The 57,671-nt window shown below is 53.5% G+C and carries 55 protein-coding genes and 5 tRNA genes (2 of these 60 only partly in view); 28 read left to right on the top strand and 32 right to left on the bottom strand.

All coding sequences use genetic code 11. The features are described 5' to 3' along the window. From modC to AC07P6_RS21130, 4 genes are all read right to left on the bottom strand, one after another. Positions 1-563, bottom strand: the 5' portion of a protein-coding gene (gene modC / locus AC07P6_RS21115; RefSeq protein WP_478314525.1) for a molybdenum ABC transporter ATP-binding protein ModC. Its footprint begins 496 nt before the window's first position; only the first 563 of its 1,059 coding nucleotides appear in the window; it begins with the start codon at positions 561-563; its stop codon lies off the left edge, out of view. A 2-nt stretch (positions 564-565) separates the two neighbouring features. Continuing rightward, a complete protein-coding gene (modB, locus tag AC07P6_RS21120; protein ID WP_182237297.1) occupies positions 566-1,255 on the bottom strand; it encodes a molybdate ABC transporter permease subunit in 690 nt (229 codons plus the stop codon). Further along, positions 1,255-2,028 carry a molybdate ABC transporter substrate-binding protein gene (modA, locus tag AC07P6_RS21125; RefSeq protein WP_287856179.1) on the bottom strand — a complete coding sequence of 258 codons (774 nt, stop codon included), beginning with the start codon at positions 2,026-2,028 and terminating at the stop codon, positions 1,255-1,257. The genes modB and modA overlap by 1 nt, the downstream gene beginning before the upstream one ends. 138 nt (positions 2,029-2,166) lie before the next feature. Continuing rightward, entirely contained in the window at positions 2,167-2,316 is a 150-nt protein-coding gene (locus AC07P6_RS21130) for an AcrZ family multidrug efflux pump-associated protein (protein ID WP_110276804.1), read from the bottom strand. Positions 2,317-2,469: 153 nt separating this feature from the next. Between AC07P6_RS21130 and modE the strand changes: the two genes are divergently transcribed. From modE to gpmA, 7 genes are all read left to right on the top strand, one after another. Next, entirely contained in the window at positions 2,470-3,258 is a 789-nt protein-coding gene (modE, locus tag AC07P6_RS21135; protein ID WP_478314527.1) for a molybdenum-dependent transcriptional regulator, read from the top strand. 67 nt (positions 3,259-3,325) lie between these two features. Further along, positions 3,326-4,801, top strand: coding sequence for a molybdate ABC transporter ATP-binding protein ModF (gene modF / locus AC07P6_RS21140; RefSeq protein WP_478314529.1), 1,476 nt, complete (start codon positions 3,326-3,328; stop codon positions 4,799-4,801). Positions 4,802-5,007: 206 nt separating this feature from the next. Further along, a complete protein-coding gene (gene galE / locus AC07P6_RS21145; RefSeq protein ID WP_181482981.1) occupies positions 5,008-6,024 on the top strand; it encodes a UDP-glucose 4-epimerase GalE in 1,017 nt (338 codons plus the stop codon). A 9-nt stretch (positions 6,025-6,033) separates the two neighbouring features. Beyond that, on the top strand, positions 6,034-7,080 hold the full coding sequence (gene galT / locus AC07P6_RS21150) for a galactose-1-phosphate uridylyltransferase (protein ID WP_478314530.1): 1,047 nt from the start codon (positions 6,034-6,036) through the stop codon (positions 7,078-7,080). Positions 7,081-7,082: 2 nt separating this feature from the next. Next, positions 7,083-8,231 (top strand): galactokinase, encoded by a 1,149-nt coding sequence (galK, locus tag AC07P6_RS21155; RefSeq protein WP_478314532.1) that lies wholly within the window; start codon positions 7,083-7,085, stop codon positions 8,229-8,231. After that, positions 8,225-9,268 (top strand): galactose-1-epimerase, encoded by a 1,044-nt coding sequence (galM, locus tag AC07P6_RS21160; protein WP_478314533.1) that lies wholly within the window; start codon positions 8,225-8,227, stop codon positions 9,266-9,268. Before galK ends, galM begins: the two co-directional genes overlap by 7 nt. A 329-nt stretch (positions 9,269-9,597) precedes the next feature. Next, positions 9,598-10,350, top strand: coding sequence for a 2,3-diphosphoglycerate-dependent phosphoglycerate mutase (gpmA, locus tag AC07P6_RS21165; protein WP_004100351.1), 753 nt, complete (start codon positions 9,598-9,600; stop codon positions 10,348-10,350). 36 nt (positions 10,351-10,386) lie between these two features. Here the strand turns inward: gpmA and AC07P6_RS21170 are convergent, their stop codons facing one another. From AC07P6_RS21170 to aroG, 5 genes are all read right to left on the bottom strand, one after another. Continuing rightward, positions 10,387-11,163 carry an ABC transporter ATP-binding protein gene (locus AC07P6_RS21170; protein ID WP_478314535.1) on the bottom strand — a complete coding sequence of 259 codons (777 nt, stop codon included), beginning with the start codon at positions 11,161-11,163 and terminating at the stop codon, positions 10,387-10,389. Then, positions 11,160-12,227, bottom strand: coding sequence for a FecCD family ABC transporter permease (locus AC07P6_RS21175; RefSeq protein WP_478314537.1), 1,068 nt, complete (start codon positions 12,225-12,227; stop codon positions 11,160-11,162). The genes AC07P6_RS21170 and AC07P6_RS21175 overlap by 4 nt, the downstream gene beginning before the upstream one ends. A 20-nt stretch (positions 12,228-12,247) precedes the next feature. Then, the gene (locus AC07P6_RS21180) at positions 12,248-13,234 is read right to left on the bottom strand and encodes an ABC transporter substrate-binding protein (protein WP_478314538.1); all 987 of its coding nucleotides are present in this window, start codon (positions 13,232-13,234) and stop codon (positions 12,248-12,250) included. A 10-nt stretch (positions 13,235-13,244) separates the two neighbouring features. Continuing rightward, positions 13,245-15,320 carry a TonB-dependent receptor gene (locus tag AC07P6_RS21185; RefSeq protein ID WP_228727530.1) on the bottom strand — a complete coding sequence of 692 codons (2,076 nt, stop codon included), beginning with the start codon at positions 15,318-15,320 and terminating at the stop codon, positions 13,245-13,247. 268 nt (positions 15,321-15,588) lie between these two features. After that, complete coding sequence (gene aroG / locus AC07P6_RS21190; RefSeq protein WP_110276815.1) at positions 15,589-16,641, bottom strand: 3-deoxy-7-phosphoheptulonate synthase AroG; 1,053 nt, start codon at positions 16,639-16,641, stop codon at positions 15,589-15,591. Between the two features lie 315 nt (positions 16,642-16,956). Between aroG and AC07P6_RS21195 the strand changes: the two genes are divergently transcribed. Together AC07P6_RS21195 and zitB are read left to right on the top strand one after the other, a co-directional pair. Continuing rightward, the gene (locus AC07P6_RS21195) at positions 16,957-17,328 is read left to right on the top strand and encodes a YbgS-like family protein (protein ID WP_478314539.1); all 372 of its coding nucleotides are present in this window, start codon (positions 16,957-16,959) and stop codon (positions 17,326-17,328) included. Positions 17,329-17,445: 117 nt separating this feature from the next. Further along, complete coding sequence (gene zitB, locus AC07P6_RS21200) at positions 17,446-18,390, top strand: CDF family zinc transporter ZitB (RefSeq protein ID WP_478314540.1); 945 nt, start codon at positions 17,446-17,448, stop codon at positions 18,388-18,390. Here the strand turns inward: zitB and pnuC are convergent. The 18 genes from pnuC to cydA all read right to left on the bottom strand — a co-directional run bounded on the left by pnuC (position 18,387) and on the right by cydA (position 30,155). Beyond that, the gene (gene pnuC, locus AC07P6_RS21205; protein ID WP_478314542.1) at positions 18,387-19,106 is read right to left on the bottom strand and encodes a nicotinamide riboside transporter PnuC; all 720 of its coding nucleotides are present in this window, start codon (positions 19,104-19,106) and stop codon (positions 18,387-18,389) included. The genes zitB and pnuC overlap by 4 nt on opposite strands. Before the next feature lie 35 nt (positions 19,107-19,141). After that, positions 19,142-20,185: a quinolinate synthase NadA gene (gene nadA / locus AC07P6_RS21210; RefSeq protein ID WP_182237273.1), complete on the bottom strand. Its 1,044-nt coding sequence runs from the start codon at positions 20,183-20,185 to the stop codon at positions 19,142-19,144. A 314-nt stretch (positions 20,186-20,499) separates the two neighbouring features. Then, a tRNA-Lys gene (locus AC07P6_RS21215) sits at positions 20,500-20,575 on the bottom strand. Between the two features lie 33 nt (positions 20,576-20,608). After that, positions 20,609-20,684, bottom strand: a tRNA-Lys gene (locus AC07P6_RS21220). A gap of 46 nt (positions 20,685-20,730) precedes the next feature. After that, positions 20,731-20,806 (bottom strand) — tRNA-Lys (locus AC07P6_RS21225). 3 nt (positions 20,807-20,809) lie between these two features. Next, a tRNA-Val gene (locus AC07P6_RS21230) sits at positions 20,810-20,885 on the bottom strand. Positions 20,886-20,911: 26 nt separating this feature from the next. Beyond that, positions 20,912-20,987: transfer RNA gene (locus tag AC07P6_RS21235), tRNA-Lys, on the bottom strand. Positions 20,988-21,149: 162 nt separating this feature from the next. Beyond that, entirely contained in the window at positions 21,150-21,941 is a 792-nt protein-coding gene (gene cpoB / locus AC07P6_RS21240; protein WP_110276820.1) for a cell division protein CpoB, read from the bottom strand. A 9-nt stretch (positions 21,942-21,950) separates the two neighbouring features. Beyond that, complete coding sequence (gene pal, locus AC07P6_RS21245) at positions 21,951-22,475, bottom strand: peptidoglycan-associated lipoprotein Pal (RefSeq protein ID WP_110276821.1); 525 nt, start codon at positions 22,473-22,475, stop codon at positions 21,951-21,953. A 34-nt stretch (positions 22,476-22,509) separates the two neighbouring features. Then, on the bottom strand, positions 22,510-23,802 hold the full coding sequence (gene tolB, locus AC07P6_RS21250) for a Tol-Pal system beta propeller repeat protein TolB (protein WP_110276822.1): 1,293 nt from the start codon (positions 23,800-23,802) through the stop codon (positions 22,510-22,512). Between the two features lie 129 nt (positions 23,803-23,931). Continuing rightward, entirely contained in the window at positions 23,932-25,230 is a 1,299-nt protein-coding gene (tolA, locus tag AC07P6_RS21255) for a cell envelope integrity protein TolA (protein WP_434659718.1), read from the bottom strand. Between the two features lie 105 nt (positions 25,231-25,335). Next, a complete protein-coding gene (tolR, locus tag AC07P6_RS21260) occupies positions 25,336-25,764 on the bottom strand; it encodes a colicin uptake protein TolR (protein WP_087828655.1) in 429 nt (142 codons plus the stop codon). 3 nt (positions 25,765-25,767) lie between these two features. After that, on the bottom strand, positions 25,768-26,460 hold the full coding sequence (gene tolQ / locus AC07P6_RS21265) for a Tol-Pal system protein TolQ (RefSeq protein WP_110276824.1): 693 nt from the start codon (positions 26,458-26,460) through the stop codon (positions 25,768-25,770). After that, positions 26,457-26,861 (bottom strand): tol-pal system-associated acyl-CoA thioesterase, encoded by a 405-nt coding sequence (gene ybgC, locus AC07P6_RS21270; protein WP_110276825.1) that lies wholly within the window; start codon positions 26,859-26,861, stop codon positions 26,457-26,459. Before ybgC ends, tolQ begins: the two co-directional genes overlap by 4 nt. 149 nt (positions 26,862-27,010) lie before the next feature. After that, a complete protein-coding gene (ybgE, locus tag AC07P6_RS21275) occupies positions 27,011-27,301 on the bottom strand; it encodes a cyd operon protein YbgE (protein WP_004100327.1) in 291 nt (96 codons plus the stop codon). After that, positions 27,301-27,414 carry a cytochrome bd-I oxidase subunit CydX gene (gene cydX / locus AC07P6_RS21280; RefSeq protein ID WP_004100325.1) on the bottom strand — a complete coding sequence of 38 codons (114 nt, stop codon included), beginning with the start codon at positions 27,412-27,414 and terminating at the stop codon, positions 27,301-27,303. Before cydX ends, ybgE begins: the two co-directional genes overlap by 1 nt. A gap of 17 nt (positions 27,415-27,431) precedes the next feature. After that, complete coding sequence (gene cydB, locus AC07P6_RS21285) at positions 27,432-28,571, bottom strand: cytochrome d ubiquinol oxidase subunit II (protein ID WP_181482990.1); 1,140 nt, start codon at positions 28,569-28,571, stop codon at positions 27,432-27,434. 15 nt (positions 28,572-28,586) lie between these two features. Then, positions 28,587-30,155 carry a cytochrome ubiquinol oxidase subunit I gene (gene cydA, locus AC07P6_RS21290; RefSeq protein ID WP_182240688.1) on the bottom strand — a complete coding sequence of 523 codons (1,569 nt, stop codon included), beginning with the start codon at positions 30,153-30,155 and terminating at the stop codon, positions 28,587-28,589. A gap of 1,225 nt (positions 30,156-31,380) precedes the next feature. Here cydA and glmS point away from each other — a divergent pair. The 10 genes from glmS to cobO all read left to right on the top strand — a co-directional run bounded on the left by glmS (position 31,381) and on the right by cobO (position 42,413). After that, on the top strand, positions 31,381-31,830 hold the full coding sequence (gene glmS / locus AC07P6_RS21295) for a methylaspartate mutase subunit S (protein WP_110276828.1): 450 nt from the start codon (positions 31,381-31,383) through the stop codon (positions 31,828-31,830). Then, positions 31,830-33,218 carry a methylaspartate mutase accessory protein GlmL gene (glmL, locus tag AC07P6_RS21300; RefSeq protein ID WP_182237269.1) on the top strand — a complete coding sequence of 463 codons (1,389 nt, stop codon included), beginning with the start codon at positions 31,830-31,832 and terminating at the stop codon, positions 33,216-33,218. The genes glmS and glmL overlap by 1 nt, the downstream gene beginning before the upstream one ends. A gap of 18 nt (positions 33,219-33,236) precedes the next feature. Next, entirely contained in the window at positions 33,237-34,682 is a 1,446-nt protein-coding gene (locus AC07P6_RS21305; RefSeq protein ID WP_181482992.1) for a methylaspartate mutase subunit E, read from the top strand. Next, positions 34,682-35,923 (top strand): methylaspartate ammonia-lyase, encoded by a 1,242-nt coding sequence (locus AC07P6_RS21310; protein WP_478314547.1) that lies wholly within the window; start codon positions 34,682-34,684, stop codon positions 35,921-35,923. The genes AC07P6_RS21305 and AC07P6_RS21310 overlap by 1 nt, the downstream gene beginning before the upstream one ends. 3 nt (positions 35,924-35,926) lie before the next feature. After that, positions 35,927-37,297, top strand: coding sequence for an acyclic terpene utilization AtuA family protein (locus AC07P6_RS21315; protein ID WP_478314549.1), 1,371 nt, complete (start codon positions 35,927-35,929; stop codon positions 37,295-37,297). Next, on the top strand, positions 37,294-37,611 hold the full coding sequence (locus AC07P6_RS21320) for a DUF4387 domain-containing protein (protein ID WP_110276833.1): 318 nt from the start codon (positions 37,294-37,296) through the stop codon (positions 37,609-37,611). Before AC07P6_RS21315 ends, AC07P6_RS21320 begins: the two co-directional genes overlap by 4 nt. A 161-nt stretch (positions 37,612-37,772) precedes the next feature. Then, positions 37,773-39,080: a dicarboxylate/amino acid:cation symporter gene (locus AC07P6_RS21325; RefSeq protein WP_112214464.1), complete on the top strand. Its 1,308-nt coding sequence runs from the start codon at positions 37,773-37,775 to the stop codon at positions 39,078-39,080. 55 nt (positions 39,081-39,135) lie between these two features. Beyond that, positions 39,136-40,137, top strand: a complete 1,002-nt coding sequence (glsA, locus tag AC07P6_RS21330) for a glutaminase A (RefSeq protein ID WP_434659728.1) — start codon at positions 39,136-39,138, stop codon at positions 40,135-40,137. Positions 40,138-40,148: 11 nt separating this feature from the next. After that, on the top strand, positions 40,149-41,801 hold the full coding sequence (locus AC07P6_RS21335) for a class I fumarate hydratase (RefSeq protein WP_304257098.1): 1,653 nt from the start codon (positions 40,149-40,151) through the stop codon (positions 41,799-41,801). 9 nt (positions 41,802-41,810) lie between these two features. Next, positions 41,811-42,413, top strand: a complete 603-nt coding sequence (gene cobO / locus AC07P6_RS21340) for a cob(I)yrinic acid a,c-diamide adenosyltransferase (protein ID WP_478314551.1) — start codon at positions 41,811-41,813, stop codon at positions 42,411-42,413. Between the two features lie 217 nt (positions 42,414-42,630). Here the strand turns inward: cobO and AC07P6_RS21345 are convergent, their stop codons facing one another. Next, positions 42,631-43,533 (bottom strand): LysR family transcriptional regulator, encoded by a 903-nt coding sequence (locus AC07P6_RS21345; protein ID WP_110277294.1) that lies wholly within the window; start codon positions 43,531-43,533, stop codon positions 42,631-42,633. 391 nt (positions 43,534-43,924) lie between these two features. Further along, the gene (locus AC07P6_RS21350) at positions 43,925-44,605 is read right to left on the bottom strand and encodes a helix-turn-helix transcriptional regulator (RefSeq protein ID WP_434659734.1); all 681 of its coding nucleotides are present in this window, start codon (positions 44,603-44,605) and stop codon (positions 43,925-43,927) included. 380 nt (positions 44,606-44,985) lie between these two features. Between AC07P6_RS21350 and otnK the strand changes: the two genes are divergently transcribed. The 8 genes from otnK to AC07P6_RS21390 are packed head-to-tail and all read left to right on the top strand — an operon-like array spanning position 44,986 to position 51,745. Next, the gene (gene otnK / locus AC07P6_RS21355; RefSeq protein WP_478314553.1) at positions 44,986-46,242 is read left to right on the top strand and encodes a 3-oxo-tetronate kinase; all 1,257 of its coding nucleotides are present in this window, start codon (positions 44,986-44,988) and stop codon (positions 46,240-46,242) included. Beyond that, positions 46,239-46,883, top strand: coding sequence for a 3-oxo-tetronate 4-phosphate decarboxylase (otnC, locus tag AC07P6_RS21360; RefSeq protein WP_478314555.1), 645 nt, complete (start codon positions 46,239-46,241; stop codon positions 46,881-46,883). The genes otnK and otnC overlap by 4 nt, the downstream gene beginning before the upstream one ends. A gap of 6 nt (positions 46,884-46,889) precedes the next feature. After that, complete coding sequence (locus AC07P6_RS21365) at positions 46,890-47,699, top strand: DeoR/GlpR family DNA-binding transcription regulator (RefSeq protein ID WP_181421913.1); 810 nt, start codon at positions 46,890-46,892, stop codon at positions 47,697-47,699. Beyond that, entirely contained in the window at positions 47,680-48,456 is a 777-nt protein-coding gene (locus tag AC07P6_RS21370; RefSeq protein WP_478314557.1) for a hydroxypyruvate isomerase family protein, read from the top strand. The genes AC07P6_RS21365 and AC07P6_RS21370 overlap by 20 nt, the downstream gene beginning before the upstream one ends. Before the next feature lie 34 nt (positions 48,457-48,490). After that, a complete protein-coding gene (locus tag AC07P6_RS21375) occupies positions 48,491-49,303 on the top strand; it encodes a beta-keto acid cleavage family enzyme (protein WP_478314559.1) in 813 nt (270 codons plus the stop codon). A 19-nt stretch (positions 49,304-49,322) separates the two neighbouring features. Beyond that, positions 49,323-50,669 (top strand): bile acid:sodium symporter family protein, encoded by a 1,347-nt coding sequence (locus AC07P6_RS21380; protein WP_434659741.1) that lies wholly within the window; start codon positions 49,323-49,325, stop codon positions 50,667-50,669. Between the two features lie 6 nt (positions 50,670-50,675). Next, a complete protein-coding gene (locus AC07P6_RS21385; RefSeq protein WP_478317051.1) occupies positions 50,676-51,095 on the top strand; it encodes a GlcG/HbpS family heme-binding protein in 420 nt (139 codons plus the stop codon). After that, positions 51,092-51,745, top strand: coding sequence for an aspartate/glutamate racemase family protein (locus AC07P6_RS21390; RefSeq protein ID WP_478314561.1), 654 nt, complete (start codon positions 51,092-51,094; stop codon positions 51,743-51,745). Before AC07P6_RS21385 ends, AC07P6_RS21390 begins: the two co-directional genes overlap by 4 nt. A gap of 54 nt (positions 51,746-51,799) precedes the next feature. Here the strand turns inward: AC07P6_RS21390 and mngB are convergent, their stop codons facing one another. Further along, positions 51,800-54,433 (bottom strand): mannosylglycerate hydrolase, encoded by a 2,634-nt coding sequence (gene mngB, locus AC07P6_RS21395; protein WP_478314563.1) that lies wholly within the window; start codon positions 54,431-54,433, stop codon positions 51,800-51,802. A gap of 24 nt (positions 54,434-54,457) precedes the next feature. After that, positions 54,458-56,374, bottom strand: coding sequence for a PTS 2-O-a-mannosyl-D-glycerate transporter subunit IIABC (mngA, locus tag AC07P6_RS21400; RefSeq protein WP_434664177.1), 1,917 nt, complete (start codon positions 56,372-56,374; stop codon positions 54,458-54,460). Positions 56,375-56,556: 182 nt separating this feature from the next. Here mngA and AC07P6_RS21405 point away from each other — a divergent pair, with 182 nt between their 5' ends. Further along, positions 56,557-57,273 carry a GntR family transcriptional regulator gene (locus AC07P6_RS21405; protein ID WP_478314565.1) on the top strand — a complete coding sequence of 239 codons (717 nt, stop codon included), beginning with the start codon at positions 56,557-56,559 and terminating at the stop codon, positions 57,271-57,273. Between the two features lie 84 nt (positions 57,274-57,357). Here AC07P6_RS21405 and sucD read toward each other — a convergent pair whose 3' ends face one another. Further along, positions 57,358-57,671: the 3' end of a succinate--CoA ligase subunit alpha gene (gene sucD, locus AC07P6_RS21410; protein ID WP_110277304.1), read on the bottom strand. It continues 556 nt past the right edge of the window; the window shows 314 of its 870 coding nt (coding positions 557-870); its start codon lies beyond the right edge, outside the window — the gene reads right to left on this strand; the stop codon is at positions 57,358-57,360.

Raw genomic sequence — 57,671 nt, forward strand, 5'->3', positions numbered from 1 at the left:
GAATGGCTGACGTAGAGCATCGGGATGTTAATCTCTCGCGCCAGACGTTGCAGATAGGGCAGCAGCTCGCGTTTACGTGGAATATCCAGCGACGCCAGCGGTTCATCCAGCAGCAACAGTTCGGGGGCGGTGAGTAATGCCCGACCAATCGCCACTCGTTGTTTTTCCCCACCGGAGAGCCCTCCCGGCAGGCGATCGAGCAGCGGCGCAATACCGAGCAGATCCACCAGCTTATCAAACTGGTCGGCCATACTCTTCGCCATGCCGTACTTCAGATTGCCGCGCACCTTGTAGTGCGGAAACAGGCGCGCATCCTGAAAGACATAGCCAATGCGCCGTTTTTCCGGCGCCAGACAGATACGCTTTTCGACATCATTAAGCACTCTGCCGTTAAGCACAATACGCCCCTGCTGCGGGCGCGTCAGGCCGCTGATGGCGTTAATCAGCGAAGTTTTCCCGGCGCCGGATACGCCGAAAACCGCCGTAATGCCGCTGGCGGGGAGCGTCTCGCAGATCTGCAAACAGTGGGTGCCCAGCGTCTGGGTGAAATCGAGCTCAAGCATGATTATTTCCCCATCCGTTTGCGGCTAAGCCGGGCCAGCCATTCAGAAATCAGCAGCGATATCAGCGCCAGCACAATCGAAATCAAACACAGCCGTGCTGCCGCACCTTCGCCGCCGGGGGTCTGAATCAGAGTATACATAGCCGAGGGAATGGTGCGAGTTTCACCAGGAATATTAGAAACAAAGGTAATGGTCGCGCCAAATTCGCCCAGCGAACGGGCGAAGGCCAGCACGGTACCAACAATAATTCCCGGAAGCGTTAAAGGTAGGGTAATGGTGAAAAACACCCGCCAGCGGCCCGCGCCAAGCGTGCGTGCCGCCTGCTCCAGCTTAATATCGACCCCTTCCAGCGCCAGGCGAATAGCCCGCACCATCAGTGGAAAAGACATCACCGCCGCCGCCAGCACCGCGCCGCGCCAGCTAAAGGCAAAGCTCAGACCAAACCAGTCATAAAGCCAGCTGCCGATAAAACCACGCCGTCCCATGGCAATCAATAACAGATAGCCCACCACCACCGGCGGCAATACCAGCGGCAGGTGGAGGATGCTATCGAGTAGCGCTTTGCCGGGGAAATCCCGTCGAACCAGCAGCCAGGAAAAAAAGATCCCAAAAGGTAAGCTGAACACCACCGCCAGGGATGAAACTTTCAGGCTCAGCAGTACCGCCTGCCATTCGGGATCGCTTAAGAACATTAGTGGGTAGTAAATCCGTAACGTTTAAAGATGGCCGAAGCTTCCGGTCCTTTCAGATAGTCATAAAATGCGCTAACCGTCGCATTTTTATGTCCATCAACGATAGCCAGCGGATATTCCACTTTCTTGTGGGAATCTTCCGGGAAGGTACCGACAACTTTTACACCCTTACTGGCAACGGCATCAGAACCGTAGACGATACCCAGTGGGGCTTCACTACGCTCGACCAGCGCCAGCGCACCGCGAACATCTTCCGCCGGAGCCAGCTTCGGTGACAGGGTTTCCCAGGCACCCAGTTTTTGCAGCGCTTCTTTGGCATAGATGCCCGCAGGCACATGCTCCGGATCGCCAACCGCCAGACGCCCCCCTTTCAGCAGGCTGGTCCAGTCGGTTTTATCATTGATGGTGATATCGCCCTGAGCGCTGGCTTTTGGCGCAACGACCACCAGGCTATTGCCCAGCAGAGTGGCGCGTGTCGCCGTATCAATGCTCTTTTTCTCAACCGCGTAGTCCATCCATTTTTGGTCAGCAGAGATAAACAGATCTGCAGGCGCACCCGCTTCAATCTGTCGTGCCAAAGTCGATGAAGAAGCAAACGAAGAAACAACATCAACGTTCTTCTCTTTCTTATACTCTTTAGCGATATCCTGCATTGCGTTAGTCAGCGATGCCGCTGCAAACACGGTAATTTTACCGTCTTCCGCCAGCGCGTGACCTGCAACACAGAGCGTTAACGTTGCTCCGGCAAAAAAGCGTAACCATTGACCTGCCATCTGAAACTCCTGTGAGTGCGTTATGTAGGAGATAATATAGCGATAAGGTTGGGGTTTTCCCAGAGCAAATTAGGGGTAATTAGAGGCGGATCAATTGAGGGGACAAATAAAAACGCCCGGTAGAACCGGGCGCGGGAATCAGTGGTTTTGCGGCCTGTTGTCTTTATGGCCTGCTCCGGAGAAGAGGTTAAACACTTCGCCCAGACCGTAGATCAGCCCGAGGATGATAGCCATCACCACGGGGACCATCACAACGGCAAACACCAGACTTTTCAATAGCTCTAACATGGTTGGCTCCAGAAAATACGAATGTTTAATTGTAACCGTTTCGGCCGGAAAAACACGCCCGATTTGTGCGATGCCTGGCAGACATTCGCCGCAGATGCATCTTGCAAGATAACCGCTATCGGTCACAATACCCTTTTTCAACAGGATATGATTATGCAGGCCGAAATTCTTCTTACCCTAAAATTACAGCAGCGCCTGTTCGCCGATCCCCGCCGTATCGCCCTGCTGAAGCAGATTGACCAGACCGGCTCCATTAGTCAGGGGGCAAAAAACGCCGGCATCAGCTATAAAAGCGCCTGGGATGCCATTAATGAAATGAATCAGCTGAGCGAGCAAACCCTGGTCGATCGCGCTACCGGCGGCAAAGGCGGTGGCGGCGCGGTCCTCACCCGCTACGGGCAGCGGCTGATTCAGCTTTACGACCTGTTAGCGCAGATTCAGCAGAAAGCGTTTGATGTCCTGAGTGATGATGACGCTCTCCCCCTCGACAGCCTGCTGGCGGCGATTTCTCGCTTTTCTCTCCAGACCAGCGCGCGCAACCAGTGGTTTGGCACCATTACCGGGCGCGACCACCAGCAAGTGCAGCAGCATGTTGACGTGCTACTGGCCGACGGACAAACCCGCTTTAAAGTCGCCATTACCGCGCAAAGCGCCGAGCGTCTGGGCCTTGATGAGGGTCAGGAAGTGCTGGTGCTGCTGAAAGCACCATGGGTCGGTATCACTCAGGATCGCACGCTGGCCCAGCAGGCCGATAACCAACTGGCCGGGCGCATCAGTCATATTGAGCGCGGGCCGGAGCAGAGCGAAGTACTGATGGCGCTCCCGGATGGTCAGAGCCTTTGCGCCACCCTGCCGGTGGAGGAGACACGCGATCTGACGGAAGGGGCGGAAGCGATAGCCTATTTCAATGCCGATCGCATCATTCTCGCCACGTTGTGCTAACGGCATTGACATTCCGGCCGTGAAGACGTATCCCTGAAGCAAATTGCTGCAAAAAGTGGGATACACAATGTCATCATTGCAAATTTCGCAAGGCATGTTTCGCCTGAGCGACACAAAAACGTTAAATATTGAGCACCTCAGCGTGCAGGCTGGCGAAAGCTGGGCCTTCGTCGGCAGCAACGGCAGCGGGAAATCTGCCCTCGCCCGGGCGCTGTCCGGCGAGCTAACGCTGCTTAGCGGCCAGCGCGAGAGCACGTTTTCGCGCATCACCCGCCTCTCTTTTGAACAGTTGCAAAAGCTGGTCAGCGATGAGTGGCAGCGCAACAACACCGATTTGCTTAGCCCCGGTGAAGAAGACACCGGACGCACCACCGCGGAAATCATCCAGGATGAGTTTAAAGATTCATCCCGCTGTGCCCGCCTTGCCGAACAGTTTGGTATCACCAGCCTACTCCAGCGCCGCTTTAAATACCTCTCCACTGGTGAAACGCGCAAAACGCTGCTGTGTCAGGCGCTAATGGGCAACCCGGATCTGCTCATTCTTGATGAGCCGTTCGACGGACTCGACGTAGCATCGCGCCAGCAGTTAGCCGAGCTACTGGCGACGCTAAACGGTGAAGGTATCACTCTGGTATTGGTACTTAATCGTTTTGATGAGATCCCGGCGTTCGTGCAGTTTGCCGGTGTGCTGGCGGATTGCGTGCTGAGCGAAACTGGCGAAAAGCAGGCCTTGCTGCAACAAGCGCTGATTGCCCAGTTGGCGCATAGCGAAAAACTTGACGGCATGACCCTGCCGGAACCGGATGCTCCGGCGGCACGTCACGCGCTGGAGGATAACGCACCGCGCATTGTACTTAACGACGGCATGGTCTCTTATAACGATCGGCCGATCATTAACCACCTGAGCTGGACGGTAAACCCCGGAGAACACTGGCAGATAGTTGGCCCCAACGGTGCCGGTAAATCCACGCTGCTCAGCCTGGTGACCGGCGATCATCCGCAGGGGTACAGCAACGACCTGACGCTGTTTGGCCGCCGTCGCGGCAGCGGGGAAACCATCTGGGATATTAAGAAGCATATTGGTTACGTCAGCAGCAGCCTGCACCTTGAATACCGCGTCAGTACCAACGTGCGTAACGTGATTCTCTCAGGCTATTTCGACTCGATTGGTATCTATCAGGCCGTTTCTGACAAGCAGCACAAGCTGGTGCAAAACTGGCTGGATATCCTCGGGATCGACAAGCGCACTGCCGATGCGCCGTTTCATAGTCTCTCCTGGGGACAGCAGCGGCTGGCGCTGATCGTCCGCGCGCTGGTCAAACACCCTACCCTGCTGATCCTTGATGAACCGCTACAGGGGCTAGACCCGCTCAACCGCCAGCTGGTGCGCCGTTTTATCGATGTGCTGATTAGCGAAGGGGCAACTCAACTGCTGTTTGTTTCTCACCATGCCGAGGATGCCCCGGACTGTATTACCCACCGTCTGGCGTTTGTCAGCAGTGGAGACGGTTACACTTACGAAGTGGGACCGCTGACAAATTGACCTGATTCAGGGGTCTGCGGATCCCTGTTTTTTTTCGGAAAAAGATCAATACGCCACATCATTCCCCTGTTTTAAAACAATAAAATCTTCAGTGTGCGCATTGATAATTTTAGTGTAAACGATTCCACCAATTTGGCCTGTGTCACACTTTTCCCATCTTTGGTATGCTATCTTCTTCTCACACGATAAGCCTATTGGAGCGAATCATGAAAGTACTGGTTACAGGTGGTAGCGGTTACATTGGAAGTCATACCTGCGTTCAACTGCTACTGCAGGGGCATGAGGTGATTATTCTCGACAATCTCTGCAACAGTAAGCGCAGCGTATTGCCAATCATTGAACGTCTCGGCGGGAAAAATGCCACCTTTGTCGAAGGCGATATTCGTAATGAAGCGCTGATGACGGAGATTCTTCACGATCACGCGATTGAAGCCGTGATCCATTTCGCCGGTTTGAAAGCCGTCGGAGAGTCCGTCGCTAAGCCGCTGGAATATTACGACAATAACGTAACCGGCACACTGAAATTAGTTTCCGCCATGCGTGCTGCTGGCGTGAAAAACTTTATTTTCAGCTCTTCCGCTACCGTTTACGGCGATCAGCCGAAGATCCCTTATGTTGAAAGCTTCCCGACCGGCACTCCGCAAAGCCCGTACGGCAAAAGTAAGCTGATGGTTGAGCAGATCTTGACGGACCTGCAAAAAGCACAACCTGATTGGAGCATCGCCCTGCTGCGCTACTTCAACCCGGTTGGCGCGCATCCGTCGGGCGACATGGGTGAAGACCCGCAGGGCATCCCGAACAATCTGATGCCGTATATCGCGCAGGTTGCTGTAGGTCGTCGCGAATCGCTGGCGGTCTTTGGCAACGATTACCCGACCGAAGACGGCACCGGCGTACGTGACTACATTCACGTGATGGACCTTGCCGACGGCCACGTCGCGGCAATGGAAAAACTGGCTGATAAAGCGGGTGTGCATATCTACAACCTTGGCGCAGGCGTCGGCAGCAGCGTACTTGACGTGGTCAATGCCTTCAGCAAAGCCTGCGGTAAACCGATTAACTACCACTTCGCGCCACGCCGCGACGGCGACCTCCCGGCCTACTGGGCGGACGCTGAAAAGGCCGATCGCGATCTGAACTGGCGCGTGACGCGCAACCTTGACGAAATGGCGCAGGACACCTGGCACTGGCAGTCCCGTCATCCGCAGGGTTATCCAGACTAAGGAACCTTCATGAGCGTATTTAACCCCGTCGACCATCCACATCGTCGTTATAACCCGTTAACCGGGCAGTGGATTCTGGTTTCTCCGCATCGCGCCAAGCGCCCCTGGCAGGGGGCGCAGGAAACGCCGGCAAAGCAAACGTTGCCCGCGCACGATCCGGACTGCTTCCTGTGCCCGGGTAATACCCGCGTCACCGGTGACACCAACCCGAACTACACCGGTACGTTTGTTTTTACCAATGACTTTGCGGCTTTGATGACCGATACCCCTGATGCCCCGAAAAGCGACGACCCGCTGATGCGCTGTCAGAGCGCCCGCGGCACCAGCCGGGTCATCTGCTTTTCGCCAGACCACAGCAAAACGCTGCCGGAACTGAGCGTTGAAGCGCTGGAAGGCGTGGTTAAAACGTGGCAGGAACAGACTGCGGACCTCGGAAAAACCTATCCATGGGTCCAGGTCTTTGAAAACAAAGGTGCGGCGATGGGCTGTTCCAACCCGCACCCGCATGGCCAGGTGTGGGCAAACAGCTTCCTGCCGAATGAAGCGGAACGCGAAGATCGTCTGCAAAAAGCGTACTTCACCGAGCACGGCGTGCCGATGCTGGTGGATTACGTACAGCGTGAATTAGCCGACGGTAGCCGTACTATCGTCGAGACCGAACACTGGCTCGCCGTGGTCCCCTACTGGGCTGCGTGGCCTTTCGAGACGCTGCTGCTGCCAAAAGCGCACATCCAGCGTCTGACCGATTTAACCGACGACCAGCGCAGCGATCTTGCGCTGGCGTTGAAAAAGCTGACCAGCCGTTACGACAACCTGTTCCAGTGCTCATTCCCCTACTCTATGGGCTGGCACGGCGCGCCGTTTAACGATGAAGAGAATAATCACTGGCAGCTGCATGCACATTTTTATCCGCCGCTGCTGCGCTCCGCCACAGTGCGCAAATTTATGGTCGGCTATGAAATGCTGGCTGAAACCCAGCGTGATCTGACGGCCGAGCAGGCTGCTGAACGTCTGCGCGCTGTGAGCGACGTCCATTTTCGCGAATCCGGAGTATAACCATGAGTCTGAAAGAGAAAACCCAAGCCCTGTTTGCTGAAAAGTTTGGCTATCCAGCCAGCCACATTATCCAGGCCCCTGGCCGCGTTAACCTGATCGGCGAACATACCGACTATAACGATGGATTCGTGCTGCCTTGCGCAATTGATTACCAGACGGTCATCAGTTGCTCGCCGCGCGACGATCGTACCGTGCGGGTGATTGCCGCCGATTACGACAATCAGACCGATGAATTCTCTCTGGATTCGCAGATTACCCGCCACGATACCCAGCAGTGGTCGAACTATGTTCGCGGCGTGGTGAAGCATCTCCAGCAGCGGAATAACAACTTCGGCGGCGCGGACCTGGTTATCAGCGGCAACGTACCGCAGGGCGCAGGATTAAGCTCCTCGGCTTCACTGGAAGTTGCCGTCGGCACCGTGTTCCAGCAGCTTTATCACCTGGCGCTCGACGGCGCGCAGATTGCGCTGAACGGTCAGGAAGCGGAAAACCAGTTTGTTGGCTGCAACTGCGGCATCATGGACCAGCTCATCTCCGCACTGGGTAAAAAAGACCACGCTCTTCTGATCGACTGCCGCTCCTTAGGGACTAAAGCAGTCTCGATGCCGAAAGGCGTCGCGGTGGTGATTATCAACAGTAACTTTAAACGTACCCTGGTCGGCAGCGAATACAACACGCGCCGCGAACAGTGCGAAACCGGCGCTCGCTTCTTCCAGCAGCCCACTCTGCGCGATGTGACCCTTGAAGAGTTCAGCGCCGTTGCCCACGAGCTTGATCCGGTCGTCGCCAAACGCGTTCGCCACGTCCTGACCGAAAACGCCCGTACCGTAGAAGCCGCAGTAGCGCTGGAAAAAGGCGATCTGCAGCGGATGGGCGAACTGATGGCGGAATCTCACGCCTCAATGCGCGATGATTTTGAAATCACCGTTCCGCAGATCGATACCCTGGTGGACATCGTCAAGGCGACCATCGGCGACAAAGGCGGCGTACGTATGACCGGCGGCGGTTTCGGCGGCTGTATTGTGGCGCTGATCCCGGAAGATCTGGTCGATACCGTGCAGCAGGCCGTTGCCAAAGAGTACGAAGCAAAAACCGGTATCAAAGAAACGTTCTACGTGTGCAAACCGTCTCAAGGAGCTGGACAATGCTAAACCAAACAACGGAGCTGGCGCCAGACGGCCAGCCGTGGAATCTCCTCACCCTGCGTAACGACGCGGGGATGACGGTCACCGTCATGGATTGGGGCGCCACGCTGCTCTCCGCACAGGTGACTCTTGCTGACGGCAGCGTGCGCGAAGCGCTGCTCGGCTGCGCGACCCCTGGCGACTATACTCGCCAGGCCGCCTATCTCGGTGCCTCTGTAGGCCGTTATGCCAACCGCATCGCCAATAGCCGCTTTTCGCTGGATGGTCGTATCGTCAATCTGACCCCGTCCAATGAAGCGGGCCATCAGCTGCACGGCGGGCCAGATGGCTTTGATAAGCGCCGCTGGCAGATTGTCAGTGCTGATGATCACCACGCGCTGTTTTCGCTCTCGTCTAACGATGGCGATCAGGGATTCCCCGGTAATCTGACGGCAACGGCGCACTATCGCCTGACCGACGATAATCGGATCTCCATCGAATATCGCGCCACCGTTGACCAGCCCTGCCCGGTGAATCTGACCAACCACGTCTATTTCAACCTCGATGGCGTGCAGAGCGACGTGCGCAACCACAGGCTGCAGATTTTCGCTGATGTTTATTTGCCGGTAGAGAGCGATGGCATTCCGGGGGGCGATCTGCAAAACGTTACTCTGACCAGCTTCGATTTCCGCACGCCGAAGGTGCTGGCAGATGATTTCCTGCGCGACGAAGACCAGCAAAAAGTGAAAGGCTACGACCACGCGTTCCTGCTTCAGGCGCTGGGCGATGCCAACAGCCCGGCGGCTCACGTCTGGTCGCAGGATGAAAAACTGCAGATGACGGTCTATACCTCCGCTCCGGCCCTGCAATTCTACTCCGGCAACTATCTGGGCGGCACGCCGTCACGTACGGCGCAACCGTACGATGACTGGCAAGGTCTGGCGCTGGAGAGCGAGTTCCTGCCGGATTCGCCGAACCATCCGGAATGGCCGCAGCCGGATTGCGTTCTACGCCCCGGCGAAGAGTACGTCAGCCTGACGGAATATCAGTTTATTGCGAAATAATCCTAAGCCCTCCTGATGGAGGGCTTTTTTTATCCTTTCGCTGAAAAATACGCCACTTACAGACAAAAACATAACCTCAATTTTACAAGCATCTTACACTGAGCCACTATTTTCGCTATGGTTAGGGATAAGCATTGCCGTGAGGTAAATCACAGCAATATAATGAGAATAGTTATCAATCAATAAATATATACACTACAGCATTCGGGTCGCATCAAGGCGGCAAATGAACGAATCTCTGGGAGCATAGTTAACTATGTGACCAGGGTGAGTGAAAGCAGCCAACAATGAGGCGGCGCGAAGGATGACGTGTATTGAGGAGTAAGAGAATGGCTGTAACTAAGCTGGTACTCGTTCGTCACGGCGAAAGCCAATGGAACAACGAAAACCGTTTCACCGGTTGGTATGACGTTGACCTGTCTGAAAAAGGCGTTGGTGAAGCAAAAGCAGCCGGTAAGCTGCTGAAAGAAGAAGGCTTCAGCTTCGATTTTGCTTATACCTCTGTGCTGAAACGTGCCATCCACACCCTGTGGAACGTACTGGATGAGCTGGATCAGGCCTGGCTGCCGGTTGAGAAATCCTGGAAACTGAACGAGCGTCATTACGGTGCGCTGCAGGGTCTGAACAAAGCAGAAACCGCTGAAAAATACGGTGACGAGCAGGTTAAGCAGTGGCGTCGTGGCTTTGCGGTAACGCCGCCGGAGCTGACCAAAGACGATGAGCGCTATCCGGGCCACGATCCGCGTTACGCAAAACTGACCGATGCAGAACTGCCAACTACCGAAAGCCTGGCGCTGACTATCGACCGCGTTGTGCCTTACTGGAACGAAACCATTCTGCCGCGTCTGAAAAGCGGTGAGCGCGTAATTATCGCCGCTCATGGTAACTCCCTGCGTGCACTGGTGAAGTACCTCGACAACATGGGCGAAGCCGAGATCCTCGAACTGAACATCCCGACTGGCGTACCGCTGGTGTATGAGTTTGACGAAAACTTCAAACCTATCAAACATTACTATCTGGGTAACGCCGACGAAATCGCCGCGAAAGCCGCTGCCGTTGCGAACCAGGGTAAAGCGAAGTAATTAATTTACCGGATAGCTCAAGCTATCCGGTAGCTTCTATACCCTGATAACCCCGTCCAGAATCACTTGTGACCTTCCCTGAGAACAGCGCTCAACTCGACTTTGCACATTGAACACTTCCGCCAAATTTTCAGTTGTAATCACCGCCTCCGGCGCACCGCTTGCCACCAGCTCCCCTTCTTTAAGCATCAGAACATGTTCGCCATGCTGCAAAGCGATGTTGATATCATGCACCACAACCAGCGTGACCATATTTCGTGCGCGGGTCTCCCTCGCGATTAAATCCATCACGTGAAATTGATAATTCAGATCGAGTGCGCTAAGAGGCTCATCCAGTAATAACAGCTGCGGGTGGCGGATGAGCGATTGCGCAAGCCCTACCAGCTGCCGCTGGCCGCCGGAAAGTTGGTCAAGAAAGCGCAACGATAAATGAGCAATACCAAGCTGATCCAGCAATGTCAGAGCCTGTGCTTCTCTGTGGCGAGGCTCCCGATCACCCGATGCGCGCTGAGCAACAACAATTGATTCCAGTACCTGTAGGTGGACGCCCTGCGGCAGCGACTGCGGTAAAAACACCACTTTCTTTGCGCGTTCGGCAAAAGATAGCGACAGCAGGTTTTCTCCTGCCAATAGCACTTCGCCATACGCTTTGTTCAGCCCGGCCAATGAACGTAGCAAAGTCGATTTCCCGCAGCCATTTGGCCCCAAAAGAACGGTAATTTTTCCGCAAGGGAGTTCTGAAATATTCAGATTGCGGATCACCGGTCTTTTAAGGTACCCGGCGTTGATTCCCCGAAGGCTCAAGCCGCTCATGACATACTCCCGCGATGGCGCACAATAATGCTCAGGAAAAACGGTACGCCAACTAACGAGGTAACGATCCCGACGGGAATAATAATGCCAGGGAAAATATTCTTAGACGCAATAGAAGCCAGTGAAAGCACCAGCCCACCGGTCAACACGCTACCGGGTAGAAAAAAGCGATGGTCTTCACCAAATAGCATGCGCGCAATATGCGGCGCTACAAGCCCGATAAAACCGATAGGACCGACAAACGCAACCGATAGCGCCGACAGTAAGCTAATACGCAGCAACGAAGATAAACGCAGGCGGCGTACATCAATGCCAAAGCTCATAGCCCGATCTTCCCCGAGACGCAGCGCCGTAAGCTGCCAGGCGCTACGCATTGACCACATCATGACCATAACAAACGCCAGCGCCAGGGTGAGCAATTTTTCCCATGATGCTCGCGCCAGGCTGCCCATCGTCCAGAACACCAGTCCCTGCAAGGTGTCTTCATCGGCAATAAACTGCATCATCGACACCAGGGCATTGAAGGTAAAAACCAGTGCAATACCAAACAGCACCACCCCGGAGGTGGCGACGCGGGTCCAGCGGGTAATCCCATCCAGCAGCAGTGCGGACAATAAGGCAAAAACAAACGCATTCGCCGGAATAGCCCACGATGACGGCACTCCAGGAATGCTAATCCCCAATATAATGGCTAACGCTGCGCCGAATGCCGCCGCGGATGACACCCCAAGAGTGAATGGGCTGGCCAGCGGGTTATTCAGGATAGTTTGCATTTCAGCACCCGCCAGACCAAGCGCCATACCCACTAACAGCGCCATCAGCGCATAAGGCAAACGGATCTGCCAGACAATAATCCGCGTCCCAGGACTGACGCTCGCCGGATGCAAAAGGCTTTGCCAGAGTTCAGTAAGAGACAAGCCTGCCGGACCAAATGTAAAGTCCAGCAGCAGCGACACGATAATTGCCAGCGCTATCCCTAGCGCCAACAGTAGCCGTTTGCGTACGATCAGGCGATAGCGACGGCTAATCGACTCTAACGACCTCTCATCAGTAGGTTGCGACATAACAATCCTTCGAGGTCGGCCTATTTCGGCGGGTTGAGCACATCGTTAATCTGCGCATCATTGAGCGTTATGCCAAAGAATTGCTGATAAAAAAGACGCGTTTCCAGATCCATATCCACATCGGTAAAGCGCTGGGGGTAGAGCATTTTAGCCAACCAGAGGAACTGCATGGCCTCCTCGCTGGTCTCTCTACTCCACCAAAACATCCCTTTCGGATTCACGTAAACACGATGGTTGAGTACAGCATCAACCTGTGACCACTGAGGAGAGGTCATAATCGTATCAGCATCGCGCTTATTCATCGCCACGATAACTGCTGGATTCGCCGCAACAATTCGCTCAAGCGGCACTTCCCCGGCACGATTCGGTTTATTCGTAAACCAGTTTTCAGCAATGTTCCTTGCGCCAGCAAGCTCCATCCAGTCCTGGTTAAGCGATGGTTTTCCGGTTGTGGTCAGCGGGTTTCCCATACTGTGATACACCGCAACGCGCTCATTTGGCGGCACATCTTTCAGGCGCTCTTTCACCAGCGCTACATTCTGCTCAAAATAGTGCTGGTAGTGTTTCGCTTTTTCCTGAGCATCAGGCCCCAGCACATCTGCCGTTTTTTGAATCCTTGAGGTCAGAGCCGGCATTGAGTTAGCCTCAAAAGCCAAAACCCGCACGCCTGCCTGCTCAAGCAGCGCTTGCTTCGGCACGGTCATCGATTGCGGCACAAACAGCAGTTGGGTACCTAATGAAATAATCTGCTCAGGATCAAGTTCATGGCCACTATTCACGCTTACAGCAGCAACATCATCAATGCGCGGCAAACTCTGACGAAACAACGGGATCTTTTTGGCGACCATCGACGTACCGACGATGTTATCGCCATAGCCCAGCATGGTAATGATGGTATTCTGCGCAGGCCACGGTGAAGCGATGCGAACGTCGCTGTGCGGTTGCGCAGCAAACACACCTCCCGCAACCAGCCAGACCAGAACCGCGAAAACATGATTAAACATCATCACTTACCCCTTAAAAATCAAAGGTTACAGTGGCGCGCACCTCTCGCCCGCTGCCAATAAAGGCGCTCGGCGAGCCATTGTCACCATCGGTACCTGACGGGAAAATTGATGCCCAATAATGCTTGTCGAACACGTTGTTCACGGCCACACGGAAGGTCGTCGGCAGGTTGTTGATTTTGGTAGTGTAACGAGTACCTAGATCCCAAGTGGTATAGCTGCTGGCCCACGCGGTGTTGGTATCGTTAGCCGCGCGCTTCCCGGTATAATGAACGTTCGCGCTATAAACCCACTGCGGCATCGACGGTAAACTGTATTCCGCCAGCAGGTTTGCCTGCACTTTAGGTACCCCAACAACCTGCTTATCGCTGGTGGAATCGCTGACGGTATCTTTCAGCTTCGGATTAAGGAACGTTACGCCGCTATAGATGTTCAGCCCTTGCCAGACGTTGCCGGATGCGGTGAGTTCCAGCCCGTTGTTAACCTGGTTCCCCTGATCTTTATACACATTGTCATTAGGATCTACGTATGCAAAAGGGCGCTCAAGGCGGAACAGCGCTGCACCAAGGTTCATCCCCGCTATATCGGCTTTTAGCCCCATCTCATACTGTTTACTACGATATGGGTCGAGGGTTTGTCCGGCATTTTTAATATCACTGTTCGTCGGCGCCGTTCCCCCCTGTTCCAGGGATTCTGCATAGCTCACATAGGCCATCACATTCGGCGTAATTTTATACATTACCGCCGCATTCGGGCTCAGGCCGTTTTCATCAATTTGAGCCGTTTTATCACCGCTTTTATCGTAATTTTTTGACTGGATCCAGCTCTGACTGAGGTAGAACATGGCGGACCACTTCGGCGTCAGCGTCACGGTATCCCCAATCGTAATGCTCTGCTGAGTATTAACACTGGATTTATAGCGCGAGCCGTTAGTGTTGATTTTGCCATCACCCTGTTCGTACATTTCCGACGGATGATACATATTGGTCGTTCCCCAGTTATACGTCGCTCCGGTCCCTTTTGCGCCATAGATCGACCAGACGTAACCGGTAGTCGAGAGCGCAATATCATGACCGATAGAGCCCGTATCCACATGCCCGCTTAACGTCGCGGTATTGCTCAACACCCGGAAACGTCCCGCCGCCGTGGAGTCTTTCATTGAACGGCTGATATCGCCCTGATTATTGATTATTTTGCTGGAAACGCTACGCATTGCGCGGTCCGCCTGCTGCCAGCCCACCCCTGCAGTCAATGACCAGTCATCATTGAAATAATGAATCAGTCGCGTGCTCACGGTGTCGGTCGTCAGGTCATTACCGGCGGTACTGAGTGCGAGATTCTTATTTTTCCCATCGGGTGCGGAAGGCAGTTTGATCCCAGGGCCATAGCTAAAGCTGCCTGGATACCCCTTTTGAATAAACTCATAGTGGCTGGCATCCAGCTGCAGCTGAGTTCCCGGCTGAATATTCCAGTCCAGAGCAACGGAAAGCAGTTTGCGACGCAGCGTACTGTCATCCAGGTTACCCTCACCTTCCTGGTTCAACGCATTGACGCGATAGCCAAAGCGGTTTTCATCATCGAAATGTCCGCCTAGATCAGCCTGACCGGTGAAGGCGCTACGACTTTGATAACCCAGGGTAACTTTGCGCAGCGTCTCTTGTGTAGGACGTTTAGCGACAAAATTAAACTGTCCTGCCGGGCTTGCCGGGCCATAAAGCGCCCCGGTTAAGCTATTAAGAACGTCCAGTCGCTCAAGCATTTCGACCGGAAATGCCGTTGTGGAGACAATATTTAAGCCATCAAGTCGGCTATTCGCGACAACACTACCCTGCATGCCCCGGCTTTGCGGTCTGCCGACATCCATTCCACCGCGCGCCTGCATCTGCGTGCTGGGAGAATACTTCAGCAATTCGCTCACGCTGTGCGCCTGCTGGTTTTCAATCATCTCTTTGGTGACGGTCGTTGTGGAATACGGCGTCTCAACCCAGCTTCTGTTTCCCAGCGGTCCGATATCGATATCATTAGTTTTGAATCCGGAGCCAGATGCAGCATGCGTCGAATCATCTGAAGGTTTGCTAGTCACAACCATGACCTCTTCCGGGGAGGTTGCAGCGAAGGTGCTTTGTGGTGCCAGAGTAAGGAGCAAAGGGAAGAAAGATGCCACTTGGATGGATTTATTCATGATTAATATCTGTCGTTATGTAAAATTTTATACTACGATCGACAAATATGTAAAAATTTGATTTCAATCATCTCAAAAGTTTTAAACGCGGAATTAACCCTTTGTGATTAAAGAAAATTAAATACAAAAAAACCGGCTTCATTAGCCGGTTTTTATAACCTGGAAAACGCTTCAGCTAGCCACGACGCGCTTTTACCGCATCCGCCAGTTGACGCAGGATAACATCGGTATCTTCCCAGCCGATGCAGGCATCGGTAATACTTTTGCCGTAGGTCAGCGGCTCGCCGCTTTCGAGGTTCTGATTACCTTCCACCAGGTGGCTTTCAATCATCACGCCCATAATCGACTGTTCGCCGCCGGCAACCTGCTGACAGACATCCACGCCGACATCCATCTGCTTTTTAAACTGCTTGCTGGAGTTGGCATGGCTGAAATCGATCATGATCTGAGCAGGAAGCCCTGCTTTCGCCAGCCCAACCTTCACTTCAGCGACGTGCTGTGCGCTATAGTTCGGCTCTTTACCGCCGCGCAGGATGATATGGCAATCGCTGTTACCGCTGGTGTTCACAATAGCCGAATGACCCCACTTGGTCACCGACAGGAAGCAGTGCGGCGCGCCGGCAGCATTAATCGCGTCAATCGCGACTTTAATCGTCCCGTCGGTGCCGTTTTTAAAGCCCACCGGGCAAGAGAGGCCGGAAGAGAGCTCACGATGCACCTGTGACTCGGTGGTACGCGCGCCAATCGCTCCCCAGCTCATCAGATCGGCAAGATATTGCGGGGTGATCATATCGAGGAATTCCCCGGCAGCAGGCAGCCCGCTGTCGTTGATATCCAGCAGCAGCTTACGTGCAATACGCAAACCATCATTGATGCGGAAGCTGTTATCCATATGCGGATCGTTAATCAGCCCTTTCCAGCCCACGGTGGTACGCGGTTTTTCAAAATAAACGCGCATCACAATTTCTAGCTCACCCTTCAGCTCTTCACGAAGCTTAAGCAGACGTTCAGCATACTCTTTCGCCGCCGCCGGATCGTGAATGGAACACGGACCAATCACCACCAGCAGGCGATCGTCATTACCTTTCAGGATCTGATGGATCGCTTTGCGAGCATGCGCAACGGTATTAGCCGCATTTTCGGTAGCAGGGAATTTCTCCAGGAGCGCAACGGGAGGTAATAATTCGTTGATCTCTTTAATGCGTAAGTCATCGTTCTGATAATTCATCTTATTTCCAGCGTTGCCATACTTATCTAGTTAAATGCAATCCCTCCAATCTATCTCTTCAGTCAAAAAGTGTAAACGTGATTTTACAGCACCGACAGAATACTCCTGGAATTAGGCTAAATTCGACCATAAAGTAGCGGAATGATGACCATAAACTACAATTTTTAACTGTTAGAACTTAATTTTCTTTAGCATTCAGCATTATATATTAATGCCGTTCGCTGATACCGAGCCTTTAACCATCGCGAGCTAAGCCTCTGATAAATGCACTGTTGGAAGCGTTATCCGACAAATCGACCATAACAGGAGCATCTAATGAAAACGAACAAACTCACCAGCCTTCTCCTCGCAGCAACCCTGAGCCTGGCCAGCGGCGCGGTTCTTGCCGCCGATACTGGCGCGCAATCTAATAACGGACAGGCCAACTCGGCAGCCGATGCCGGACAGGTCGCACCTGACGCACGCGAGAACGTCGCGCCTAACAATGTGGACAACGGCAACATTAATACTGGTTCCGGCAATACCGGCGGCACAATGCTCCACCCCGATGGCTCAAACATGAACCATGACGGCATGTCGAGCGATGAAGTGCATAAAAACTCGATGTGTAAAGATGGTCGTTGTCCGGATACCGATAAAAAAGTCGGCCAGGATGATGCCAGTGAAACTGACGGCACCACCCAGTAATCGTCGTGTGATGTTGATAATTGAGGAGAGCTCAGGCTCTCCTTTTGCATTTTGTTAAACTAAGAGCGCGATGTTGTCTTAAAGTAATAGGGAAAATAATAACGTAGGGATGGCGCCATGGGGCACTCACACTCGCATACTCCTGCTCAACAACCTGAAGATAATAATGCTCGCCGCCTGCTGCTGGCGTTCTGTATAACCGCCGGATTCATGCTGGTTGAAGTCGCTGGAGGACTGCTCTCAAGCTCATTGGCACTGCTGGCCGATGCCGGGCATATGCTTACCGACGCGGCAGCTTTGCTATTCGCTTTTTTAGCCGTTCACTTTGCCCGCCGTCCGCCGAATACGCGCCACACCTTTGGCTGGCTGCGGCTGACCACGCTGGCGGCATTTCTCAACGCAATCGCCCTGGTGGTGATTACCATCCTAATCGTCTGGGAGGCCATCCAGCGCTTTCATCATCCTCAACCGGTTGCCGGTAAAACGATGATGATCATCGCCGTTGCCGGGTTGTTGGCCAATATCCTGGCATTCTGGATCCTGCATCGCGGCGGTGAGGAACGTAACCTCAACGTGCGGGCCGCCGCTCTGCACGTACTGGGGGATTTACTCGGTTCCGTCGGAGCGATAATCGCCGCAATAGTGATTCTTACCACCGGCTGGACGCCAATCGACCCGATTCTCTCCGTGCTGGTTTCGTGTTTGGTTTTGCGTAGCGCCTGGCGTTTGCTTCAGGAGAGTATCAATGAACTTCTGGAAGGTGCGCCGCGTTCGCTTGATGTCGATGCACTCAAGCGCGACTTACGCCGCTCAATACCGGAAGTGCGCGACGTTCATCATGTTCATGCCTGGCTGGTGGGTGAGAAAACGGTGATGACGCTGCATGTTCAGGTAGTGCCGCCGCACGATCACGATGGCCTGCTGGAGCGCATTCTGCATTTCTTACAGCACAAATATGCGATTGAACACGTTACGGTGCAGATGGAGTATCAGCCCTGTAGCGGCCCGGAGTGCCGTCTGAACATGTCGCACGCCGGGCATGAGCATCATCACCATCACTAACGAGAAAACGCGTGAGAACCGCGCTCACGCGCGCTGTTAATCCACATCCGGCTGCCGTTGAGTGCGATAAAGGTCAGAAGCAGATATTCGAGCGACATCGCATATACGCCCTGGAGCGCGAAAATAACTACGCTAATGACGTTGATAATCACCCACAGCAGCCAGTTCTCAACATATTTACGCGTCATCAGAATCATCGCCGCAATCGACAACACCATCATGCACGAGTCCCAGAATGGGAACGCGTCGGGCTGCAGCTCCGGCATCGCCACCTGCAACCCCAGCGTTTGCATGAGCACAACGGCAATGCGCGTCAGGAAGGCAAAGACCGGGTTGATAAACACAGTCATTAAGCCAATAGCGACCACACAGGCCACCAGCCAACCCAGCGCTTTAGGCAGCGGTAGCCAGCGTATTTGCAGCTCCGCCTGATTATCGCTGGTTTGCCGTGACCAGGCATACCAGCCGTAAACGTTGGCGGCGAAGAAAAATATCTGCAACAACAGGCTGGCATAGAGCTGAATCTGGAAGAAAATAATGGCAAACAGAGTGACGTTGATCAGCCCAAACGCATAGTTACTGATCTTCTCCAGGCTTGCCAACCAGATGCATAGCAGGCCTGCAACGGTGCCAACTGCTTCAATCCACGATAAATCATATCCCCCGGCGCCAATGGGTATGTGCACTAATATATTCTGCGTACTAAAAAAATCCATCTTATCCCCAGAGCGTGCTGTGACGCGGTAATGAGTTATCCCCGAAGTGTAGCCGCAAAATCGAGCATTCTGTTCAGCGGAACTAACGCGCCGGTACGCAGTTTCTCATCAACATGAATTTCATGTTCGACTCCTCCCCGCTCCAGCCCTTCAGCAATCGCTTTCAGGCCATTCATCGCCATCCACGGGCAGTGTGCACAACTGCGACAGGTTGCCCCTTCGCCCGCCGTCGGCGCTTCCAGCAGCTCTTTTTCCGGTACCTCCTGCTGCATTTTGTAGAAAATACCTCGGTCGGTCGCCACAATCAGCTGCTTGTGTGGCAGCGTTTTAGCCGCGTTGATTAACTGACTTGTAGAACCCACGGCGTCGGCCATATCGACAATCGATTGCGGTGATTCCGGATGGACAAGTACAGCGGCATTTGGGTAAAGCGCCTTCATTCTTGCCAGCGCTTGAGTTTTGAATTCATCATGAACAATACAGGCACCTTGCCAGCACAGGACATCGGCACCGGTCTGTTTTTGTACGTAGCTGCCTAAATGGCGATCCGGCGCCCAGATGATTTTTTCACCCATGCTATCCAGATGCTCAATGAGTTCCACGGCGATACTGGAGGTGACAACCCAATCAGCGCGCGCTTTCACCGCCGCTGAAGTATTGGCATAAACCACCACGGTGCGATCCGGGTGGGCGTCGCAGAACGCGTTAAATTCCTCAATCGGGCAGCCCAGATCAAGCGAACATTCCGCATGCAACGTGGGCATCAGGATGGTTTTTTCCGGGCTGAGGATTTTTGCCGTTTCACCCATAAAGCGCACGCCAGCAACCAATAGCGTTGAGGCGGAATGGCGAGCGCCGAAGCGCGCCATCTCCAGGGAGTCGGAGATACAGCCGCCGGTTTCTTCGGCCAGTTGCTGAATTTCCGGGTCGGTGTAGTAGTGGGCAACCATCACCGCATCGCGCTCGCGAAGCAGACGTTTTATTTTTTCACGATAAAAATGCTTCTCATCGCGGTTTAACGGCATTGGCTTCGGAGGAAAAGGATAAATCGCCGATTCCGGGTTAAACATTACGCTCATCTTGCAGTCTCGTTTTACTGGCTTAACTCAAAGACCGTTAATATGCCCATCAATGGTCTTCAAACGGTTATGGTGTTTTATATGCTAAACAAGATAGCCGATTGTACAGAAAATGTCGTGAGGAATTTGTTCACCAGACAGCATTTCCCGGAGGCGATGCTGCGCATCTGTCCGGGCTACTGGCCTGTGCCAATTGTAGCCACGGTAAGCACAGCGCGACGGTGGAATGGCGCAGCATTAAGGTATTGTGGATGGTTATAATTTTTGAGGAATGGCAGATAGCAAAAAAGCGCCTTTAGGGCGCTTTTTTACATTGGTGGGTCGTGCAGGATTCGAACCTGCGACCAATTGATTAAAAGTCAACTGCTCTACCAACTGAGCTAACGACCCCTTGCGGGATTTTACTGCTTGAAGTATTCAGGATGGTGGGTCGTGCAGGATTCGAACCTGCGACCAATTGATTAAAAGTCAACTGCTCTACCAACTGAGCTAACGACCCGCTCGGGTACTTCCTGAATCTTTCTTCACTCGTCACCAATCGAAATTGGTGGGTCGTGCAGGATTCGAACCTGCGACCAATTGATTAAAAGTCAACTGCTCTACCAACTGAGCTAACGACCCGAGTGGTGGGTGATGACGGGATCGAACCGCCGACCCCCTCCTTGTAAGGGAGGTGCTCTCCCAGCTGAGCTAATCACCCGATACTGCGCTGGATACATCTTTTAGTGGTGGGTCGTGCAGGATTCGAACCTGCGACCAATTGATTAAAAGTCAACTGCTCTACCAACTGAGCTAACGACCCACTATTTTTGTCGCTTTGGGCTTATTCGATATCCCTTGGCAACGGCGGCATATATTACTGATTTCAGAATTCAGCGCAACAAAAATTTAGATAAAGATCACTTAACTGCTTAGGATTCATGCGACAAGACCAGAAATAACGCAATTCCTGGTCATGCCATAATCATCCGAGAGCGTTAAGGCGTTTTTGCGCTTGTTTTGCCCCATCGGTGCCAGGAAATTTACTGACCACCTGCTGGTAAACTGCCTTCGCTTTTGCCGTGTCACCTTTGTCCTGCATGATCACGCCGACTTTAAACATCGCATCGGGTGCCTTCGGGGATTTTGGGTAGTTTTTCACCACAGAAGCGAAATAATACGCTGCATCGTCTTTTTTACCCTTGTTGTAATTCAACTGACCGAGCCAGTAGTTGGCATTCGGCTGATAAGTTGAATCAGGGTACTTCTTGACGAAGTTCTGAAATGCCGCAAGGGCATCGTCCTGGCGAGAAGAATCCTTAACCAGGGCGATAGCCGCATTATAATCCGTGTTCGCATCGCCCGTCTGCGCCGGAGCGCCTGACGAAGCCGCTGGCGCAGTCGTGGTGGCCGCAGCCCCCTGATCGCCCGCAGATGTCTGCGTCTGTGCTCCTGTTGCACCTGATCCGCTGCTCAGACCATCGATCTGCAGCAAAATCTGCTTCTGGCGCTCAACAACCTGATTTAGCTGATACTGACTTTCCTGAATTTGACCACGCAGGGAATCAATATCGGACTGATTATCAGAGAGTTGTTGCTGGAGTTGGGTTAAAAGCTGGCTGTGAGCATTAGAAATACGCTCGAGTTGAGTGACGCGGTCTTCGACCGAGCCTGAGCCGACACTACTGATTGGCGCCTGAGCAAAAGCGGCCCAGGGGGCCGCTATGCCAACCAGTAACGACAGACTCAACAGATGATGTCTGAAGTTACTGCTCATGCAATTCTCTTAGTAAACCAGTACGGCGCGACGGTTTTTGGCGTAAGCCGCTTCGTCGTGGCCCAGTACTGCAGGTTTTTCTTTACCGTAAGAAACGATGGAGATCTGGTCAGCAGAAACACCTTTGCCCTGCAGATACATCTTAACGGCGTTAGCACGACGCTCACCCAGAGCGATGTTATATTCCGGAGTACCACGCTCATCCGCATGACCTTCTACAGTCACTTTATAGGATGGGTTGCTACGCAGGAAGTTAGCGTGCGCGTCCAGCATTGCAGCGAAGTCAGAACGGATATCGTATTTGTCCAGATCGAAGTAAACGATATTGTTCTGCTGCAGCTGTTGCATCTGCAGACGAGCCTGCTCTTCGGAAGACATGTTGCCGCCGTTCGCGTTACCGTCCATACCAGTGCCGGCACCCAGCATGCCTTCACCGCTCTGGTCGTTGCTTGCGTTCTTGTTAGAAGAACACGCCGCGATTGCCATAACCGGCAGAGCGATCATCAGCCCTTTCAGCACTTTGTTCAGTTGCATTTCTTTGATTCCTTTAATAATCAATTATTTATTATCACAGATACGGCGACCAGGCAGGTGATTTTACCTGTCCATCAGTTGCCGGAAGACGCGCTTTGAAACGCCCATCTGTAGAAACCAAATTCAGTACGGATCCCATCCCCTGAGAAGAGCTGTAGATTACCATAGTGCCGTTTGGTGCCAGACTTGGCGTTTCATCTAAAAACGTTGATGACAGAACCTGCACACCACCCGCTTCCAGATCTTGCTTAGCAATGTGCTGCTGACCACCGGCCGAGCTAACCATTACCATAGTTTTACCATCTGCGCTCACGTCTGCGTCCTGGTTTTGTGAACCTTCCCAGGTAATACGCTGCGGCGTGCCGCCATTAATATTGACTTTATACACCTGCGGACGACCGGCCTGGTCAGAAGTGAAGGCCAGGTTTTGACTATCCGGGAACCAGGTTGGTTCGGTGTTGTTGCTGCGACCGTTGGTGACCTGACGCATCTGACCAGAACCCAGATCCATCACGTACAGGTTCAGGCTACCGGTTTTCGACAGGGCGAAGGCCAGTTTGCTGCCATCCGGAGAGAACGACGGCGCGCCGTTGTGCTGCGGGAACGAAGCAATCTGACGCACAGAGCCGTTAGCCAGAGTCTGAACGACCAGCGCAGAGCGACCGCTTTCAAAGGTCACATAAGCCAGTTTCGCGCCGTCCGGAGACCAGGCCGGAGACATCAGCGGCTGGGTTGAACGGTGGACGAGGAACTGGTTGTAGCCATCGTAGTCAGATACGCGCAGCTCATACGGGAACTGACCGCCGTTGGTCTGCACAACGTAAGCGATGCGGGTACGGAAGGCGCCCTTAATACCGGTCAGCTTCTCAAATACCGCATCACTAGCAGCGTGTGCGGCATAGCGCAGATACTGTTTAGTGACTTTAAATGAGTTCTGAGCAAGCACGGTACCCGGCGCACCGCCGGTATCCACCAGCTGGTAAGCGACGTTATAAGAACCGTCCGGGTTTTGCGTAACCTGGCCAACGACCACGGCGTCAACACCGAGCGCAGACCATGCCGCAGGCTGCACTTCCTGAGCGCTACCCGGCTGCTGAGGCAAACGCGAACGATCGAGCGGATTAAACTTACCGCTGTTACGCAGGTCAGCCGCTACGATACCACCGATATCTTCCGGCGCAGCACCCTGCCCCGCCCACTGGAACGGCACAACGCCAATTGGCCGTGCCGAGTCGACCCCTTGGGTGATCTCGATACGTACTTCTGCGTGCAGCACTGCCGCCCACAGTATTAAAAAACCAAATGCTACTCGTAATGCCTGCTTCATCATATCTCCCTTATCCAGGCGGAAAGCCCACGATAATTTAGCAGAATGTTAACAAACTCAAATACACAAAACTACCAAAACCCTGGGACTACCGAAGTTTGTTTTTCCCCGCCTGAACGGGGAAGATCGCTACAGTTTAAAGTCCAGTGTGGCATTTTTTATTTTTTCATAAACAGCCTGACTAGGCGGTTTAGGAATAGTCGCAGTTTTAGCCGCCGTCAATGCAGCCTGGCAAAGCGCAGGATCGCCCCCCTCAGACGTTATGCCTTTTAAAGTACCATCAGGAGCAAGGTTGATATGCAAAACACACCGCTTGCCCTGATAAAGGCTCGCATCGTACAGACGGCGCTGGATAGCTATCTGAATTTGCTTAGCATAAGCGCTTATTTCTGCGCCGCTATCACCACCGTTTGCCCCAGAGGTCCCTGTGTCTTTTGAAGGCTGACTATTACCTTTCGCTCCACCACCCGCTTTCGGCGCATTCTTACCTGAGCTCAGGTCTCCGAGCAGGTCGTCAACACCACTTGCCTCTTTAGCTGCAGCAGCTTTCTTCGCGGCTGCGGCCTTAGCGGCAGCAGCTTTAGCAGCTTTATCCGCTGCAGCCTTTTCTGCAGCGGCAGCTTTGGCTGCTGCTGCTTTCTCGGCAGCGGCTTTTTCCGCCGCGGCGGCTTTATCGGCTGCCGCTTTATCAGCAGCAGCTTTCTGGGCGGCAGCTTTTTCCGCGGCTTTATCTGCAGCGGCTTTTTCAGCAGCTGCCTGTTTAGCCGCTTCCTGTTGAGCTTTCTTCTCTGCCTGCTGCTGCGCTTTCTTTGCCGCATCAGCTTCGGCTTTCTTCTGTGCGTCCGCGGCCGCTTTCGCGGCTTCCGCTTCTGCCTGTTTCTTCGCATCAGCCGCTGCTTTTGCCGCAGCAGCTTCGGCGACTTTAGCCTGAGCGTCGGCCTTCGCTTTGGCGTCAGCAGCGGCTTTAGCAGCCGTTTCCTGCGCCTCTTTCGCCTGGGCGTCCGCTTTGGCCTTCGCCGCTGCAGCAGCTTCTGCTGCAGCCTGTTCGGCCTGTTTCTGTTGTTCTTTCGCTTCTTTAGCCGCTTCCTGCGCCTGCAGTCGATCTTGTTCCAGTTGTTTCAGCCTTTCCTGCTCGGCGGCCTGTTTTTCACGTAGCTCTTCCGCCTGCTGCTGAGCCTGCTTTTCCCGCTGCTCGGCGGCGCGACGGGCGCTGGCCTGCTGTTGCTGTTGGCGGTTGTAATTATTCACAACCGCTCCCGGATCGACCATTACTGCATCAATAGAAGAACCGCCGCCACCGCCGGCTGAAGCATCCAGATGCTCATCAAACGAACTCCAGATCAGCAGCGCTATCAATACGATGTGCAGCGCGACTGAAACTATGATCGCTCGTTTAAGCTTGTCGTTTTGTTCGGTTGCCTTTGACACTATCGGTTCCCAAAAACTGTTCGCCTGTGCCCGCTATATCTGCATGGCTACGATCTGCTTTCAGCTCATAGCCAACATTCTGGCGGGCGCACATATCCCGAGCGATTAGATCGGCTTGGTCATCAAGCCAACCGATTTAACCCCTGCGCTATGCAACAGGTTAAGCGCTTTAATAATTTCATCGTAAGGCACCTCTTTGGCGCCACCGATCAGGAATACCGTTTTCTCATTCGCCTCAAGTCGGCGTCTGGCTTCGGCAATAACCTGTTCCGGCGGCAGCTGCGACAGCGTTTCCGGGCCCACTTTCACGCTGTACTGCCCTACTCCGGAAACTTCAACAATCACCGGTGGATCGTCGTTGCTTTTCACCGCTTGCGATTCCGTTGCGTCCGGCAGGTCGACCTCTACGCTTTGCGTAATGATCGGCGCTGTCGCCATAAAGATCAGCAACAGCACCAACAGGACATCCAGCAGCGGAACGATGTTGATCTCGGACTTCAGTTCGCGACGTCCGCGTCCACGTGCTCTGGCCATGGCTTACCCCTTATTGCTTTCGCTGCTGGTAAACGCCTGACGGTGCAGAATGGCGGTGAACTCTTCCATAAAGTTGTCGTAGTTCAGTTCAAGTTTGTTCACTCGCTGGTTCAGACGGTTATAGGCCATAACCGCAGGAATAGCGGCAAACAGGCCGATTGCCGTAGCGATCAGCGCTTCGGCGATACCCGGCGCCACCATTTGCAGCGTGGCTTGTTTTACCGCGCCCAGCGCGATAAAGGCATGCATGATCCCCCATACGGTACCAAACAGACCAATATACGGGCTGATGGAACCCACCGTCCCGAGGAATGGAATATGCGTTTCCAGCGTTTCCAGTTCGCGGTTCATGGAAATGCGCATGGCTCGCGATGCCCCCTCAACGACCGCCTCTGGCGCATGGCTATTGGCACGATGTAACCGGGCAAATTCTTTGAAACCACTGTAGAAGATTTGTTCCGAACCGCTCAGATTATCGCGACGGCCCTGGCTCTCCTGATACAGGCGAGAAAGCTCAATACCGGACCAGAATTTATCTTCAAACGCCTCAGCTTCACGCGATGCCGAATTGAGTATACGCGTTCTCTGAATAATAATGGCCCAGGAAGCGATAGAAAAACCAATCAAAATCAACATGATAAGTTTAACCAGAAGGCTCGCCTTCAGGAACAAATCAAGGATATTCATGTCAGTCACTGCTTAAACTCCGCGACAATAGACTTGGGAAGCGCACGAGGCTTCATTAAGAGTGGATCAACGCACACGATAAGAACCTCAGCTTCATTTAAAACGACGTTCTCGGCGTTGACGATTCGCTGCGTGAAAACCAAAGAGGTGCCTCGCATCGAGGTTATTTCCGTCTGGATTTCGAGCATGTCGTCGAGTCTGGCGGGCGCAAAATACTCCAGAGTCATTTTGCGAACCACGAAGGCAACTCGTTCAGCCAGCAAAACCTGCTGACTGAAGTGATGGTGGCGCAGCATCTCTGTGCGTGCTCTTTCATAAAAAGCGACGTAGCTGGCGTGGTAAACCACACCACCGGCGTCGGTGTCTTCGTAATAGACCCGAACCGGCCATCGAAACAGCGTTGTATTCACTTTACATCCCGGTAATGCAACAAAAGATTAGTGCTTTCAAACTTCGCTACTATACGCGCGGGAATCGTGGTTTGGAATGGGGGAAAGTAAACGACGAGTAAATTTTTATGGGCTTATGCAAGCCCATATGATTAACAGAGATTTCTTATTCAAAAGAAGAAAAAGAACAGGCCCAAAACGAGCACAATATCAGCGATGAGTGGACAAAAAATTCCCTGCCAGTGAATAGCACGCGGACGAAAACCCACGCCGTGGATAACGCCGGTACAAACCGCCCACATCAGCAGGAAACCATGCCAGATTTCCAGCTCGCTGGTTTTCGCCGCAAAGCGCGACGGATCCCAGAAGATACAGCCAGCTAACGCCAGCGCCATCAATAAGGAAAGCGCCCTTAACGGGCGCTTGTCCATTATCGCATACAGAGTAGCGATAATACTCATCAGTGTTCTTCTTTACCTGCTTTGGTAGCTTCCACGTGCTCTAGCGCCAACGCGGTAATCACTCCAAAGGCACAAGCAAGAAGCGTTCCTAAAATCCATGCGAAATACCACATATATATAGCTCCTTACCTTAGTACAGCGAGTGGGTGTTCTTTTCAATGTCTTCGCGAGTGATGCGTCCGAACATTTTCCAGTAACACCAGGTGGTGTAAGCCAGAATAATCGGTACAAACACAATCGCCACGTAAGTCATCAGGTTCAGCGTCATCTGGCTGGAAGTCGCATCCCACATGGTCAGGCTAACGTTCATCATAGTGCTTGATGGCATGACGAACGGGAACATCGCAATACCAGCGGTCAGGATGATGCAAGCCAGCGTCAGGGAAGAGAACAGGAACGCCCAGGCGCCTTTATCTGCTTTCGTCGAGATGACGGTCAGCAGCGGCAGCACCACGCCCAGGACAGGAATCGCCCACAGCGCTGGCATATTGTTAAAGTTCACCATCCAGGCACCAGCTTCACGCGCCACTTCTTTGGTCAGCGGGTTAGATGGGGCAGTATGATCCATGACGGACTTCACCACATAGCCATCGATACCGTAGTAAACCCAAACACCCGCCAGCGCGAAGCAAACCAACGTCACCAGCGCCGCAATCGTAGAAACGGAGCGAGTGCGCAGGTGCAGTTCACCGACGGTACGCATTTGCAGATAGGTTGCGCCCTGGGTCAGGATCATCGCCACGCTAACAATACCGGCCAGCAGACCAAACGGGTTCAGCAGTTGGAAGAAGTTACCGGTGTAGTACAGGCGCATATATTCGTCCATATGGAACGGAACGCCCTGCAGCAGGTTACCGAAAGCCACGCCAATCACCAGCGGCGGCACGAAGCTACCGATGAAAATTCCCCAGTCCCACATGTTACGCCAGCGGGTGTCTTCAATCTTCGAACGGTAGTCGAAACCAACCGGACGGAAAAATAAAGACGCCAGCACCAGCACCATTGCCACGTAGAAACCGGAGAACGCAGCGGCATAAACCGCCGGCCAGGCAGCAAACAGTGCGCCACCCGCGGTGATCAGCCATACCTGGTTTCCGTCCCAGTGCGGGGCAATGGAGTTAATCATAATTCGACGCTCGGTGTCGTTACGACCGAGGAAACGGGTGAGCATGCCCACCCCCATGTCGAAGCCATCGGCGACAGCAAAACCAATCAGCAGTACACCAATCAGCAGCCACCAGATAAAACGCAATACTTCATAATCGATCATTTGACGACTCCTGTCTTAGCGTGCCGGCTGAGTAGTCGCGGAAGACTGCTCAAAGTGGTAACGACCGGTTTTCAGGCTGCTTGGGCCACGGCGCGCGAATTTGAACATCAGGTACAGCTCCGCCACCAGGAACAGGGTATACAGACCACAAATCAGCAGCATCGAGAAGATCAGATCGCCCGCGGTCAGCGACGAGTTAGCGACGGCCGTTGGTAGCACCTCACCTATCGCCCACGGCTGACGGCCATATTCCGCCACGAACCAACCGGATTCGATAGCAATCCACGGCAGAGGAATGGAATACAGCGCGATGCGCAGCAGCCATTTTTTCTCGCCTATCTGGTTACGGATAACCGTCCAGAAGGAAACCGCAATGATCGCCAGCATCAGGATGCCGCATGCCACCATGATACGGAAGGCAAAATAGAGCGGCGCAACAGCAGGAATGGAGTCTTTGGTCGCCTTAGCAATCTGCTCTTCCGTCGCGTCAGCGACGTTTTCGGTATAGCGTTTCAGCAGCAGACCATAACCAAGATCTTTCTTAACATCGTTAAACCGATCGCGAACGGTTTGGTCGGTTGAGCCAGCGCGCAGCTGTTCCAGCAGCGAGTAGGCTTTCATCCCGTTACGGATACGCTCTTCGTGCTGAATCATCAGGTCTTTCAGGCCGGTAACCTGTTTATCCACGGAGCGAGTGGCAATGATGCCCAACGCGTAAGGGATTTGAATCGCGAAGTGGTTTTCCTGCGCATCCTGATCGGGAATACCAAACAGGGTAAAGGAAGCCGGAGCCGGCTGCGTTTCCCATTCGGCTTCGATAGCCGCGAGTTTGGTTTTCTGCACGTCGCCCATTTCGTAACCGGATTCATCACCGAGAACGATAACGGAAAGGATAGCCGCCATACCGAAGCTGGCAGCGATAGCGAAGGAACGCTTAGCAAAAGCGAAGTCACGGCCGCGCAGCATATAGTAGGAGCTGATGCCGAGGACGAACATCGCGCCGCAAACGTAGCCAGAAGCAACGGTGTGGACAAACTTAACCTGAGCGACAGGGTTCAGGACCAGCTCAGAGAAGCTGACCATTTCCATACGCATGGTTTCAAAGTTGAAGTCCGACGCAATCGGGTTCTGCATCCAGCCGTTAGCAACGAGGATCCACAGTGCTGACAGGTTAGAACCCAGCGCCACCAGCCAGGTCACCGCCATGTGCTGAACTTTGCCCAGACGATCCCAACCAAAGAAGAACAGACCTACAAAGGTAGATTCGAGGAAGAAGGCCATCAGACCTTCAATGGCCAGCGGCGCACCGAAGATATCGCCCACATAGTGAGAGTAGTAAGACCAGTTAGTCCCGAACTGGAACTCCATGGTCAGACCGGTTGCCACACCCAAAGCGAAGTTGATACCAAACAACTTGCCCCAGAATTTGGTCATATCTTTATAAATCTGTTTGCCGGAAAGGACGTAGACCGTTTCCATAATGGCCAGCAGGAACGCCATACCGAGCGTCAGTGGCACAAAAAGGAAGTGGTACATCGCGGTCAAGGCAAACTGTAAGCGCGACAGTTCGACTATATCTAACATCATGACTCCTTGCTCATCGCATGAAGACTCCGAGAGTGAACCCCGTTAGAAAGGGTCACACGCATGCCCCAATACACAAATTTATTTGCGTCTTATCGCCACCGCCGTTTCGCCAGGAATCAGGAAACGGTAGTCGTGAAAAGTTACAAACATGTTAACAAAACACCCAAATTGATCCCGTGATTATATTACGCCGCAAAACCCTTACAATAAATAGGTTTTTATTGAGATAAATTTGCAGTTTTCGACGGCGATCAATTTATAGCGAAAATACCTGTTTTCGGTCAATTTGATCCGCGACAATTTAACTCCATTTCATATTCTTTTCCAAGTTTTAAACATTGATTTAAATCAATTTTCATTTTAAATGTTAATTATGTTTATCTTGTTCACCTCTAGTAAATCCAAGGTTAACGATATGTTTTACAACAGTATCATCGGTTACTGAAAATGATAGTCGATTTATTTAATCCCGGAGCGGAATTTAATGAGCGGAAGAATAGCAGTCAAAACTGAGCCATAAACTGATAATGACGTGTAGCTCACAGATTTTTTTTATCAAGTCAGCACCCTATATTTTTTACTTATTTTATTTATCATTGATTTTACCTTTAATTAACACACCTGCGTAACTATCTCATTCTCAAGTAAATGCACTGCATAACAGCCCCCTCCTCTGCAGTCAGAACGACTTCCCCAGCCTCGCTATCGACAAAGCGCCCTTTTCCCCCTGACGATGTTCATCGGGTCGATTTACGCCCTCTTCGTACTCGCCAACAAAAATGAAATATAAAAATCACATATCGCCATTTTTTATCTTTAATCTAACAATTTGATTTTTGTATATATAAACGACTGTCTAAATTCCGTTATGCGGCTCACAAAACAATTTAAAGAATTGTATCCCTTACTTATTAAAAAAAAGACCAATTAACTAAAAACAAAATAAGACCTTGCTCACAAACATCACAACGCATTTATTAGACCCACGCTAAGCAACAATACCTTGGTGTAAAAATAAAAATATAACTATATGATATTTAATGACTTTAAAAACAAAAATCAAAAACGAGAGTTTTTCGAAAGATATTCTGAAAATAGATCAATTGCTTCCCCCCTACTAACCACAGACACTCCAGCCCTATTAACAGGCAGCCGGAATCAACGCTGCTAAATATTAAAAGTCGTTTTTATTTTAGACCATCAGCCCTACAGAGGATTACCCATGAAGAAATCAACACTTGTTATTGGCGTCATTGGTGCTGACTGCCATGCAGTAGGTAATAAAGTTCTGGACCGCGTTTTTACTGGCCATGATTTTCGCGTAATCAATCTGGGGGTGATGGTAAGCCAGGATGAATATATTGATGCCGCCATCGAAACCGGTGCTGACGCCATTGTCGTGTCATCCATTTACGGTCACGGCGATATCGACTGCCTGGGACTGCGCGAACGCTGCATCGAACGCGGTATTGGCGACATTCTCCTCTTCGTCGGCGGTAATCTGGTCGTCGGCAAACACGATTTTGCCGATATTGAAGCCAAATTCAAAGAGATGGGCTTTAACCGCGTCTTCGCTCCAAGCCACGATCTTGAAGATGTCTGCCAGCTCATGGCCAATGACATAAATCAGCGCCACGGCGTCGAGCAGCGCTGCCTGGAAGAGGCTATCTGATGCAGACCGTCTCTGTCGATATCGGCTCGACGTGGACCAAAGCAGCCCTCTTCGCGAAGGAGGGAGATGCATTAACGCTGGTTAACCACGTTCTGACCCCGACCACTACGCATCATCTGGCAGACGGTTTTTTTGCCAGCCTGAATCAGGTGCTAAACGTTGCCGATGCTCGTCCCCTGCTCAATAGCGGTGAAGTGACGCTAAAGTATTCCTCGTCGGCAAAAGGCGGTCTTGCCGTCGCTGCCATGGGGCTGGTGCCATCCATCACCCTGGAATCTGCAAAGGTGACCGCCCACTCGGCGGGGGCGAAAATCGCCCAGTACTACTCGTATAAACTCAACCGCCACGATATCGAGTCGCTGGAGGCCTCGCCGCCGGATATCCTGCTATTTACCGGCGGGACGGACGGCGGCGAAGAGAGCTACGGCCTGGCCAATGCCCATGCGCTGGCAGAGTCAACGCTCGACTGCGCCATTATCTACGCCGGGAATCGTGATATTCAGGACGACGTGCAGGCTATCCTGGGGCATAAAGATCTGACCACGGTGGACAACATTCTGCCCGACCTCGATCACCCAAATCCTTACGCTGCCCGCAAAGCAATTTGCGATGTGTTCTTGTCGCGTATCGTCAAAGGTAAAGGGCTGGACGTGATCGTCGGTGAAACCGGTGAAGAGCCGATGCCGACCCCGTGGACCGTTTATGAGCTGGTCAAAGCCATCAGCGACTACGACAGCGCATGGAAAGAGTTCATGCTGATCGACATGGGCGGCGCCACCACCGATGTCTATTCCGCCAGCGCGAACACCCTCTCACCCGATACCGTCCTGCACGGGGTTCCTGAACCGTTTGTTAAACGCACGGTAGAGGGCGATCTCGGAATGCGCGTCTCAGCGGTGGTGGTTGGCGAAAGCACTCATGAGCTGGTGAAGGTGGTCTTTGCTCAACAGCCGGAACGTCAGGAGGCCTTTTACGGCTATCTGCGCCATCTGGTCGCCCATCCCGATTATCTGCCGCAAGGCGCCGAAGAGACATTCTTCGACTCCCTGCTCGCCGGACTGTGCGTCGGCTACGCCAGCGAACGCCACGCGGGCACCAAAAAACAGGTTTGCACCTGCGTGGGCAACGTCGATTTACAGATGGGCCGCGACCTGACCACCGTACGCAAAGTCGTCGGTTCCGGCGGATGGCTCTCCCGCGCCAGCCAGTTCGACATCCATAGCTGGCTGAAATACCGCGAACTGGACGACGACGGCAGACGCATTCTCTTACCCACTCAGTTTGAATATTACCGCGATGCTAAAGGCCTGCTTCCTCTACTGGCAAACGTTGCCAGGCTCTACCCAGAACTTGCCGCCCGCACCAGCATTCAGTGTTTAACCCTATAAAATTTAAGGCAACGACGAATGGAACTCCGCAATAAAAAGCTAACCCATGATGAATTCATGACCGAGCGGCATCAGGTATTGCAGACCTGGCAGACCGGGAAAGATGTTGAGAAATTCGAAGATGGCGTGAAGTATCAGCAGACCATTCCTGAGAAAAAACGTTTTTCTCACGCCCTGCTGAAGGCCGATCAGGAAGGGAAAACCCTGAGCCAGCCGCGCGCGGGCGTGGCGTTAATGGATGAGCACATCGAACTGCTTAAAACGCTGCAGGTAGAGTGCGACCTGCTGCCCAGCACCATTGATGCCTATACCCGTCTGAACCGTTATGAAGAGGCGGCGATTGGGATTCAAAAATCCATCGAAGCGGGAACGTCCAAACTGAACGGCCTGCCGGTGGTCAACCACGGCGTCGCTGAATGCCGTAGAATGACCGAGTCGCTGGAAAAACCGGTTCAGGTGCGCCACGGCACGCCTGATGCGCGTCTGTTAGCTGAAATCTCAATGGCCAGCGGATTTACCAGCTACGAAGGCGGCGGTATCTCCTACAACATTCCTTACGCCAAGCGCGTCACCCTGGAAAAATCAATTCGTGACTGGCAGTACTGCGACCGCCTGATGGGCCTGTATGAAGAACACGGCATCCGCATTAACCGCGAGCCGTTTGGCCCACTGACCGGCACGCTGATCCCACCGTTTATGTCCCACTCGGTGGCGATTATCGAAGGTCTGCTGGCGCTGGAACAGGGCGTAAAATCCATCACCGTCGGCTACGGCCAGGTTGGTAGCCTGACGCAGGATATCGCGGCGATTCAATCCCTGCGCGAACTGTCGCACGAATACTTCGGCAATTACGGCTTCGACGATTATGAGCTGAGTACCGTCTTCCACCAGTGGATGGGCGGCTTCCCGGAAGATGAATCGAAAGCGTTCGCCATTATCTCCTGGGGCGCGGCGGTGGCCGGTATGTCCGGCGCGACCAAAGTGATTACCAAGAGCCCGCACGAAGCCTTCGGCATTCCGACCGCCGCAGCAAACGCCCAGGGTCTGAGAGCCTCGCGCCAGATGCTCAACATGGTCAGCGACCAGAAATTCCCGCCATGCGCTGCCGTTGAACAGGAAGTAGACCTGATCAAGAGCGAAGTTCGCGCCGTACTGAAGAGAGTTTTCGAACTGGGCAACGGCGATATCGCTCGCGGCACGGTACTGGCTTTCGAAGCCGGCGTGCTGGATGTGCCTTTCGCTCCGGCCTCCTGTAACGCGGGCAAAATCCTGCCGGTTCGCGATAACTCAGGCGCCATTCGCGTGCTTGAAGCCGGCGCGGTTCCGCTGCCAAAAGACATTCTCGCCCTGCATCATGATTACGTCGCCGAGCGTGCGAATTTCGAAGGACGCAAGCCTTCATTCCAGATGGTTGTTGATGACATCAACGCTGTATCCCACAGTAAATTAATAGGAAGACCATAATGAAAATTAAACAGGCCCTTTTTACCGCTGGCTACTCTTCATTCTATTTTGACGACCAGCAGGCGATTAAAAATGGCGCGGGTCATGATGGATTCATGTATACCGGCGCGCCGGTTACCCCAGGCTTTACGTCGGTGCGCCAGGCGGGCGAGTGCGTCTCGGTACAGCTGATTCTGGAAAATGGCGCGGTGGCAGTCGGTGATTGCGCCGCCGTACAGTACTCCGGCGCGGGCGGCCGCGATCCGCTGTTCCTGGCGGAAAACTTTATCCCGTTCCTCAATGATCATATCAAACCGCTGCTCGAAGGCCGCGATGTCGATGCGTTCCTGCCGAACGCCCGCTTCTTCGACAAGCTGCGTATCGACGGCAATCTGCTGCATACCGCCGTCCGCTACGGCCTGTCTCAGGCGCTGCTCGACGCCACCGCGCTGGCAAGCGGTCGCCTGAAGGCGGAAGTGGTTTGCGACGAGTGGCAGTTGCCGTGCATCCCGGAAGCGATTCCTTTATTTGGTCAGAGCGGCGATGACCGCTACATCGCCGTCGACAAGATGATCCTCAAAGGCGTGGACGTGCTGCCGCACGCGCTGATCAACAACGTCGAAGAGAAGCTGGGCTTTAAAGGCGAAAAGCTGCGTGAGTATGTGCGCTGGTTGTCCGACCGAATCCTCAGCCTGCGTACCAGCCCACGCTATCACCCGACGCTGCATATTGATGTCTACGGCACCATCGGTCTGATCTTCGATATGGACCCGGTGCGCTGCGCCGACTATATCGCCAGCCTGGAGAAAGAAGCGCAAGGTCTGCCGCTCTATATAGAAGGTCCGGTAGATGCCGGTAACAAGCCGGACCAGATCCGTATGCTGACCGCCATCACCAAAGAGCTGACTCGTCTGGGTTCCGGCGTGAAGATTGTCGCCGACGAATGGTGCAATACCTATCAGGACATCGTTGACTTCACCGATGCCGGTAGCTGCCACATGGTGCAGATAAAAACCCCGGATCTTGGCGGTATTCACAACATCGTGGACGCGGTGCTGTACTGCAACAAACACGCGATGGAAGCCTATCAAGGCGGTACCTGCAACGAAACCGAGATCAGCGCCCGCACCTGCGTGCACATCGCGCTGGCCGCACGTCCTATGCGCATGCTGATCAAACCAGGCATGGGCTTCGATGAAGGTCTCAACATCGTGTTTAACGAAATGAACCGCACCATCGCGCTGTTGCAGACTAAGGATTAAGAGATGGCTCGTACATTTAAGATCTTATCGCCTACGGCTATTCTGGGTTATGGCTTCCCGGAAGAGAGTTTTCGTAAAGCCATGGAAGAGTCGCCAGATCTTATTGCCGTTGACGCAGGTTCATCCGATCCCGGCCCCCACTACCTGGGGGCAGGTAAACCCTTTACCGACAGGGCCGGAGTGAAACGCGATCTGCGCTATATGATCGTCGCTGGCGTGAAAAACAACATTCCAGTCGTCATTGGCACCGCCGGCGGTTCTGGCGCTGCTCCGCATCTGGAGTGGTGTCGTCAGATAATCCATGAGATTGCGCAGGAAGAAAAACTGTCTTTCTCGATGGCGCTAATCCCATCTGATGTTGATAAAGAAGTTGTTCATCAGGCGCTGGATAACGGCAAAATTACCGCGTTGGATTTTGTTCCGGAACTGACTCACGAGGCTATCGAAGAGAGCACCTACATCGTCGCACAGATGGGGATCGAACCTTTCCAGCGGGCGCTGAAAGCCGGTGCGCAGGTGGTATTGGGTGGACGCGCTTACGATCCGGCCTGCTTTGCCGCCCTGCCAATTATGCAGGGTTTCGATGAAGGGCTGGCGCTGCACTGCGGCAAGATCCTTGAATGTGCGGCCATTGCCGCCACGCCGGGTTCCGGTTCCGACTGCGCCATGGGGATTATCGACGACCACGGCTTTACGCTGAAAGCGTTCAATCCAAAGCGTAAGTTCACCGAAACCTCCGCGGCGGCGCATACCCTGTATGAGAAGTCCGATCCGTACTTCCTGCCGGGCCCTGGCGGCGTGCTGAACCTGAAAGGGTGTACCTTCAAAGCCGTCAACGAGGGCGAAGTCTACGTCAGCGGTTCACGTCACGAAGAAACACCATACGCACTGAAGCTGGAAGGTGCTCGTCAGGTCGGCTTCCGCTGCCTGACCATTGCCGGAACGCGCGACCCGATCATGATTGCCGGGATCGATAACATTCTCGAAGAGGTACAAGCCAGCGTGGCGCGCAACCTCTCGCTGACTGACGACAGTATCCGCATGACGTTCCACCTGTACGGTAAGAACGGCGTGATGGGCAACCATGAGCCGATGAAAACCGCCGGACACGAGCTAGGGATTTTGCTGGATGTGGTCGCGCCAACTCAGGATATCGCCAATAGCGTCTGTTCGCTGGTGCGCTCTACCCTGCTGCACTACGGCTATGAAAATCGCATTGCAACTGCGGGCAACCTCGCCTTCCCGTTCTCGCCGTCTGATATTCAAAGCGGGCCGGTGTATGAGTTCTCTATCTATCACCTGATTGAAGCCAGCGACGCGCTGCGTTTTGATTTCCACATTGAACAGGTGACGCCAGAAGGAGTTCACGCATGAAACAATCCATATGCTCGCTGGCGCAGGTCATTCGTTCCAAAAACGCCGGACCGTACGAACTGGTTTTAGATATTTTATTTAAAACCCAGGAAGATTATCAGCGGGTAAAACGTTCGGAACAATTAACGCCGCAGCTTATTGCTGGATTATATAACGTAAAGCCTGATTTTATTCATCGCATTGTGTGGTTTGATCCGGCTAATGCGGTAAAAATCGTCATGCCTCGCGATATTATTTCCGGCAACGTCGGTGACAATGATGTATATGGCGCGCAGCAGCACGCCCCATTATTAAGTATTGAGTTCGATCTGTAGAAAAAACACAATAACAGCCATTGGAGCACCGAATTCAGCTGTATCACCGTGCTTCGAATTATCCATGCGGTTGGTCACAACAGGCGTGCGCCTGAGCTGCTGTGCTGGCTCAGGCGCACGTCACCCTACACCAAATCCAACCTTTATCCGATGGAGTCACAATGAAGAAAATTAGTTTAACCAAAATGATCATATTAGGCCTGATACTCGGCATGATTGCCGGGGTGGCTATTAATAATATGGCCTCGGCTGATACAGCAAAGTCGTACGCGCAGGATATTTCCATTTTTACCACCATATTTTTACGCATGGTAAAAATGATCATCGCCCCGTTGGTTATTTCTACCCTGGTCGTCGGCATTGCCAAAATGGGCGATGCGAAAACGCTCGGGCGTATATTCTCTAAAACCTTTTTCCTGTTTATTTGTGCTTCCCTACTGTCGATTGCGCTGGGTCTGGTGATCGTCAATATGTTCCAGCCGGGAGCGGGCATCAACTTCGTGGCCCACGACGCCGGAGCCGTCGCGGCCGTGCAGTCAGAACCATTCACGCTGAAAGTGTTTATCTCTCATGCGGTGCCCACCAGCATCGTTGATGCGATGGCGCGTAACGAAATCCTGCAAATTGTCGTGTTCTCAATCTTCCTTGGCTGCAGCCTGGCGGCAATCGGCGAAAAAGCCGAGCCGATCGTGAAGGTACTCGACTCGCTGGTCCACGTCATGTTGAAGCTGACTGGCTACGTCATGCTGTTTGCACCACTCACCGTTTTCGCCGCTATCTCCGGGCTGATTGCCGAACGTGGCCTGGGCGTGATGGTCAGCGCCGGGATCTTTATGGGTGAGTTCTACCTGACGCTGGGTATGCTGTGGGCGATCCTGATTGGCCTGTCGACGATGATTGTCGGTCCGTGCATTGGCCGTCTGACCAAAGCGATCCTCGAACCCGCGCTGTTGGCCTTCACCACATCCAGCTCAGAAGCAGCCTTCCCTGGCACGCTGGATAAGCTGGAAAAATTTGGCGTCTCTTCCAAAATTGCCAGCTTCGTTCTGCCGATTGGCTACTCCTTTAACCTCGTCGGCTCGATGGCCTACTGCTCGTTTGCCACGGTGTTTATCGCCCAGGCCTGTAATGTCCATCTCGGGATGGGCGAGCAGATCACCATGCTGCTGATCCTGATGCTGACCTCGAAGGGAATGGCGGGCGTGCCGCGCGCCTCAATGGTGGTTATCGCCGCCACCCTGAACCAGTTCAACATTCCGGAAGCCGGTCTGATCCTGTTGATGGGCGTCGATCCGTTCCTCGATATGGGCCGTTCTGCCACCAACGTTATGAGTAACGCCATGGGTGCAGCCATTGTTGGTCGTTGGGAAGGCGAACACTTCGGTGAAGGCTGTCGTGGCAAAGCGCCAGCCAAAACGCCGGAGCATGAACGTCCTGCAACCGAACCTTCAGAAGTTGCTCTGTCCTGATCCAACAGGCCGACTTAGCGTCGGCCTTTTTTCAACATTTCAACAAGGTTGCACCATGAATGTAAAATTTCTCAGCACGTGCATCTTAACTGCCAGCTTACTGTTTAGCGCCACGACACTGGCGCAGAACGCGCCGGATTACGCCAGTATTATCGAACAGGCGCACCAGAAATATAAAAGTAACCACGACGGTAAAGTCGCCGACTACATCCCTGCCCTCGCGACCTACAGTCCTGACAATTTCGCCATCACCCTTGCCACGGTCGACGGCAAAATTTATCAGGTCGGCGACGTGAAAAAAGCGTTTCCGATGGAGTCCCTGAGCAAAGTCTTCACGCTGGCACTGGCGATGGAGCAGCGCGGGCCGCAGGAAGTTTTAGATAAACTCGGTGCCAATGCCACCGGCCTGCCCTTCAACTCCGGCTTAGCGGTGGAATTAACCAAAGGGGCCCCTGAGAATCCGTTAGTCAATGCAGGGGCCATGAGCACCGTCAGCCTGGTTGAAGCAAAAGACAAAACCGATCGCTGGAATAAAATCCTCAACAATCTCAACGCCTGGGCCGATGCCTCACTCACCGTTAACGAGCCGGTATTCAAATCCGAAATGGAAACTAATCAGCATAACCAGGCGCTGGCGATGCTGATGAACTCTTATAACAGCTTCTATGGCGATACCCAGGAAGCCGTCGAAATTTATACCCGCCAGTGCTCGGTGGATATCACCGTTGAGCAGCTCGCCAAAATGGGGGCCGTACTCGCCAACAAAGGCCAATCCCCCTTCAACGGCAAGCAGTTGCTAAATGAAAACTATGTCCCGCAGGTGCTGGCAGAAATGGCCATCGCTGGACTGTATGACGGCAGCGGCAAATGGCTGTACACCGTGGGCATCCCGGCGAAATCCGGCGTTGGCGGCGGAATGGTTGCCGTGGTGCCAGGACAATACGCCATTGCGGTCTACTCTCCCCCGCTGGATGAAGCCGGTAACAGCGTTCGCGCCCAGCAGACCATCGAATATGTCGCCCATGCGACCCAGGCCAATCTCTTTTTAGCAAAATAGTGAGACGTAAAATGTCTAAACCCTTTGTCTGGCAGGAACTCTTTGTTCAAAGCAAAGATAATACAGAGTATGAATTACTGAGCAGTCAATACGTTACGGTGACGGAGTTAGATGGGGAAGAAGTCATCAAAGTCGCGCCAGAGGCGTTAACTCTGTTATCTCAGCAGGCGTTTTATGAGGCTTCATTTTTCCTGCGCAGCGGGCATTTAAAACAGATTGCCAGCATTTTGCGCGACCCGCAGGCCAGCAGTAACGATAAGTACGTCGCTCTCCAGCTGCTGCGCAATGCCGAAGTCTCAGCCAAAGGCGTGCTGCCAAACTGCCAGGACACCGGCACCGCAACCATTGTGGCGAGTAAAGGCCAGAACGTCTGGACCGGTTGCAACGATGCCGAAGCCTTAAGCAAGGGCATCTACACCACGTTTCAGGAAAACAATCTTCGCTACTCGCAAAACGCGCCGCTGGATATGTACACCGAAGTGAATACCCATACCAACCTGCCCGCGCAGATCGACATCAGCGCTACGCCAGGCAGCGAATATCGCTTTCTGTTCGTCAATAAAGGCGGTGGCTCGGCCAACAAAGCGGCGCTATTTCAGGAAACCAAATCGATTCTACAGCCGGAGAAACTCACCGCTTTCCTGACCGAAAAAATGAAATCGCTGGGCACCGCCGCCTGTCCGCCGTATCACATCGCTTTTGTTGTGGGCGGCCTCTCCGCCGACCAGGCGCTGAAGGTGGCAAAGCTGGCCTCAACGAAATACTACGATAACCTGCCCACCGAAGGGAACGAACTGGGCCAGGCGTTTCGTGATACCGCAATGGAAACCACGTTGCTCAACGCCAGCCGCGAATTCGGCATCGGTGCGCAGTTTGGCGGTAAATACTTCGCCCACGATATTCGCGTCATTCGCCTGCCGCGCCACGGCGGCTCCTGTCCGATCGCCATGGCCCTCTCCTGCTCCGCCGACCGTAATATCAAAGCGAAAATCAACAAGCACGGCATCTGGCTGGAGAAACTGGAACATAACCCGGGTAAATTTATTCCCGAATCCTGCCGAGTGGAAAACAGCGGTCAAACCATACAGCTCAACCTGAACCGACCGCTGCATGAGATCCTGCGCGACATGTCCACCCTGCCGGTCGGTACTCGATTGTCGCTGAGCGGGCCAATTGTCGTCGCCCGCGATATCGCCCATGCCAAGATCAAAGAACGTCTGGATAACGGCGAGCCGATGCCGGAATACATGAAAAACCATATCGTCTATTACGCAGGCCCGGCGAAAACCCCGGACAATCAGGCCTGCGGTTCAATGGGGCCCACTACCGGCGGACGTATGGACGGTTATGTCGATGCTTTCCAGGCGGCGGGCGGCAGCCTGATCATGCTCTCCAAAGGTAACCGCAGCCAGCAGGTGACCGACGCCTGCCAAAAACATCGGGGATTTAACCTCGGCAGCATTGGCGGTGCGGCGGCCCTGCTGACGCAGCAGTATATCAAGAGCCTGCATTGCCTTGAGTATCCCGAACTGGGGATGGAAGCGGTGTGGATGATGGAAGTCGAAAACCTGCCCGCCTTTGTGCTGGTGGATGACAAAGGGAATAACTTCTTCAGCCAGTTTGAGCAGCAGCATCGCTGCGCAACCTGTCCGGCCGGACATTAAGGAGCGAATATGCAAGCGCGAGGAAATACCGACCGCCACCGCCTGCGCCAGCAGAAGCTGAAAGAGCAGGTCGGTACCCGAGTGGCGGCGGCGACGGAGAAAAAAGGCGTTCTGATCGTCTTCACCGGAAACGGCAAAGGCAAATCCACCGCCGCCTTTGGTACCGCGACGCGCGCCGTCGGGCACGGCAAAATCGTCGGCGTCGCGCAGTTTATTAAAGGCCAGTGGGATAACGGTGAATACAACACGCTGCATCCGCTGGGCGTGGAATTTCACATTATGGGCACCGGCTTTACCTGGGAAACGCAAAACCGGGAGGCCGATATTCAGGCGGCAACGGCGGTATGGCAGGAGAGTAAGCGCATGCTGGCCGACCCGCACTACGATCTGTTGGTCCTGGATGAGCTCACCTATATGCTGGCGTATCACTATCTGGATACAGAGGAGGTGATTGCCGCAATCGTGGATCGTCCGCCACAGCAGAGCGTGATTATCACCGGACGCGGCTGTCACGCCCGATTGCTGGGTCTTGCCGATACGGTGAGTGAACTTCGCCCGGTGAAGCACGCGTTTGATAGCGGTATTCAGGCACAAGTGGGCATCGACTGGTAGTTTTATCCGATTCGCTTTCTCCCGGCTCGCGCTGCGCTTAGCCGGGCTACGGGCCCACTGCCGTCTGCGGGCCGGTAGCCCGGACAGGCGCGTCAAGCGCCGCCTCCGGGAAATATGCCAAACCTGATACGTCTGCGCTGCTTCGTCCCGGTGGCGCTGCGCTGACCGGGCTACAGGTTCACCGCCGTCTGTGAGCAGGTAGCCTGAACCGGTGCCATCAAGTAGCCGACACCAGCGATTTATGCAATAACCAGTCGCGGAATACCTGTAAATGCCGGGATTCCGCTTTATCTTCCTGCCACGTCATAATAAAACGATTTCCGGTGCGAATCGGCACATCGCAAGGAATTACCATCTCGCCGCTATCGAGATCGTGCTGAATAGCAAAACGCGGTAGCAGCGCCACCCCCAGATTCGAACGCACCGCCGCAATCAGCATCGATAGCAGGTCAAAACGCGGGCCGATATTAATCTGCGCGCTGGTGATATTCGACAACGCGAACCACTCCTGCCAGCCGTGAATGCGTGTGCTTTGATGCAGCAGCGGAAATTCACCCAGCAATTCCTCGACCGCCAGCTTTTGACCAGGGTCTGATAGCAGCCCGCAGCCGCATACCGGCAGGATCTCCTCTTCGAATAAGTACTCAACCTCCGTCCACGGCGAGCAAAAATCCTCGCGCATGATGGCGGCATCGTACTCACGGCTGAGAAAATCGCCAATATTAGCCAGCGAATGAATATTGACGATAATACCCGGGTTTAATTTATTAAACTCACGCAGATTAGGGATTAACCAGTGGGTGCTAAAGGTGGGGTTCACTGCCAGTTCAAGAACCTGCACCGTCGGCTGCCAGGTCATAATTGAATTGGTATCACGCTCCAGCTTGTTAAGCGTTTCCTTAACGATGGTCAAATAATGCTTGCCCGCCGCATTTAAAAAAATCCTTTTTTTCGCATGATTAAATAATGACGTATGGAGGAAATCCTCCAGCGCCGTGACTTGTCTGAACACGGCGCTTTGCGTTAAAGCTAACTCTTCCGCTGCTCGGGTATAGCTTTCATGGCGAGCCACAACTTCAAAGGTCACCAGCAATTCAGTTTTGGGGATTTTTCCTCTCATAACGTCTTCCATTTACGGCGTGCAAAAATTGTTTAAAGAATAAAAAAAGCGCGCAAGGACATCAGGTTATCCCCGAGTGTTATATTTTATTATCCCGTCAGATGTCATTGATCTATTCCATGATTAATGCATATTAGCAGTGATCAAATAATAACCAATAATACCCAGGCATCTCAATAAACACAATTTAAACAAGGTGTCTGACCCGCAAATAGCGTCAATAAGTTGTCAATATTTTTTCACGTTAACTTGTTTATTATCGAAGTCAGCCAGAGGGGGTAAAAAATTAATTTTCAGCTACCAGCTATAAATTAAAATTTTCAGCGACCGGGGACACATTATGGATGCTTCAGGAAAAATCTGTCTTACCTTTATCCTGCCCCGGTATGGGTTATGACGATGCCGAGAGAGACTGCTGGCGGAATGATTGCGGCGTAGTGCGATGTGCCATGCGGAACACTCGACAAAAGTAGCTGGTTTGTGCGTACTGAAGTTTTCGGGCGACGCCATCTATCGAATACGCAGGATCGCCAAGCAGTTCCCCGGCTCGCTGCATTCTCTTCTGGCTCACCCAGACTTTGAAATTCACCCCCTGCTGCTTTTTAAAAAAGCGACTAAAGTAATTGGCGCTCAGGCAAACATGAGCCGCTACCGATTCGAGAGACAACTCATCATATAAATGCTCATCAATATAACGTAGGGCAGAGGCCATTTTTATTTCATGCGGTGCACGTTGCGCATAATAGAAATCACTATTTCGGCGAGATTGCTTATTCGCGATCGCTTTTATCCCCTCAACCGGCGTGACGTTATTCACAATAAAATGAAGTAATCTTTCTGCCGCCAATCGATGACTATTGTCGATGGCCTTACTGTGGTCACAAATAATATATCCCCACACTTTTTCAAAACACATGAGGGGCAGTGAAAAGAAATTTAACCCTGCATAGCGGTCAGGCAATCGCTCCCCGCGGGTATCAATCACCACGGCGACCAGACCGGTTGCACGAGAAAAAGTCGTTGCCAACGAAGAGAAAAACCGGTGTTCATCATCCCTGTCTCTTTGCTGCACATTATTCTCCAGTAGCCTGATAGTCAGCCGCTAATATGCAGAATTTAGCGCATCAAAAGAATGACGTTAGACGCAAAAAATAATCTCATTTGCGCAGATGAATATGATCAAAATGCATGACCAACCCAGCACCATGCAAACACCCACTAATGGTTCAATGAACGCCCCCGGTACAATAATTCTCAAACTTTAACTAATCTTCACAGATTGTTGTGAGCATGATTTTGCCACCACACAAACAATAATGTTTATATTTCAAATAATTAGATATTTTTAATACATTCACATGATGTTCTTGTTTGTGAGAATCATCATGTGAATGTGAAAGAGACTACTGAATAATATGCTCAATCAGTAAACAATCTGAACGGAGTGGAGTCATGGCCGTCACAACAGGGGTTATCGCCGACGATTTTACCGGCGCAACGGATATCGCAAGTTTTATGGCAGAACAGGGCTGGCGAGTCGCGCTCCTGCCCGGGATGCCCGACCTTACGCAGCAGTGGAACGAAGAAGTTGATGCCATTGTTATCTCGCTGAAAAGCCGCTCTCTGCCCGCAGAGCAGGCCGTCACACAATCGCTGGCTTGCGCCCGGTGGCTAAAACAAAACGCAGGCGTCAGGCAAGTCTATTTCAAATACTGCTCAACGTTTGACTCCACACCACACGGCAATATTGGCCCGGTGAGCGATGCCCTGATGGAAGCAATGCAGCTCCCGCTTATCGTTCATTGCCCCGCTCTGCCGCAAAACGGACGCACGGTGGTGCACGGTCATCTGTTTGTCAACGGTGCACTGTTGAACGAGTCCGGCATGGAAAAGCATCCGCTTAATCCGATGACCGATGCCAATTTGTCACGCCTGCTGTCCGCGCAAACGCCAAACGCCGTTGGCAATATTGATCTCAATACCATTCGCAGCGGTGTGCAAGCAGTCACTCACGCGCTGACCAGCCTTAAAGCTGAAGGAAAACGCCACGTGATTGTCGATACGCTGGACGAAGCCGATCTCCACACGCTAGCCCAGGCGCTACACGACTCTCCCTTATTAGCCGGAGGTTCCGGGCTCGGCGGCGCGCTGGCCGCCAACGCTGGTGATCAGCAGACATCGCCACCACAGGACTTTCCGCGCCCCGTCAAAGCGGTGGTCTTTTCCGGGAGCTGTTCGGCGATGAGCAACCGTCAGGTCAATCGCTATAAAACGGCAGCGGCCTCTCGTTTGCTCGACGTAGCACGTTGCCTGTCGGACGCCGAACGCTATACCGATGAGCTATCGCAGTGGGCCATGTCGCATATCAGCGACCCACATGCGCCGCTGATTTACGCCACCCAGCCACCTGATGCGCTAAAACGCATTCAGCAAGAGTATGGCGAGCAGCCCGCCAGCCAGGCGATTGAACATACGTTTGCCCGGCTGAGCGTGAAGCTCCAGGCCGCAGGCGTGAACACCTTTATTGTTGCTGGTGGCGAGACATCCGGCACCGTCGTGGAAGCGCTACAGGTAACGCGACTGTCCGTCGGCAGGGCCATCGCCCCGGGGGTTCCATGGGTCTTCTCCGCCGAACTGGCGCTGGCGTTGAAGTCAGGCAATTTTGGCGACGAAGAGTTCTTTTTTACCGCCCAGGAGTACACATCATGAGCCAGGTGAGTGAGCAACAACTTCGCGAGCAGCTCGTCCATTATGGTCGCTCTCTATTTATGCGCGGCTACAGCAGCGGCGGCTCCGGCAACCTGAGCGTTAAGCTCGCGGATGGCGGTTATCTGGTCACCCCAACCAACTCCTGTCTGGGAGAACTTGACGCCGCAACGCTGAGCAAACTGGATGCCAACGGCGTTCATCTCAGCGGCGACAAACCGTCGAAAGAGGTGCCGATGCATTTGGCATGGTATCGCCACCGTCCCACCTGCGGAGCAGTGGTTCATCTGCATTCGCCGTGGCTGACCGCACTCTCTTGTCTGCCATGTGAAACACCGGAGAACTGCCTGCCGCCATTAACGCCATACTACGTGATGCGCGTCGGGCAATTACCGCTGCTGCCCTACTTCAAACCTGGACATGAAGGCATTGCCAGCGCGCTTAGCGAAATCGCCGCTGACCACACGGCGGCGCTGCTGGCCAACCACGGCCCGGTCGTCAGCGGTCGCTCGCTGCGCGAAGCGGTATTTAACGCCGAGGAGCTGGAAGACAGCGCCCGCATCTGGTTGACCTTAAAACCGCTCGGTTACGTACCGCTTTCAGAAGAAGCGGTAGCCGAACTCGAACAATCCCGGCGAGCGTGAGGTGAGATGATGATCCCCGAACAACGACGTGACTTTATCTATCGCTACGTTCATGAAAAAAACGTCGCCTCATTTAATGAGCTGGCGGACTTGATGAGCGTGTCGCATATGACCGTGCGCCGCGATATTCAATTGCTGGAAGAAGAAGGCAAAGTTATCTCGATTAACGGCGGCGTGAAGCTCAATAACCTGCTGAAGTCCGAGCTGCCGTGGCGGGAAAAGGCGGAACTGCATCATGAGGTAAAACGCAAAATGGGTCAGCTTGCCGCCATGCTGATTGAACCGGGGCAAACGCTGTATCTGGATGCCGGAACCTCGCTGTTTGAAGTAGCGAAAGCGGTGGCCGCCAGCCACTGTTTTAACCTGACCGTGGTGACGAACGACTTCTCCATCAGCCACTACCTGATGGACATGCCGCATATCACCCTCTATCACACCGGCGGTCTGGTGGATCAGCGCAACCGCTCAAGCCTTGGCAAAAGTGCGGCCAGCTTTTTACGCACCATTAATATCGACGTGGCGTTTCTCAGCTCATCGTCGTGGGATACCGAGCGCGGCATGTCGACCCCCAGCGAAGGCAAAGCCTCGGTCAAAGAGGCGGTGCTCACCGTTTCCCGACGCCGGGTACTGGTCTGCGACAGCAGTAAATTTGGCAAGTACGGGATGTTCCATATCTGCGGTCTGGATCAGCTAACCGATATTATTTCTGACAATCAGCTGCCGGATGACGCGCAACAAGCCATCGCCAATCAGGGGGTAAAACTGCACCTGGTCGATAGCCGGGAGGGGAAACATCATGCTGAAATTAGCGGCTAACCTTGACTGGTTGTTTGCTGAATTGCCGATAGCAGCACGCTTTCAGGCGGCAAAAGACGCGGGTTTTCGCGGCGTGGAGGGGCTGTTTCTCTGGCAGCATCCGCTGGAGACGTTACTGGTAGCTCAAGGGCAAACCAGCCTGCCGGTAGTGCTAATGAACGCCCCGGCAGGCCACTGGCAGCAGGGTGAACGGGGGCTGGCGGCGTTACCGGGCCGCGATGAGGAGTTTCGCCGTAGCCTGAATATGGCCCGGGAATACGCCACAGCGTTAGGCTGCCGCCGGGTTCACGTGATGTCGGGCCTGCGCTGTGATGATCTTACCCTCAACGCTCAGCGCACTCTTCTGATCGACAGATTGCGCAGCGCCTGTGATGTAATGGCGGAAGCGGGAATTGACGTACTGATTGAGCCATTAAATCCGCAGGATATGCCGGGCTATATGATTGATAACTTCCCGCTGGCCGAATCCATTATTCGCGAGGTCGGCCGGAAAAACATCGGCTTGCAGTTTGATATTTACCACTGCCAGAAAATTCACGGCGATGTGGTAAAAAATATTGAATGTTATTTCCCATTGATAAAACACTTTCAGATTGCCTCAGTTCCTTATCGTCATGAACCAGGAACGGGAGAATTAAATGAAAAGTGGATTTTCGATTTTATTGCACAACTGAATTATCAGGACTGGATCGGCTGTGAATATCAGCCGTCAACGTCAGGACCTGAATCATTACGCTGGATAACGCCTTACCTATAATTTTAATATTTCTATCTCTGTACCGGAGGAATACATGTCGGATACCGTTATTATCTCACTGGCGCCCGTGGCTGCGGATTGCCCCAGAGTGATACCCGAAGAACTGGCGCAGGAAATACTCGCCAGCGTAGAACACGGCGCGGCCATTGTTCATTTACACGTTCGCGATCAACAGGGACGCCTGACCCCGGACACCCGCGATTTTCAGGCGACCATCGACTACGTGATGCACCACTCAAACCTGATTATTCAGGCCTCAACCGGCGGTGTTTCAGCGATGTCCATCGCTGAACGCTGCGCCCCGCTGACCTGCCCCGGCGTGGAAATGGCCTCGCTGAACGTCGGCTCTGTCAATCTCGGCGATGTGGTCTATTTTAATCCCGGTCCGGATGTCGAATATTGCTCCCGGCAAATTACCGCACGCAATATTATTCCGGAATTTGAAATTTTCGAAATTGGCATGATTAATAACATCCTCGCCCTGCAAGATAAGATTAAATTTAAACAGCCGATGTTATTTAATATCGTCCTGGGACATCGCGGCAGCACCCCAGCCACCGTTGATGCCTTAATTGCTCTGCGCAGTATGATCCCGCGCGATGCGTTATGGGGAATTACCCATTTCGGCAGAAAGAACTTCGATATTATTGCCGCTGCGGTTGGCATGGGTGCCAGCGAAGTGCGTATCGGTTTTGAAGACAGTTATTATTTAAGCGCTGATGAACGCGCTGAACATAATTACCAGCAGGTCGCCAAACTTGCCACGTTGATTCGTAGCATGGATAAAAAAGTCGCCACGCCAGAAATCGCGCGGAAAATGTTAGCCATTCCGCCCCGGCAGCAATAACGAGGAAGGACATTTCATTATGACTATGACGAGCGTTATACATAAAGCCGGGCTCGGCGTCAGCATCGCCGGTATCGCGCTGGCGGCGATTGGCGCGCTGATGCAATCTCCCGCTCTCTGGCAGCCCGGACTGGTGATGTTCACCGCCGGGTTTGCGGCAGGCGCGGGTTACTGGCCCGGACTACGCAGCTATCAATTTACGTTGTGGATCATCGCCGGTTTTGTCGCCGCGATGACCTGGTCTACAGATCTGATCGTCTGGGGCGGTTTCAATATCACCCATAAATGGATCGTGTTTTTGGTTATCCAGGCCACCATGTTCAGCATGGGCACCAAGTTGACGATCCAGGATTTTATCGACGTCGCCAAAATGCCGTGGGCGGTATTTATCGGTACCTTCTGCCACTTCGTGATCATGCCGCTACTTGGCCTGAGCATTACCCTGATCTTTGATTTTCCGCCTGAAGTGGCGGTGGGTATTCTGCTGATCGGCGCCTGTCCGAGCGGCCTCTCTTCGACGGTAATGGTGTACATCGCTAACGCCAACCTGGCGCTGGCCGTTTCCATCGCCGCAGTTTCGACGCTGGCGGCAACGGTGATGACGCCGCTATGGGTGAATTTGCTGGCCGGTTCCATGATCGATATTCAGCTCACCGCGATGGTGATGGACGTGGTGAAAATCGTGCTCATCCCTATCGGCGCGGCGATTTTACATGACTACCTGAAAACATACGCTGGCGTGCGCGGCCGTCGAACCGTGCAGATTCTGGCCGGGATTGGCGCTCTGTGGCTGCTGTATATGAGCGCCGGTGGCTGGGACGCACAATTCGGTTCCGCCAGCGCAGAAGCGCAAATGTACGCGGTGGTGCTGAATTTTGTCGCAGGCGGTCTCGTCTGGGCGCTGTTCTACAACTGGCTGTACGGTCGCGTCGAGAGCATTAAGAAGATTATGCCGACCATCTCAATGATCGGGATTATTTTCTTCACTACGACTGCCGCTGCCGCAGGGCGCGACAACCTGGTGCAGGTCGGCTTCCTGCTTTGCTTCGCCATGCTGATGCACAACCTCGGCGGCTTCCTGATTGGCTACCTGATGAGCCGCTGGATCTTCCGCATGGATGTACAGTCCGCCCGCACCGTGGCCTTTGAAGTCGGCCTGCAAAACGGCGGCATGGCCTCAGGGCTTGCCGCTGCCATGGGCAAACTGGCGACCGTCGGCCTTGCCTCGGCGGTAATGACCCCGCTTGGCAACGTCAGCGGCTCGCTGCTCGCCAACTACTGGCGCAAAAAAGATGCCCGCCAGGCACAGGCGGCGGCCGCTCAACAGACACATCAGCCCGTTTCTGAACATCTTTCAAAAGGATAATTCATGATGACTACTCTGACCTTACAGCAAGCAATACGTGCCGTGGAGAGTGCGCTCACCCTCGCCGAAAATCGTTACGCAAATCGCCCGCTAAGCGTGGCGGTGTGCGATGCCAGCGGGGAGCTACTGAGCTTTGCCCGCATGGATACAGCCAAACTGTTAACCATTGAGCTGACCCAGCGCAAAGCGCGCACCAGCAGCCGCTTAGGCTGCACCACCCAGGCGTTTTTGCAGCGCCTGCAAAAAGAACAGTTAGATATTGGTTATTTTGCCGACCCGCGTTTTACCGCCCTGCCCGGCGGAGTTCCAATTCTGCATGACGGTAAATGCCTGGGCGCCGTCGCAGTCGGCGGTCTGTCAGCACAGGAAGATCATGATGCGGCAATGGCCGTCGCGGAAAATTTGCTTAAGGAGATTGCCCAATGAAAAAAGTTGCCATGCTACACACCAGCGCCGCCACGCTTGCCATGATGCAGCAGCTGATTGCCGACATCATGCCGGCAGTCGAGGTGATGCACCTGGTCGAAGAGTCCATGATTAAACAGGTGATGAAGGCCGGCGGCGTATCGCCAAATATTGCCGCCCGCATCGCCGACTATGTGCATATCGCCGAAAAAGCAGATTGCGACATCTTTATTACCGCCTGCTCCTCAATTGGCACCGCGGTCGAACAGTGCCAGTTTATGACCCCGCTCCAGCTTGCGCGTATTGATTGCGCGATGGTGGAAGAGGCCATCAGTAAAGGCGAGCGTATTGCCGTGCTGGCAACCGTCGCCACCACGCTGAAGCCGACGCTGGATTACGTGCAGCGCAAAGTTCAGGAAAGCGGTCAGCAGCGCACTATCACGCCGATATTAATGGAAGAAGCCTTCCATGCGCTGTTAGCGGGAGATATGGACACCCACGATCGTATCGTCAGCGAAGGATTAAAGAGCGCGTTTACCCAGGCGGATGTGGTGATGCTGGCGCAGGCCTCGATGGCGCGGGTATTACAGCAGCTCCCCACCCCGCCGGTGCCGGTGATGACCTCGCCGGAAAGCGGCATTCGCTGGCTGAAGGCGCTGGCGTCATCCTGATAATGGCTCGGTAAGCGCCAGAGCCACTGCGCTGGCGCTTATCCATCGTACAAATTAGACCAGTTTCAGACTAAACGTCCGCGACTGTCCTGGTTGAAACGCGCCGTTGATCCCCTGAGTATCATCCTGCCCGGCGCGCGGTACTTCATCCATACCGGTTTCACGGCAACGGGTTATGCCATGACTAAACGACACCGCCGCATCGCAGCAGACGCTATCAGAGGGATTGAACAGACGCAGGATGATTTCATCCCTGTCCTCGGCTTTTTTCAGCACGCTCAGTTGGCACCCAACCGGCGACATACTCAACAGGCTATAGCTGTCGGGAGTCGTAAACGCCGCCTTATTCAGCTTCATTGCATCCCACGGGATTTTGTTATAGCACTGGATCGGCGTCAGCCAGGCCCGCGCCTGCTGAGCCAGTCCGACGTTCAGAGGCGTCCCGCTATAGCTAAACAGGCTGAAGCGCCCGTGCAACACGCCGCGCACCTGGGAGTCAGGCACCGGCATTTTGATGCCTGATGGCCTGCCGGGGCGCAATAACAGATCCTCTTTACCGAGTAAACCAACCCCGCGCAGCAACGTCAGGGCAAACGCTTTTTTCTCCTCGCCCACCACCTCGAACTCGCGCAATCCTTCACTAAACACCGCAAGGCCGTTACGCCCATCTTGCAACGCGGCGTAGTTAAGTAGATTCCAGACGGGTACCGGCGCTTCTTTCCATCCCTCTTCCTGCCAGTTGGCCATCGCCTCGTCATGAACGGGGCGCATTATTGTGCCAAACTGGGTATCCGCCAGCACTTCGGTGGCGTTAAACGGCGTCGGGATCAATACCCGAATGCGGTGATCGTCAGCCTGATTATCCAGACGGACATCCACATCAATCCGCCGACTGTTATGGCTTAAGGTGATTTCAATTTCGATGCTAACTTCGCCGTTGCGCTGACGCGCCGCACGGGCGGCCAGATTCTCCGGCACTGCCATCCGGTAGCGAATTATCGCCCGGCTTTGCCACCCCTCACGGATAACTTCATGTTCAAACGCGACGCCCGCAGAAGTGAGCCGCCAATCCTCCCGTGAGGGGGAGTAGTCGTATTCATCGCCGTCGTCGGCGCTTTCTTCGATTTCCAGAACCCGCTGATAAATAATCCCTGAATCCTTATCCCGCAGTTGTAGCGTTCCATCGTTATTGAGATCGATCTGCCAGAACGCATTTTCCAACAGCGCTTGCGTTGCCGCAGCGGGTATCGCCTGACGGCCCGCAACGTGCGGCTCGATATACAGCGTACGGTAGCCCATTGAAGGCAGAATCTGGTTCAGCTGAATATCGAATTCCATAAACGGTTCGTAGTTGCCGTAATGGACGATTTGCCGATCAATAAGGCCCGGATCCAACTCGCGCGCGTCGCGAATAAAGTAAGGAATTTCGTTCCCCTTACCATCTAACAGGCGGAACTGGCTGGCGCGAAGGCGGATGGTGGTGTTGATCACCTCTTCACGCGGCCACGGCATCAGGTTGAACATCACCAGTTTGTCTTCTTCACTGTGCGCCATGTTGTCGGTGATCTTGCGCAGGTAGAAACGAATCAGGTTATCGGCCATATCTTCAGCCAGTACGAAGCGAGAAACGATTTCGCGATGCACTTTATCGCTACAGCAGCAGCCGATGCTGTCATGGGCGTGGTTTTTTAAGATCTCTTTCCACATTTTTTCCAGCAGACCGTGGTGATATTCAAAACCTAACGTCCAGGCCAGCGTCGCCAGCGGTTCCAGCAGGTTGACTATCTTATTCTCAATGCGGGCATGGGCAATTTTGATGTCCATTCGCGTGGAGCCAATCGTTCGATGCACGCGCATATATTTGCCGTCGATAAACTCGCCACGCAGCGTAGCCAGCTCTTCGCGGTGCGCTTCGATGCTGGCGAACACCTCTTCGAAACGGCTCATGACAAATTTCCGCTGCGGGTAGATTTCACGCAGTTTATCCATCACCGCAAAAATATTTTGCTGCAACGGCATCTGGTCGTGCCCGTTGGGCAGCAGAATCTCTTTGGTGATCGAGGCGTTTTCCAACACCTCGAAGTAGCTATCGAGCCGCTTACGCAGCCCGACTTCATCCTCTGGTAAGTACTTACCAATCGCATAGCCCAGCGGTAGCACCTGTGTCGTGACCTCGCTGCCGTCGGCGCTTTGCCATAGGAACTCGGTTTTGTCAGTGCCATGGCGCTCAGAGCAGCCGCGCCAGAACATAGTACGAGTGATACCAAAACCGTTGTAAATATGCGGCATCTGCGCGGACATCCCAAATGAATCAGGTAGATAACCAATCTTCATCGGCTCACCGAAAGCCATGCAGTCACGGATACCGTACATCAGGTTACGAACAATCGACTCACCGGAAACAATGCTGGTATCCGTCTGCGTATACCACGGCCCGATAATCAGCTTCCCGGCCTCCACAAGCGCTTTCACCCGCTCACGGTTTTCCGGCTTAACGGCAAAATAATCCTCCAGCACTGCCGTTTGCCCATCCAGTACGTAATATTTGTACTCAGCATCCTGCTCAAGGCGAGCGAGGATCTCTTCCATATTGTTGACCAGCAAAATGCGCGACTCTTCGGTGGTGAAATACCACTCTCGGTCCCAGTGCATATGCGGCGTAATGTGAACGCGAGATACTGCTTTCATCTTCGTTTCCTGTTGAGTAAGTGCTTATGGCATCACGCTATCGGTGACGTATTTCCCCTGTTTTACCGCCTGGCGACGCCAGAGCAGCAAAATCGCCGTGGAGATGACCGTCCCAAGCAGCGCAGCGCCAAACCAACCCGCGGCGGCCATCACCGCGCTCATGTCTGCGGGCAGGAGTAAAAAGAGAGAGAAAATGCCTGCGCCTGGGGTGGAAAGCCCAATCCCCATAGCCCCAACGATTGCCCCGGTCGCCATCGAACCCAGCACGAAGGAGCCAATCACGCGCACCGGATCTTCAATCGCCATCGGAATCGCCCCTTCGGTAATCCCCGCCAGACCGAGCAACCAGGTGGATTTACCGGTCTCGATCTCAAACTGTTTAAACAGATGCGGAGCCAGCATGGTTGAAGCTGTGACGGTGAAGGCGGAAACCATTTTCACCGAAGCGAAAATGGCGTAAGGGCCGAAGACGCCGTTGGCCATCGCTCCCAGGCAGAAGGCATACGCCGCTTTATTGACCGGCCCACCGAGGTCAAATGAACACATAAAACCCAGGATCATACCGAGCAGCAGCGCGTTGGTGCCCGATAGCCCATTCAGCCAAGCCGTCAGCGAGGTGTTGATCCAGGCGACGGGCTCACCAATCACAAACAGCATCAGGCTGCCTGCGCCCAGCGTGCCGATAACCGGATAGAGGTAGTAAGTCAGAAAGCCGTTAAAGCGGTTGCTCAGGCGAATATGTTTTTTCACCCAGCGCATCAGATAGCCGGCAATCAGGCCCCCCGCTACGGCACCTAAAAATCCTGCGCCAATCATATTGGCCGCCAGCCCGGCGGCAAAGCCGGGGGCCAGTGCCGGTTTGTCCGCCAGGGAATACGCCGTATAGGCCGCCAGCACCGGCACCATCAGCGTCCCCAGCAGGCCGCCGCCGAGTTTGCGATACATCCATAGCCACGAATTTTCCTGATCGAACAGGTGCTGCAAACCAAAAATCTGCGCCAGTAGCACCGCCACGGCCAGCACTGTCCCCCCGGCGACAATCAGCGGCACGGCAAAAGAGATACCGCTCAGCAGCGCCTGTTTTAGCTCGGTTTTAACGCTCTTTTTCACCTCCGCCTGCGGCTGAGATTTTCTCTCACCCTGCATCGGTTCCAGCGCCAGCGCCCGGTCGATAAGCGCTTTCGCGTGACGCAAAGGCTCGGCGACAGGCACGGAAATTGACGGAATTCCGCTAAAGCGCTCGCTCTCTTTGATCGCCACTTCTGCCGCAAAAATACACGCCCGCGCATCGTTTAACTGCTGGGCGGTTATGCGTCCTTCAATCCCGTTAGCCCCCTGCTTTTCCACGATCACGTTGACGCCCATCTGACGTCCGGCCTTTTCCAGATACTCCGCCGCCATATAGGTATGCGCGATCCCCGCAGGACACGCGGTAACGCAGACAATGGTGGGCGCGTTCGCGTTTGCCACACTGCCTTCCTTCGCGGGTTCAGAATCCAGCGCCGCCAGCAGTTCCTCTGCGCTGTTGGCCGCCATCACGCGACCACGCAAATCGTCATCCGCAAGGCGGGTGGTCAGTTCTGTCAGAATCTGGATATGGGTGGAACCTGCTTCTGCGGGCGGGATTGCCAGCAGGAAGATAAGCTCAACCGGTTCAGGGCCATCGACCCCTTCCCATGCCAGCGGTTCGCTCAGCGTCGCCACCGCAAACGCCGCCTCTTTTACCGCTGCCGACTTGCCATGCGGCACCGCCAGCCCCTCGCCAAGCGCGGTGGGTCCCAGCGATTCGCGCTGAAAAACTTCGTCCAGATACGCTTGTGCATCGGTAATTTTTCCCAGTTCAGCCAGGCGCTGCGCCAGTTGGCGAATGGCGTCATCGCGATCGGTAAATCGTGCATGTAAACAGACCGCACGAGGGTGGGACAGAGTCGTCAGGTTCATCATGATCCTCACAGGATTGTCGTTATTATGTACCACGATTGTGCCAGACAAGATAATACATTTAAGTGATCAATTTCACTAAATAACGATAATTTGTATTTAAATTGTATTATTTACTATTGTGCAGATGTCGGCATAATTCCCCTAAAGGTATTAACCGATTGATACAAAAGTGAAATGAAATGAACAAAAAACCGATGTATCGCCAGATTGCCGATGAACTGCGCCAGCAGGTTACGCGCGGCGAGTTAAAGCCGGGGGATGCCCTGCCGACTGAATCCGCGCTGCAGGCGGCCTTTAACGTCAGCCGCGTGACCGTCAGGCAAGCGCTGAAGCTGCTCACCGAGCAAGGGATCATTGAAAGTATTCAGGGCAGCGGCTCATATGTTAAAGAGGAGCGGGTCAACTATGACATTTACCAGCTCACCAGCTTTTATGAAAAGCTCGCCGACCGTCAGGTTGAAACCCACAGTGAAGTCAAAGTCTTCGAGGTTATTCCCGCCGGGGAAACGCTGGCCGAACTGCTACAGCTAACAGCTGTGGATAAGGTCTGGCACGTAAAGCGGGTACGCTTTATTAAACAAAAAGCCGTTACCCTCGAAGAGACATGGATGCCCCTCGCGCTCTTTCCCGATCTGACATGGGAAGTGATGGAAAACTCTAAATATCACTATATTGAGCAAACCAAAAAGATGATTATCGATCGCAGCGAACAGGAGCTGATCCCGGTCATCCCGGATGAGGATACGGTAATGATGCTAGGTATTACACAGGGAAAACCGGTATTGGAGAAAGTTTCTCGCGGGTTTCTGCTGGATGGTCGCGTCTTCGAATACAGCCGCAATACCTTCAAAAGTGATGACTACAAATTTACGCTGGTGGCAAAACGCCGCCGTTAAAAAAGGCCATCATCAGATGGCCAACCATGTCGAAACTGGACCAGCCCTTGACCATGCAGATAGTCAGGGCTGTTTTTTTACTTATTACTTAATGACTGATTTCAGCGCTTCGCCGATATCGGCCAGGCTGCGAACGGTTTTCACGCCTGCGGCTTCAAGAGCTGCGAACTTCTCATCCGCCGTCCCTTTACCACCCGCGATGATCGCGCCCGCGTGACCCATACGTTTGCCTTTCGGCGCGGTCACACCTGCGATATAGCCAACAACCGGTTTAGTCACGTGATCTTTGATATAGGCAGCCGCTTCTTCTTCCGCGCTGCCGCCGATCTCACCGATCATCACGATCGCTTCAGTCTGCGGATCTTCCTGGAACAGCTTCAGGATATCGATAAAGTTAG

This window comes from Klebsiella sp. GFKo11 (assembly GCF_056490265.1).

Coding starts and splice junctions, on each gene's coding strand:
- modB (WP_182237297.1), bottom strand. CDS start 1,255: ATGTTCTTAAGCGATCCCGAATGGCAGGCGGTACTGCTGAGCCTGAAA.
- modA (WP_287856179.1), bottom strand. CDS start 2,028: ATGGCAGGTCAATGGTTACGCTTTTTTGCCGGAGCAACGTTAACGCTC.
- AC07P6_RS21130 (WP_110276804.1), bottom strand. CDS start 2,316: ATGTTAGAGCTATTGAAAAGTCTGGTGTTTGCCGTTGTGATGGTCCCC.
- modE (WP_478314527.1), top strand. CDS start 2,470: ATGCAGGCCGAAATTCTTCTTACCCTAAAATTACAGCAGCGCCTGTTC.
- modF (WP_478314529.1), top strand. CDS start 3,326: ATGTCATCATTGCAAATTTCGCAAGGCATGTTTCGCCTGAGCGACACA.
- galE (WP_181482981.1), top strand. CDS start 5,008: ATGAAAGTACTGGTTACAGGTGGTAGCGGTTACATTGGAAGTCATACC.
- galT (WP_478314530.1), top strand. CDS start 6,034: ATGAGCGTATTTAACCCCGTCGACCATCCACATCGTCGTTATAACCCG.
- galK (WP_478314532.1), top strand. CDS start 7,083: ATGAGTCTGAAAGAGAAAACCCAAGCCCTGTTTGCTGAAAAGTTTGGC.
- galM (WP_478314533.1), top strand. CDS start 8,225: ATGCTAAACCAAACAACGGAGCTGGCGCCAGACGGCCAGCCGTGGAAT.
- gpmA (WP_004100351.1), top strand. CDS start 9,598: ATGGCTGTAACTAAGCTGGTACTCGTTCGTCACGGCGAAAGCCAATGG.
- AC07P6_RS21170 (WP_478314535.1), bottom strand. CDS start 11,163: ATGAGCGGCTTGAGCCTTCGGGGAATCAACGCCGGGTACCTTAAAAGA.
- AC07P6_RS21175 (WP_478314537.1), bottom strand. CDS start 12,227: ATGTCGCAACCTACTGATGAGAGGTCGTTAGAGTCGATTAGCCGTCGC.
- AC07P6_RS21180 (WP_478314538.1), bottom strand. CDS start 13,234: ATGATGTTTAATCATGTTTTCGCGGTTCTGGTCTGGCTGGTTGCGGGA.
- AC07P6_RS21185 (WP_228727530.1), bottom strand. CDS start 15,320: ATGGTTGTGACTAGCAAACCTTCAGATGATTCGACGCATGCTGCATCT.
- aroG (WP_110276815.1), bottom strand. CDS start 16,641: ATGAATTATCAGAACGATGACTTACGCATTAAAGAGATCAACGAATTA.
- AC07P6_RS21195 (WP_478314539.1), top strand. CDS start 16,957: ATGAAAACGAACAAACTCACCAGCCTTCTCCTCGCAGCAACCCTGAGC.
- zitB (WP_478314540.1), top strand. CDS start 17,446: ATGGGGCACTCACACTCGCATACTCCTGCTCAACAACCTGAAGATAAT.
- pnuC (WP_478314542.1), bottom strand. CDS start 19,106: ATGGATTTTTTTAGTACGCAGAATATATTAGTGCACATACCCATTGGC.
- nadA (WP_182237273.1), bottom strand. CDS start 20,185: ATGAGCGTAATGTTTAACCCGGAATCGGCGATTTATCCTTTTCCTCCG.
- cpoB (WP_110276820.1), bottom strand. CDS start 21,941: ATGAGCAGTAACTTCAGACATCATCTGTTGAGTCTGTCGTTACTGGTT.
- pal (WP_110276821.1), bottom strand. CDS start 22,475: ATGCAACTGAACAAAGTGCTGAAAGGGCTGATGATCGCTCTGCCGGTT.
- tolB (WP_110276822.1), bottom strand. CDS start 23,802: ATGAAGCAGGCATTACGAGTAGCATTTGGTTTTTTAATACTGTGGGCG.
- tolR (WP_087828655.1), bottom strand. CDS start 25,764: ATGGCCAGAGCACGTGGACGCGGACGTCGCGAACTGAAGTCCGAGATC.
- ybgE (WP_004100327.1), bottom strand. CDS start 27,301: ATGAGTATTATCGCTACTCTGTATGCGATAATGGACAAGCGCCCGTTA.
- cydX (WP_004100325.1), bottom strand. CDS start 27,414: ATGTGGTATTTCGCATGGATTTTAGGAACGCTTCTTGCTTGTGCCTTT.
- cydB (WP_181482990.1), bottom strand. CDS start 28,571: ATGATCGATTATGAAGTATTGCGTTTTATCTGGTGGCTGCTGATTGGT.
- cydA (WP_182240688.1), bottom strand. CDS start 30,155: ATGTTAGATATAGTCGAACTGTCGCGCTTACAGTTTGCCTTGACCGCG.
- glmS (WP_110276828.1), top strand. CDS start 31,381: ATGAAGAAATCAACACTTGTTATTGGCGTCATTGGTGCTGACTGCCAT.
- glmL (WP_182237269.1), top strand. CDS start 31,830: ATGCAGACCGTCTCTGTCGATATCGGCTCGACGTGGACCAAAGCAGCC.
- AC07P6_RS21305 (WP_181482992.1), top strand. CDS start 33,237: ATGGAACTCCGCAATAAAAAGCTAACCCATGATGAATTCATGACCGAG.
- AC07P6_RS21310 (WP_478314547.1), top strand. CDS start 34,682: ATGAAAATTAAACAGGCCCTTTTTACCGCTGGCTACTCTTCATTCTAT.
- AC07P6_RS21315 (WP_478314549.1), top strand. CDS start 35,927: ATGGCTCGTACATTTAAGATCTTATCGCCTACGGCTATTCTGGGTTAT.
- AC07P6_RS21320 (WP_110276833.1), top strand. CDS start 37,294: ATGAAACAATCCATATGCTCGCTGGCGCAGGTCATTCGTTCCAAAAAC.
- AC07P6_RS21325 (WP_112214464.1), top strand. CDS start 37,773: ATGAAGAAAATTAGTTTAACCAAAATGATCATATTAGGCCTGATACTC.
- glsA (WP_434659728.1), top strand. CDS start 39,136: ATGAATGTAAAATTTCTCAGCACGTGCATCTTAACTGCCAGCTTACTG.
- AC07P6_RS21335 (WP_304257098.1), top strand. CDS start 40,149: ATGTCTAAACCCTTTGTCTGGCAGGAACTCTTTGTTCAAAGCAAAGAT.
- cobO (WP_478314551.1), top strand. CDS start 41,811: ATGCAAGCGCGAGGAAATACCGACCGCCACCGCCTGCGCCAGCAGAAG.
- AC07P6_RS21345 (WP_110277294.1), bottom strand. CDS start 43,533: ATGAGAGGAAAAATCCCCAAAACTGAATTGCTGGTGACCTTTGAAGTT.
- otnK (WP_478314553.1), top strand. CDS start 44,986: ATGGCCGTCACAACAGGGGTTATCGCCGACGATTTTACCGGCGCAACG.
- otnC (WP_478314555.1), top strand. CDS start 46,239: ATGAGCCAGGTGAGTGAGCAACAACTTCGCGAGCAGCTCGTCCATTAT.
- AC07P6_RS21365 (WP_181421913.1), top strand. CDS start 46,890: ATGATGATCCCCGAACAACGACGTGACTTTATCTATCGCTACGTTCAT.
- AC07P6_RS21370 (WP_478314557.1), top strand. CDS start 47,680: ATGCTGAAATTAGCGGCTAACCTTGACTGGTTGTTTGCTGAATTGCCG.
- AC07P6_RS21375 (WP_478314559.1), top strand. CDS start 48,491: ATGTCGGATACCGTTATTATCTCACTGGCGCCCGTGGCTGCGGATTGC.
- AC07P6_RS21380 (WP_434659741.1), top strand. CDS start 49,323: ATGACTATGACGAGCGTTATACATAAAGCCGGGCTCGGCGTCAGCATC.
- AC07P6_RS21385 (WP_478317051.1), top strand. CDS start 50,676: ATGACTACTCTGACCTTACAGCAAGCAATACGTGCCGTGGAGAGTGCG.
- AC07P6_RS21390 (WP_478314561.1), top strand. CDS start 51,092: ATGAAAAAAGTTGCCATGCTACACACCAGCGCCGCCACGCTTGCCATG.
- mngB (WP_478314563.1), bottom strand. CDS start 54,433: ATGAAAGCAGTATCTCGCGTTCACATTACGCCGCATATGCACTGGGAC.
- mngA (WP_434664177.1), bottom strand. CDS start 56,374: ATGAACCTGACGACTCTGTCCCACCCTCGTGCGGTCTGTTTACATGCA.
- AC07P6_RS21405 (WP_478314565.1), top strand. CDS start 56,557: ATGAACAAAAAACCGATGTATCGCCAGATTGCCGATGAACTGCGCCAG.